The organism is Paenibacillus sp. fava2 (genome assembly GCF_058313675.1).
In genome coordinates this window covers 7188649-7246319 of the sequence record NZ_CM177755.1, presented here as the reverse complement: position 1 = coordinate 7246319, position 57671 = coordinate 7188649, and the positions used below count along the sequence as shown (strand labels likewise).

Annotated in this window: 52 protein-coding genes and 2 pseudogenes (2 of these 54 only partly in view); 34 read left to right on the top strand and 20 right to left on the bottom strand. The window is 50.5% G+C overall.

What is annotated here, in order from left to right:
• The 9 genes from dnaB to AC4G46_RS31870 form a co-directional block, all read left to right on the top strand.
• Positions 1-493, top strand: the final stretch of a protein-coding gene (gene dnaB / locus AC4G46_RS31910; RefSeq protein ID WP_491126159.1) for a replicative DNA helicase. The gene continues 869 nt to the left of window position 1, outside the view; the window shows 493 of its 1362 coding nt (coding positions 870-1362); its start codon lies beyond the left edge, outside the window; its stop codon occupies positions 491-493.
• A gap of 214 nt (positions 494-707) precedes the next feature.
• Entirely contained in the window at positions 708-1994 is a 1287-nt protein-coding gene (locus AC4G46_RS31905) for an adenylosuccinate synthase (RefSeq protein WP_491129025.1), read from the top strand.
• 193 nt (positions 1995-2187) lie between these two features.
• Entirely contained in the window at positions 2188-2811 is a 624-nt protein-coding gene (locus AC4G46_RS31900; protein WP_491126158.1) for a hypothetical protein, read from the top strand.
• A 340-nt stretch (positions 2812-3151) separates the two neighbouring features.
• Complete coding sequence (locus tag AC4G46_RS31895) at positions 3152-4699, top strand: peptidoglycan DD-metalloendopeptidase family protein (RefSeq protein WP_491126157.1); 1548 nt, start codon at positions 3152-3154, stop codon at positions 4697-4699.
• Between the two features lie 137 nt (positions 4700-4836).
• Entirely contained in the window at positions 4837-5568 is a 732-nt protein-coding gene (gene yycF / locus AC4G46_RS31890; RefSeq protein ID WP_491126156.1) for a response regulator YycF, read from the top strand.
• Complete coding sequence (gene walK / locus AC4G46_RS31885; protein WP_221795897.1) at positions 5568-7406, top strand: cell wall metabolism sensor histidine kinase WalK; 1839 nt, start codon at positions 5568-5570, stop codon at positions 7404-7406. Before yycF ends, walK begins: the two co-directional genes overlap by 1 nt.
• Positions 7403-8680: a YycH family regulatory protein gene (locus AC4G46_RS31880; RefSeq protein WP_491126155.1), complete on the top strand. Its 1278-nt coding sequence runs from the start codon at positions 7403-7405 to the stop codon at positions 8678-8680. Before walK ends, AC4G46_RS31880 begins: the two co-directional genes overlap by 4 nt.
• A gap of 48 nt (positions 8681-8728) precedes the next feature.
• Complete coding sequence (gene yycI, locus AC4G46_RS31875) at positions 8729-9481, top strand: two-component system regulatory protein YycI (RefSeq protein ID WP_491126154.1); 753 nt, start codon at positions 8729-8731, stop codon at positions 9479-9481.
• Between the two features lie 14 nt (positions 9482-9495).
• Positions 9496-10302, top strand: coding sequence for an MBL fold metallo-hydrolase (locus tag AC4G46_RS31870; protein ID WP_491126153.1), 807 nt, complete (start codon positions 9496-9498; stop codon positions 10300-10302).
• Here the strand turns inward: AC4G46_RS31870 and AC4G46_RS31865 are convergent.
• Positions 10271-10477, bottom strand: coding sequence for a hypothetical protein (locus AC4G46_RS31865; protein ID WP_068729603.1), 207 nt, complete (start codon positions 10475-10477; stop codon positions 10271-10273). The two genes, AC4G46_RS31870 and AC4G46_RS31865, sit on opposite strands and share 32 nt — an antisense overlap.
• 380 nt (positions 10478-10857) lie before the next feature.
• Between AC4G46_RS31865 and AC4G46_RS31860 the strand changes: the two genes are divergently transcribed.
• The 7 genes from AC4G46_RS31860 (at position 10858) to cydC (ending at position 19341) form a co-directional block, all read left to right on the top strand.
• Entirely contained in the window at positions 10858-12108 is a 1251-nt protein-coding gene (locus tag AC4G46_RS31860) for a S1C family serine protease (RefSeq protein ID WP_491126152.1), read from the top strand.
• A gap of 398 nt (positions 12109-12506) precedes the next feature.
• Entirely contained in the window at positions 12507-12707 is a 201-nt protein-coding gene (locus AC4G46_RS31855; protein ID WP_039878010.1) for a cold-shock protein, read from the top strand.
• A gap of 225 nt (positions 12708-12932) precedes the next feature.
• A complete protein-coding gene (locus tag AC4G46_RS31850; RefSeq protein ID WP_277467859.1) occupies positions 12933-13163 on the top strand; it encodes a cold-shock protein in 231 nt (76 codons plus the stop codon).
• Positions 13164-13387: 224 nt separating this feature from the next.
• Entirely contained in the window at positions 13388-14794 is a 1407-nt protein-coding gene (locus AC4G46_RS31845) for a cytochrome ubiquinol oxidase subunit I (protein ID WP_491126151.1), read from the top strand.
• Positions 14781-15797 carry a cytochrome d ubiquinol oxidase subunit II gene (gene cydB, locus AC4G46_RS31840; protein WP_491126150.1) on the top strand — a complete coding sequence of 339 codons (1017 nt, stop codon included), beginning with the start codon at positions 14781-14783 and terminating at the stop codon, positions 15795-15797. The genes AC4G46_RS31845 and cydB overlap by 14 nt, the downstream gene beginning before the upstream one ends.
• Positions 15797-17554, top strand: coding sequence for a thiol reductant ABC exporter subunit CydD (gene cydD, locus AC4G46_RS31835; protein ID WP_491126149.1), 1758 nt, complete (start codon positions 15797-15799; stop codon positions 17552-17554). The genes cydB and cydD overlap by 1 nt, the downstream gene beginning before the upstream one ends.
• Positions 17551-19341: a thiol reductant ABC exporter subunit CydC gene (gene cydC, locus AC4G46_RS31830; RefSeq protein WP_491126148.1), complete on the top strand. Its 1791-nt coding sequence runs from the start codon at positions 17551-17553 to the stop codon at positions 19339-19341. Before cydD ends, cydC begins: the two co-directional genes overlap by 4 nt.
• Positions 19342-19407: 66 nt before the next feature.
• On the opposite strand, the gene AC4G46_RS31825 is transcribed toward cydC, so the two are convergent.
• The gene (locus AC4G46_RS31825) at positions 19408-20745 is read right to left on the bottom strand and encodes a DUF2252 domain-containing protein (protein ID WP_491126147.1); all 1338 of its coding nucleotides are present in this window, start codon (positions 20743-20745) and stop codon (positions 19408-19410) included.
• A 169-nt stretch (positions 20746-20914) separates the two neighbouring features.
• Between AC4G46_RS31825 and AC4G46_RS31820 the strand changes: the two genes are divergently transcribed.
• Both AC4G46_RS31820 and AC4G46_RS31815 read left to right on the top strand, forming a co-directional pair.
• On the top strand, positions 20915-22693 hold the full coding sequence (locus AC4G46_RS31820; protein WP_491126146.1) for a M3 family oligoendopeptidase: 1779 nt from the start codon (positions 20915-20917) through the stop codon (positions 22691-22693).
• Between the two features lie 103 nt (positions 22694-22796).
• Positions 22797-22964 carry a CxxH/CxxC protein gene (locus AC4G46_RS31815; RefSeq protein WP_066377900.1) on the top strand — a complete coding sequence of 56 codons (168 nt, stop codon included), beginning with the start codon at positions 22797-22799 and terminating at the stop codon, positions 22962-22964.
• A 119-nt stretch (positions 22965-23083) separates the two neighbouring features.
• Here AC4G46_RS31815 and AC4G46_RS31810 read toward each other — a convergent pair whose 3' ends face one another.
• Complete coding sequence (locus AC4G46_RS31810; protein WP_491126145.1) at positions 23084-24535, bottom strand: MFS transporter; 1452 nt, start codon at positions 24533-24535, stop codon at positions 23084-23086.
• 227 nt (positions 24536-24762) lie between these two features.
• Between AC4G46_RS31810 and AC4G46_RS31805 the strand changes: the two genes are divergently transcribed.
• The 3 genes from AC4G46_RS31805 to rlmH all read left to right on the top strand — a co-directional run bounded on the left by AC4G46_RS31805 (position 24763) and on the right by rlmH (position 26483).
• On the top strand, positions 24763-25107 hold the full coding sequence (locus AC4G46_RS31805) for an ArsR/SmtB family transcription factor (protein WP_491126144.1): 345 nt from the start codon (positions 24763-24765) through the stop codon (positions 25105-25107).
• A 627-nt stretch (positions 25108-25734) separates the two neighbouring features.
• A complete protein-coding gene (locus tag AC4G46_RS31800) occupies positions 25735-25914 on the top strand; it encodes a hypothetical protein (protein WP_491126143.1) in 180 nt (59 codons plus the stop codon).
• 89 nt (positions 25915-26003) lie between these two features.
• The gene (gene rlmH / locus AC4G46_RS31795) at positions 26004-26483 is read left to right on the top strand and encodes a 23S rRNA (pseudouridine(1915)-N(3))-methyltransferase RlmH (protein ID WP_090716175.1); all 480 of its coding nucleotides are present in this window, start codon (positions 26004-26006) and stop codon (positions 26481-26483) included.
• 27 nt (positions 26484-26510) lie between these two features.
• On the opposite strand, the pseudogene AC4G46_RS31790 reads toward rlmH, so the two are convergent.
• The 3 genes and pseudogenes from AC4G46_RS31790 to AC4G46_RS31780 all read right to left on the bottom strand — a co-directional run.
• Positions 26511-26609: pseudogene (locus AC4G46_RS31790) on the bottom strand (MGMT family protein); the annotation flags it as partial.
• Positions 26610-26835: 226 nt separating this feature from the next.
• Complete coding sequence (locus tag AC4G46_RS31785; RefSeq protein ID WP_491129024.1) at positions 26836-28029, bottom strand: S-layer homology domain-containing protein; 1194 nt, start codon at positions 28027-28029, stop codon at positions 26836-26838.
• Between the two features lie 18 nt (positions 28030-28047).
• Positions 28048-28254, bottom strand: a pseudogene (locus AC4G46_RS31780) (S-layer homology domain-containing protein); the annotation flags it as partial.
• A gap of 533 nt (positions 28255-28787) precedes the next feature.
• Here AC4G46_RS31780 and AC4G46_RS31775 point away from each other — a divergent pair.
• A complete protein-coding gene (locus AC4G46_RS31775) occupies positions 28788-30566 on the top strand; it encodes an aminopeptidase P family protein (RefSeq protein WP_491126142.1) in 1779 nt (592 codons plus the stop codon).
• Between the two features lie 199 nt (positions 30567-30765).
• On the opposite strand, the gene AC4G46_RS31770 is transcribed toward AC4G46_RS31775, so the two are convergent.
• From AC4G46_RS31770 to AC4G46_RS31745, 6 genes are all read right to left on the bottom strand, one after another.
• Positions 30766-33087, bottom strand: coding sequence for a hypothetical protein (locus AC4G46_RS31770; RefSeq protein ID WP_491126141.1), 2322 nt, complete (start codon positions 33085-33087; stop codon positions 30766-30768).
• Positions 33056-33742 carry an ABC transporter ATP-binding protein gene (locus AC4G46_RS31765; protein WP_491126140.1) on the bottom strand — a complete coding sequence of 229 codons (687 nt, stop codon included), beginning with the start codon at positions 33740-33742 and terminating at the stop codon, positions 33056-33058. The genes AC4G46_RS31770 and AC4G46_RS31765 overlap by 32 nt, the downstream gene beginning before the upstream one ends.
• Positions 33717-34895: a zinc metalloprotease gene (locus AC4G46_RS31760; RefSeq protein WP_491126139.1), complete on the bottom strand. Its 1179-nt coding sequence runs from the start codon at positions 34893-34895 to the stop codon at positions 33717-33719. The genes AC4G46_RS31765 and AC4G46_RS31760 overlap by 26 nt, the downstream gene beginning before the upstream one ends.
• Positions 34896-34981: 86 nt before the next feature.
• Complete coding sequence (locus AC4G46_RS31755; RefSeq protein ID WP_491126138.1) at positions 34982-36379, bottom strand: radical SAM protein; 1398 nt, start codon at positions 36377-36379, stop codon at positions 34982-34984.
• A 197-nt stretch (positions 36380-36576) separates the two neighbouring features.
• Entirely contained in the window at positions 36577-36723 is a 147-nt protein-coding gene (locus AC4G46_RS31750; protein ID WP_491126137.1) for a hypothetical protein, read from the bottom strand.
• A 71-nt stretch (positions 36724-36794) separates the two neighbouring features.
• On the bottom strand, positions 36795-36938 hold the full coding sequence (locus AC4G46_RS31745; protein WP_156417414.1) for a hypothetical protein: 144 nt from the start codon (positions 36936-36938) through the stop codon (positions 36795-36797).
• 648 nt (positions 36939-37586) lie between these two features.
• Between AC4G46_RS31745 and AC4G46_RS31740 the strand changes: the two genes are divergently transcribed.
• Genes AC4G46_RS31740 through AC4G46_RS31730 form a run of 3 tightly spaced genes read left to right on the top strand, consistent with a single transcriptional unit; the run spans position 37587 to position 39822 of the window.
• Positions 37587-38120 carry a P-loop nucleotide/nucleoside kinase family protein gene (locus AC4G46_RS31740; RefSeq protein WP_491126136.1) on the top strand — a complete coding sequence of 178 codons (534 nt, stop codon included), beginning with the start codon at positions 37587-37589 and terminating at the stop codon, positions 38118-38120.
• 38 nt (positions 38121-38158) lie between these two features.
• Positions 38159-38434: a copper amine oxidase N-terminal domain-containing protein gene (locus AC4G46_RS31735; RefSeq protein ID WP_491126135.1), complete on the top strand. Its 276-nt coding sequence runs from the start codon at positions 38159-38161 to the stop codon at positions 38432-38434.
• A 23-nt stretch (positions 38435-38457) separates the two neighbouring features.
• Positions 38458-39822 (top strand): stalk domain-containing protein, encoded by a 1365-nt coding sequence (locus tag AC4G46_RS31730; RefSeq protein ID WP_491126134.1) that lies wholly within the window; start codon positions 38458-38460, stop codon positions 39820-39822.
• 101 nt (positions 39823-39923) lie between these two features.
• Here AC4G46_RS31730 and AC4G46_RS31725 read toward each other — a convergent pair whose 3' ends face one another.
• A complete protein-coding gene (locus AC4G46_RS31725; RefSeq protein WP_491126133.1) occupies positions 39924-42557 on the bottom strand; it encodes a family 16 glycosylhydrolase in 2634 nt (877 codons plus the stop codon).
• 252 nt (positions 42558-42809) lie between these two features.
• On the opposite strand from AC4G46_RS31725, the gene AC4G46_RS31720 reads away from it, so the two are divergent.
• From AC4G46_RS31720 to AC4G46_RS31705, 4 genes are all read left to right on the top strand, one after another.
• Positions 42810-43979 carry a cobalamin-independent methionine synthase II family protein gene (locus tag AC4G46_RS31720; RefSeq protein WP_491126132.1) on the top strand — a complete coding sequence of 390 codons (1170 nt, stop codon included), beginning with the start codon at positions 42810-42812 and terminating at the stop codon, positions 43977-43979.
• Between the two features lie 152 nt (positions 43980-44131).
• Positions 44132-44353 carry a helix-turn-helix transcriptional regulator gene (locus AC4G46_RS31715; RefSeq protein WP_491126131.1) on the top strand — a complete coding sequence of 74 codons (222 nt, stop codon included), beginning with the start codon at positions 44132-44134 and terminating at the stop codon, positions 44351-44353.
• Positions 44337-44645: a hypothetical protein gene (locus AC4G46_RS31710; protein ID WP_491126130.1), complete on the top strand. Its 309-nt coding sequence runs from the start codon at positions 44337-44339 to the stop codon at positions 44643-44645. The genes AC4G46_RS31715 and AC4G46_RS31710 overlap by 17 nt, the downstream gene beginning before the upstream one ends.
• Before the next feature lie 47 nt (positions 44646-44692).
• The gene (locus AC4G46_RS31705; protein ID WP_491126129.1) at positions 44693-44887 is read left to right on the top strand and encodes a DUF4177 domain-containing protein; all 195 of its coding nucleotides are present in this window, start codon (positions 44693-44695) and stop codon (positions 44885-44887) included.
• A gap of 146 nt (positions 44888-45033) precedes the next feature.
• Here the strand turns inward: AC4G46_RS31705 and AC4G46_RS31700 are convergent, their stop codons facing one another.
• The 5 genes from AC4G46_RS31700 to AC4G46_RS31680 all read right to left on the bottom strand — a co-directional run bounded on the left by AC4G46_RS31700 (position 45034) and on the right by AC4G46_RS31680 (position 52045).
• A complete protein-coding gene (locus tag AC4G46_RS31700) occupies positions 45034-46572 on the bottom strand; it encodes a response regulator (RefSeq protein WP_491129023.1) in 1539 nt (512 codons plus the stop codon).
• Positions 46573-46578: 6 nt separating this feature from the next.
• The gene (locus AC4G46_RS31695; RefSeq protein WP_491126128.1) at positions 46579-48417 is read right to left on the bottom strand and encodes a sensor histidine kinase; all 1839 of its coding nucleotides are present in this window, start codon (positions 48415-48417) and stop codon (positions 46579-46581) included.
• Positions 48418-48553: 136 nt separating this feature from the next.
• The gene (locus tag AC4G46_RS31690; RefSeq protein ID WP_491126127.1) at positions 48554-50224 is read right to left on the bottom strand and encodes an extracellular solute-binding protein; all 1671 of its coding nucleotides are present in this window, start codon (positions 50222-50224) and stop codon (positions 48554-48556) included.
• A 24-nt stretch (positions 50225-50248) separates the two neighbouring features.
• On the bottom strand, positions 50249-51133 hold the full coding sequence (locus AC4G46_RS31685; RefSeq protein WP_068729482.1) for a carbohydrate ABC transporter permease: 885 nt from the start codon (positions 51131-51133) through the stop codon (positions 50249-50251).
• A gap of 15 nt (positions 51134-51148) precedes the next feature.
• Positions 51149-52045, bottom strand: a complete 897-nt coding sequence (locus AC4G46_RS31680; protein WP_231576380.1) for an ABC transporter permease — start codon at positions 52043-52045, stop codon at positions 51149-51151.
• A 175-nt stretch (positions 52046-52220) separates the two neighbouring features.
• Here AC4G46_RS31680 and AC4G46_RS31675 point away from each other — a divergent pair, with 175 nt between their 5' ends.
• Together AC4G46_RS31675 and AC4G46_RS31670 are read left to right on the top strand one after the other, a co-directional pair.
• Entirely contained in the window at positions 52221-52964 is a 744-nt protein-coding gene (locus AC4G46_RS31675) for a glycoside hydrolase family 16 protein (protein WP_491126126.1), read from the top strand.
• Positions 52965-53020: 56 nt separating this feature from the next.
• Positions 53021-53173 carry a hypothetical protein gene (locus AC4G46_RS31670; protein WP_491126125.1) on the top strand — a complete coding sequence of 51 codons (153 nt, stop codon included), beginning with the start codon at positions 53021-53023 and terminating at the stop codon, positions 53171-53173.
• Between the two features lie 39 nt (positions 53174-53212).
• Here the strand turns inward: AC4G46_RS31670 and AC4G46_RS31665 are convergent, their stop codons facing one another.
• Complete coding sequence (locus AC4G46_RS31665; RefSeq protein WP_491126124.1) at positions 53213-53368, bottom strand: hypothetical protein; 156 nt, start codon at positions 53366-53368, stop codon at positions 53213-53215.
• 68 nt (positions 53369-53436) lie between these two features.
• Between AC4G46_RS31665 and AC4G46_RS31660 the strand changes: the two genes are divergently transcribed.
• On the top strand, positions 53437-53931 hold the full coding sequence (locus AC4G46_RS31660) for a hypothetical protein (RefSeq protein WP_491126123.1): 495 nt from the start codon (positions 53437-53439) through the stop codon (positions 53929-53931).
• A 126-nt stretch (positions 53932-54057) separates the two neighbouring features.
• Here AC4G46_RS31660 and AC4G46_RS31655 read toward each other — a convergent pair whose 3' ends face one another.
• The gene (locus AC4G46_RS31655) at positions 54058-55143 is read right to left on the bottom strand and encodes a GntR family transcriptional regulator (protein WP_491126122.1); all 1086 of its coding nucleotides are present in this window, start codon (positions 55141-55143) and stop codon (positions 54058-54060) included.
• Positions 55144-55402: 259 nt separating this feature from the next.
• Here AC4G46_RS31655 and AC4G46_RS31650 point away from each other — a divergent pair, with 259 nt between their 5' ends.
• Together AC4G46_RS31650 and AC4G46_RS31645 are read left to right on the top strand one after the other, a co-directional pair.
• On the top strand, positions 55403-57016 hold the full coding sequence (locus tag AC4G46_RS31650; RefSeq protein ID WP_491126121.1) for a xylulokinase: 1614 nt from the start codon (positions 55403-55405) through the stop codon (positions 57014-57016).
• A 1-nt stretch (position 57017) separates the two neighbouring features.
• Positions 57018-57671, top strand: the 5' portion of a protein-coding gene (locus tag AC4G46_RS31645) for an L-ribulose-5-phosphate 4-epimerase (RefSeq protein WP_068729466.1). 42 nt of this gene lie beyond the right edge of the window; only the first 654 of its 696 coding nucleotides appear in the window; its start codon is at positions 57018-57020; its stop codon lies off the right edge, out of view.

Below are 57671 nucleotides of genomic sequence, written 5' to 3'. Positions count from 1 at the left end.
CTACATTGATGATACTCCGGGGATTACAGTTACCGATATCCGCGCCAAATGCCGCAGGCTGAAGAAGGAAAAAGGCCTTGGCATGATCGTCATCGACTACCTGCAGCTGATTCAGGGCCGCGGCAAGCCCGGCGAGAACCGTCAGCAGGAGGTCTCCGAGATTTCCCGTACGCTGAAGCAGATTGCCCGTGAGCTGGACGTTCCGGTCATTGCCCTGTCCCAGCTCAGCCGCGGTGTAGAGCAGCGTCAGGACAAGCGCCCGATGATGAGTGACCTCCGTGAATCCGGTTCAATCGAGCAGGATGCCGATATCGTAGCGTTCCTGTACCGTGACGATTACTATAACCAGGATACGGAGAAAAAGAATATTATCGAAATCATTATTGCCAAGCAGCGTAACGGTCCTGTAGGTACCGTGGAGCTTGTATTTCTGAAGAACTTTAACAAGTTCGTCAACTACGAGCGCGCACACTCCGAACCGTTTGCAGGTTAGGTAATTTATGCACAATATCCGAACGATCATACATTTACCTGTGTGATCGTTCGTTTTTATTTGACTTTAAAAAGTACCGCTGTTACACTGGTTATTGTGCTTTAGCGGGTTAAACCCGCATAGCGTCCGGAGGGCTGCGTACATAAGAACGTTGTACAGGGCCCATATTATTATAAATAATGGTGCTAAAGCTGGCGCCAACGGAGGAATGAATATGTCAACGGTAGTCGTCGTGGGAACACAATGGGGAGACGAAGGCAAAGGGAAGATCACTGACTTTCTGGCAGAGAGCGCAGATGTGGTCGCCCGGTATCAGGGGGGCAACAATGCCGGTCACACGATTCTGATTGACGGGAAGAAGTTCAAGCTGAGCCTGATTCCATCTGGTGTATTTTATAAAGAGAAAACTTGTGTAATCGGTAACGGAATGGTTATCAATCCTGAAGCCCTGATCCAAGAAATTAATTATATTCATGAAAATGGCTTTGATACGAAGAACCTGGTCATCAGCGACCGTGCCCATGTCATCATGCCATACCACATGCTGCTGGATGCGCTGGAGGAAGACCGCAAGGGCCCGAACAAGATCGGAACCACCCGCAAAGGGATCGGCCCTGCTTATATGGACAAAGCTGCCCGCAACGGCATCCGGATCGCCGATCTCATGGACGCCGAGGAATTCGAGCTGAGACTGCGTCATCTGGTAACAGAGAAAAATCAGGTTATTACACAGGTTTATGGTGCAGAACCGCTGGATGTAGAAGAGATTCTGGCGAAATACCTGGAATATGCAGAAGTGCTCCGCGGTTATGTAACGGACACCTCTGTTATTCTGAACGATGCCATTGATGCGGATTCCAAGGTCCTGTTCGAAGGTGCTCAAGGCGTTATGCTGGATATCGACCAGGGAACGTATCCGTTCGTAACCTCCTCGAATCCGTCCGCCGGCGGTGTGTGCATCGGCTCCGGCGTAGGCCCGTCGAAGATCAAACAGGTTATCGGTGTTGCCAAAGCCTACACTACACGTGTTGGGGACGGCCCGTTCCCGACAGAGCTCGGTGATGCAACCGGTGACTACATCCGTGAAACCGGCCATGAATATGGTACGGTAACCGGACGTCCGCGCCGTGTGGGCTGGTTCGACAGCGTAGTGGTGCGTCATGCCCGCCGCGTAAGCGGAATTACCGGCTTGTCGCTTAACTCACTGGATGTGCTCAGCGGGCTGGAAACCGTTAAGATCTGCACCGGCTACAAATACCGCGGAGAAATCATCACCCACTATCCGGCAAGCCTCAAAATGCTGGCTGAATGTGAAGCGGTGTATGAAGAGCTTCCAGGCTGGAGCGAGGATATCACTGCGGCTAAGACTCTGGACGATCTGCCGGCCAATACCCGCCGCTACGTGGAGCGTGTATCTGAACTGACGGGTATTCCGATTGCCATCTTCTCGGTTGGACGTAACCGGGAACAGACCAATCAAGTGTTGCCAATCTACGTATAATAAACGGTTTATGACTGAAGGACCCCTGCAAGGGGTCCTTTTTTTACATGTCCATTTTCCACTTGCGCCTGGCTCTGTTCACCGGGTATACGTTTCCCGCCGCATAATATGGTCAATACTGGAATTTAGGAGCGGTAAAGGATTCATTATTCGGAGATGGAGTATGACAGAGAGCAAGGGAGAAGTGATCATAATGAAGATGGTAAAAAATGCAGTTGGCATATGCCTGATTGTTGTACTGGCCAGTGCGCTGTCAGTGCTGACAACGGCCTATGTGGTTAATACCTACATTCAGTCTGTGCTGGCAAGCTTTGATATTAAGCTGGACAGCCCGGCGCCGGGAATCGGCGGCTTTGTGAAGAGTCTGACGGGAATGGGCAGTAAGACTGAATCAGACGGGATCACCGGCCAGAAGGTTGAGGAGAATTCAGGGGACAATCCTGCCAAGGACGCCGGCGATAAGGCGGTAGAGGAGAAAGTGCCGGAGGATGCTGTGGCCGCTATGGGCCAGCCGGCCGATGAGGATACGGCGGAAGCTCCGGATGCGGAGAGCCAGGATCAACAGCTGGTTATGACCCCTGACGCGATGAGTGAGATGAAGGATAATATACCGGAAGAGGATAAAGTAGGCATCTTTAATATTTTGATGACAAAGCTTCCGCAGGATGAGATGCAGGCGATCTCTACAGCAATGGAGGATGGGTTAACAGAAGCTGAAGTTAAGGAAATACAGGAGGTTATTGCCAAATACGTAAATCAGGATGAATATGAGCTGCTGATGAAAATGCTTACACCGGAGTCTTCCGTAAATCCATAAATTACAAAAGAGTCAATTTTTAGACACAGGAATGGTGTTTTAACTGCAAATTGTTGATAAAAACCTGCGATTAACGCGGGTTTTGCCATGTTTAGAAAGTTGAAATTATTCTTCGGGCTATGGTACAGTAAAAAAGGACTAGAAGGGGTTAATTTTTTGTAACCTTTTTAGTGCTGAAAGACACTGGTCACACCGTGAAAATTTATAACATACAACACGAACTATTCACACTAATGTAAAAAGAAAAATAAGACACAGCAGAATATATAAAAGGGGTCGCAAAACAAGCTTGGCCGCTCTCTGGAGCGGGCTGAACGGGCAGATTGAAAGGGAGAGTTTCATGAAGGGATTTAAGTTCATGCGCCGGATGGGGAAGCTGCGGAGCAGCGAAGGAACATCCGCAGGATCCGGCGCAGAGAGTCAACAGGGCACACAGGCCTCCGGCGACGCTATTGTCTTTCATCAGGAACCCAAACCGCGGAGACTGCGGCGTTCCTGGGTTGCGGCATCAGCCGGGCTGGTGCTTTTGTCTGCCTTCCTGGTCGGGGCAGAGAAGAAGTATGTGGCTGCCAATACAGTCACCTATTACAAGGTGCTGGTGAAGGGCGAGGAAATCGGCAATATCAGCCAGCAGTCTGAGCTGGACCAGCTGTTTGAACAGAAACGCAAGGAATACCAGACCAAGTATCCCGACTCTGTTATGGTATTACAGACAACCGGGATTACTACCGAGGAAGAAGCAGCGTATAAGCCGGTGGTTGATACGGCAGCTACACTGGACAAGCTGGATGGCATGCTCAAGGCGTATGCAGTTGGTGTACAGCTGACTGTAGACGGTAAATCCATCGGTATCGTTAAGGACCAGGAAACGGCAAATGCTGTACTGCAGGGCGTGAAGGAGCATTACCTGCCGGCGGCAGCGGAAACAGCAGGTGCACAGCTGAAGAAGATGGCAGCCACCAGCCGGGCGGCGTTTTCCGCAAATACGGGGCAGGTGGATTCGGCTTCCATCGAGGAAGAGGTGACCATTGTTCCGGTCAAGGCTGACCCTAACAAGGTGCTGACGCTGGAGGAAGCGGTCAAGACACTGACTGAAGGCAAGGAAGAGCCGCTGGTCTATACCGTGCAGGAAGGTGACACGGTTTCCGGAATTGCCACGCGGTTCAGCATCACTCAGGCTGATATATTCCGCAACAACCCAACCGTCAAGGAGCTAACCCTGCAGATTGGGGATGAGCTGCAGCTGACGGTGCCGCAGCCTGAGCTTACCGTTACGACGGTTGAGCAGGTAACAGAGCAGGTGGTTACAGAGCCTGAGGTTATTGTCCGTACAAGCGATCAGCTGGCTGCCGGCAAGAGCAAGGTTGTTCGTCCCGGCCAGACTGGCCTGAAAGAAATGCAGTACCGGTTAACGAAGGAGAACGGTTTGGTCGTCAAGGAGGAGTGGCTGGGACAGACGGTGCTCAAGGAATCGCTGCCTGAAGTCGTCTACCGCGGGACAAAGGTTGTCGGTGAAGGAACCGGTATGTTCGCCTGGCCGGTCAGCGGCGCAACCTTATCCAGCAGCTTCGGCGAACGCTGGGGACGCGCTCATAAGGGTGTAGACCTCGTGTCGGGCAACCGTACGATTAAGGCAGCCGATGCAGGAACCGTTACTTTTGCCGGCGTACAGAGCGGTTACGGCAATGTGGTTATTGTCGATCACAGGAACGGTTACGTGACCTATTACGGTCATTTGCGCAGTATTTCCGTATCAGTCGGACAACGTCTTGAGCAGGGAGGCAAAATCGGGATTATGGGCAACACGGGCCGCTCGACGGGAACCCACCTGCATTTTGAAATCCGCAAGAACGGTACAGCGGTCAATCCGCTGAAATATTTGAAATAATTCATTCTTTATACCCAGCCGCCCGAAACCGTTTCGGGCGGCTTTATATTTACCGGGAGTAGGATGTGACGTCAGGACAGGTATGTTAAAATAAGAGAATCAATGACAAGTATGGCGAGAAAGGTGAAGCTGAGCATATGCAGATGGGGACGATTCTGGTAGTTGACGATGAACAGCCTATTGCGGATATTTTGAAATTCAATTTAGAAAAAGAAGGCTATGAGGTAATCTGCGCGTTTGACGGCAACAGCGCGGTGGAGCTGGCACTATCCAAACGGCCTGATCTGATGCTGCTCGATCTCATGCTTCCAGGCAAGGACGGAATGGATGTGTGCCGCGAGGTGCGTCTGGCGCATCTGGATATTCCGATTATCATGCTGACCGCCAAGGACGGGGAAATCGATAAGGTGCTGGGCCTTGAGCTGGGCGCTGATGATTATGTAACCAAGCCCTTCAGCACACGCGAGCTGCTGGCCAGAGTCAAAGCGCAGATGCGGCGCCAGCATAAACCGGTGTCCGCCGGATCGCTGAATGAGGCGGCGGAGAGCAAGCAGGGTATCCAGCATTTCGGGCTGTTCGTGGATACCGACATGTACATGGTCTATAAGGACGGAGAACCGCTGGATCTGACCCACCGCGAATATGAGCTGCTCTATTATATGATCCGCCATGCCGGCAAAGTAATGACACGGGAGCATCTGCTGCAGGCAGTATGGGGATTCGAATATTTCGGGGACGTCCGGACTGTCGATGTCACGATCCGGCGCCTGAGAGAGAAAATTGAGGAGAATCCCAGCAAGCCGGAATATATCTTTACCCGGCGGGGACTGGGCTATCTGATGCATAGCCCCAAAAGCGGGGGCCTGTGATGAAGAAAGGGCTGTCCTTTTTCCGGACAATTCAGGCCAGGCTGACCATTATTTATGTTTTGCTGATCCTGGTGGCGATGCAGCTGATCGGGGTTTATTTTGTCAGCTCGATGAAGAATTCCCTGACGGAGAATTTCACCAAGGATCTGAAGGCAAGGGCGGAGATGCTGTCCATACTGACTGCGGATAAGCTTGGCAGTGAAACCGGGACAACGGATGAAGAGACCGCAGTGGAGAGCCTGCGCGGCATGGTCAATAACCTGTACATCAACGGTGCGGAAATTCAGGTGCTTGATGCGAGCGGCAAAATTATCACGACTTCCGTTCCGTCACAGAATGACTATGTGGGGCAGCGGAATACCCAGACTGTAGTCAGCCGGGCGCTGCAGGGCATCAGCGATAATGAGGAATATATCATCGCCGATGATAATGTGCGCAAGAAAGTAGTTGCCAAGCCCGTGCTTGCCGGTGACAAGGTCGTTGGAGCAATTTATATTGCCGCCGATATGAAGGACCTTTATGCAACGATGAGCCGGATCAACAGCGTGTTCCTCTCCGGGCTGCTGCTGGCACTGGCGCTGACGGCTGTGTTATGTGTCATTCTGGCTCATACGATTACCCATCCGATTAAAGAAATGACCCGTCATGCCACTGCCCTTGCCGAAGGCAAGTTCAACCGCAGGATGCCGGAGTTTGGCAATGACGAAATCGGTCAGCTGAGCCAGGCATTTAACTATATGACCGGCCGGCTGCGCGAGGCGCTGTCGCAGAATGAGGAGGAGAAGGAGAAGCTGGCTTCCATCCTGACAAACATGAGCGACGGCGTGGTCGCTACCGATGAGAGCGGCAGAGTCATTCTGATGAATACCCGCGCTGCGGATATGCTGGGCTCTGAGGGTCCGCTGCCCGAAGGGGCGCCGCTTGATGAGCTGCTCGGCCTGGACCATGAGCAGACAGGCTCGCTTGCCGAGGGCAATGCCCAGTCGGCGCTGATTCACCTGTCGCCGATGGGCGGGGGAGACCCGAATATCGTGCGAGTGACATTCACTCCGATCCACCGGCGCGAGGGCGGGGGAATCGCCGGGACGATTGCCGTGCTGCAGGATGTCACGGAGCAGGAGAATCTGGAGGAGTCACGGCGAGAATTCGTGGCCAACGTCTCCCATGAGCTGCGGACCCCGCTGACGACGATCAAGAGCTACGTGGAAGCGCTGGATGACGGGGCGCTGGATGACCAGCAGCTGGCCGTACGTTTCGTCGGCGTTATCCGTAACGAAACGGAGCGGATGATCCGGCTTGTCACCGACCTGCTGCACCTGTCGCGGCTGGATTCCAAGGAATCCAGCCTGCGTATCCAGCAGACCGATATCTCCGAGATGCTGGAGGATGTGGCCGACCGCTTCTCGTTCCAGATCCGCCAGAAGCGGATTCACATCAGCACGATCGTGCACAAGGATGTCGCCATGGCCTGGCTGGACCGGGACCAGATTGACCAGGTGCTTGGCAATCTGGTGTCCAATGCACTGAAATATACGCCCGAGGGCGGCACGATCAGCCTGCAGGCGGTAAAAAGCGAGGACGGGATGCTGGCCATATCGGTACGTGATTCCGGGATCGGAATTCCCAAGAAGGATATTGAGCGTATCTTTGAACGTTTTTACCGGGTGGACAAGGCCCGGTCACGGAATATGGGCGGTACGGGTCTCGGGCTTTCCATTGCCCGGGAAATTGTCAAAGCGCACGGCGGTTCCATTTCCCTGCAGTCGGAGCTTAACGAAGGCTCATTAGTCACATTTACGCTGCCTCTGCTGAACCAGCAAAGGGGGAGTGAAGGATGAGAGAGAAACTGAAAACCTGGATTCTTGCTATCCTGGTCCTCGGCAGTCTGGTAGAAAGCTACTATCTGATCTACCGGCTTCCAGGCAGTGATTCAGCGGTCATGTCTGAGAATCTATATGTCAAAACGGATAATATGGGCCCTGAGGAAAAGGTGGAGAACCTGCTCTATCCTGACCGGATGATCATTCATTTGGGCGGAGGGAAGCATACGCTGTTCTACCCCGACTCCACCTTTTATGATCTGATCTTTAACCGGCTCAAGGGGCGGAGCTTTGAAAGCTTCCAGCGGCGCTCGGTAGAAGACTTTGACTGGGACAAAATCCGCAGCGAGAATGCCGGGATTGAGCTGAGCTTCGGCGCCGGAATCCCCGTTACGCTGCTGCAGCGGGTAATGCAGTTGTCGCCTGATTCGCTGTTTGAGGGAGAAAGCATTGACCGGATCTGGATTTACAATGTCAAAAATGATTCGAAGGCGCATGCTGTGTTTTTCAGTACCAGGGGCGACATTGTGTATGAAGCAGCCAAAGCCGATCTTACCGTGCAGGACGTGCAGCAGCATGTCGACTTCGGCATCAACTGGACTCCCTATACAGTGGTGAACGGGGATTATTATGTGCCCGAGGAGAAGCTGGATCTGGTCGAGGCCGAGATGCCGTCGGGCATGTATACAATTGAACAGATGCAGAGCAATCTTTTCTTTGATGCGGGAAGCACCAGGTATATTCCGGAAAAAGACGGCTCCAAGATCTATACCGACAGCAAGCGCAGCCTTCAGGTTGATCAGGAGCTGAACTGGATGAGCTACAGCGATCCTGCGGCGCTCCCGGCCGGCGAGAGCACGCCTGCCAAGGATGCGCTGGAGGCTGTTGATTTCGTCAATCAGCATGGCGGATGGAACGGGACCTACCGTCTGGCTTCGACAGAAGAGGAAAAGCAGGAACGCAAGGTGTCGTTTCAGCAGTATTACGGCTCTTACCCGATTATAAGCCGGCCGCAGCTGCAGTACGGGGTTATCATCCTGGAGCTGCAGCAGGGTACCGTCTCTTCCTATGAACGGTCGCTGATGTACACTGAGGAAGAACAGGCGGTGAAGCGGATTGTAGAGCTTCCGGGCGGTGACGAGCTTAAGGCCAAGCTGGCCCAGATCAGCTCCGGCTCTGCTGTGAAGGATCTGATTCCGGCCTATATTCCTGTACTGCAGCGGGACACCCTGCGCCTCACGCCGGTATGGCGGGTTACCCTAAATGATGGCAGTGTGCTTACAATCAGCTAGGCGGTATAATGAATAATTGCGGAGTTACAAACATAGAGGAGGGAAAGTATGGACTGGGGCAGAGCAAAGAGTGTGCTGATTTACGCTTTTCTGGTGCTGAATCTGCTGCTGTGCTATCAGCTGTGGATGGATTTGCGCGATCAGGCCACTGCCAACCTGGATTTTACTTCCCTCTCGGCAGAAACGCAGGCAGTCATGGAGCAGAAAGGGATTCGGGTACTCTGTCCGATCCCGGCGGCTACGCCGCAGCTGCCTGATATCACCTACATTTACTCCGGTGAGGAGCAGAACGCTCCTCCTGTCCTGCTGAAAGAGCCTATAGATAGCGGGCTCATGTATTCTTCATTCCCGGAGCTCAGCGAGGCCCTGCAGGGGGAGATCCCGGATATTGCGGGTTACCGTTTCGATTCCCAGGAGAGTGAGGTCGGCAAGTTCGTGCTTCACCCGCTGGTGGACCAGAAATACTCCCTATTCCGGGTAAAGCTGGAGCTCATCAACAGCAACCAGAAAATTGTTGCCTACCGTTCGCCGAAGATTGAAATTGTAGCAGCCGGCAGCGACAACGAAAATGCGGATGTGCAGAAGGTGCTTCCGGCCTCCCAGGCGCTCAGCAGCCTGATTGAAAAATATTTTCCGGCGGACGCGGTAGTGAAGGAAATTGAACTGGGCTATTACGGGGAGCTGTTTAATTCTGAGAGCCAGGTGGCTTCACCGATGTGGAGATTCTGGCTGGAGGACGGCAGCGCCTATTATGTAGATGCGATCAGTGCGGACATTATCAGTCCCAAGACAACAGAGTAGAAGGAGCAGGAGAGATGGGAATTTCATTTACAGTGCTGTCCAGCGGTTCTACCGGTAATGTGACAGTAGTACGCAACGGGGAAACAACACTGATGATCGACGCGGGGCTCAGCGCCAAGCGGATTGATGAGCTGCTGGGGATGCGCGAGCTGACGGGGAAAGATATAGACGGAATACTGGTGACCCATGAGCATTCCGATCACATTAAAGGACTCGGGGCTGTTGCACGTAAATACGACCTGCCGATCTACGCCAACAGCAAGACGTGGGGAGCAATCGAAAAAGGCATAGGCAATATTGCCGAGCATAACCGGATTATTCTGGAGACCGGCACGCACCGTGATTTTGGCAGCATGCGGGTGGAGTCCTTTGCGATCTCCCATGATGCTGCTGAACCGGTAGGCTATAACTTTTATGACGGCAAAGAGAAGCTGTGCGTCGCAACAGACCTCGGGTATGTCAGCGATAAGGTCAGAATGGCACTCGAAGGATCGGACGTGCTGGTGCTGGAAGCGAATCATGATATCGAGATGCTGCGGATGGGCCGTTATCCGTGGAATACCAAGCGGCGGATTCTTGGCGATATGGGCCATCTCTCCAATGAGGCGGCCGGGGCGGCATTAAGCGAGATTCTGACCGGGCGTACCAAGCGGACCTATCTGGCGCATCTAAGCCTCGATCATAACATGATTGATTTGGCCAGAATGTCGGTGAGAGGAGCCATGGAGGACCGGGGTTGCTTCTACAAGGACAGCGAATTTAAATTATGCGATACCTATTATGACCGGCCTACGCCATGGGATAAGGTGAGCCAGCCATAAGCCGGTCGAGCTCTGCCATTTTACGGTCAAGTTCCTGGCGGGAGAAGACTCCTTTATCAATCATGAGCTCGATCAGTGCACTCTGCACCAGCAGCAAATGATAGTGTTCATCCTTGAGGTCACCAAGCTTACCGATAAATTGCACAAGATCCATGCTGGTTGAAAAAGATTCCATGACACCTGCTCCTTTCCGGCTGGAGATAATACGGAAACTGTAAACAATTTCATGCGTTTTTGCTTCAAGAAAAAGGTGGGCGGTATGCCCGCTTGTGATACAATTATAAGGAACTGACAGATATAAGCATCAGACGTACATTACTTCTATTATTGTAGTCTTTTAAGCTGCAAAATATTCCTGAGACTCACGGTGTTTATCATGGCAAGTTGCAAGAATCAGAGACCCTTGGCGCTTATAAACCGCAGATTTGGCGGTATATATTAATAAGTGAAACCTTTTAGTGCTCTGCGCAGTCTAAGAGAGAGCGAGAAGTTCGGGGGCAGTTGCTTGGCGTTCAGTCGTGAATGCAGTAGCAATAGAGGGGAGAGGATGTACCCGTGGGATTGTTCGATGATGATTTCTATTCAACCAAAGTACCGCGCCGCAAAAGAAAAGAGCTGGAGAAAAGCAAAGTGCTTACCAGCCGGAAATGGACCGTACACAGATCACGGCGAACGATGGCGACATGGCAGGTGTCTGTAATCAGCTCAGCAGTCAGTGCAGTAGTTGCCGTGCTGTTGTTCAGTCTTGTTACAGGACAATTTGCAACCGAGAGGGAAGCCTATGTACCGGAAGTAGGGCAGAAGGTAACGGCGAGCAGCGGGGATCCGTATGACCGGATTATTCAGGCTGCCGCACTGGTGCGTCCTGCGGTCGTGAGTATTATTAATCATAAAGAAGATAATGAGGAACTTAATATTCTCGATGAATCGGCACTCGGATCGGGAGTTATCTATAAGAAGGATGATAATAAGGCCTTTATTATTACGAATAATCATGTCATTGAAGGCTCAGGCAAGCTTGAAGTGGTAACGGTAGACGGTGTGACACATAAGGCAATTCTGGTAGGGGCAGACAAGGTTACGGATATTGCCGTACTATCCATGGATGCCAAGGATATCACAACAGTTGCCCAGATCGGTGATTCCTCCAAGCTGCGGCTGGGCGAGACGGTGATTGCCATCGGCAATCCGCTTGGTCTCGGCGATACCCTGACCTCCGGAATTGTAAGCTATACGGAGCGGACCATCCCTGTATCGCTGAATCAGGACGGAGTCTATGACTGGGAGCAGGAGGTTATCCAGACGGATGCCGCCATTAACGAAGGCAACAGCGGAGGGGCGCTTGTCGATCTGGACGGTAAAGTTATTGGAATCAACACGATGAAAATTTCTGACACCGGCGTAGAAGGACTCGGATTCGCTATCCCCGCCAACCATGTGGTGAAGACGGCGGATGAGCTGGCTGCCAAGGGCAAAATATCACGTTCCTACCTGGGCGTGTATTCGGTAGATCTGAACAATCCTTATGTTCCGCTGGCTGAGGATCAGGTGAAGGAGCTTAATCTCCCTGCTTCAGTCAAAGAAGGTGTCGTTGTGCTTGATGCGGTAGGACCGGCAGAGGAGGCAGGCCTTCAGTTCAACGATGTCATTACCAAGTTTGATGACCAGCCGATTACCTCAACGCTGTCGCTGCGCAAGTATTTATATGAGCAGACAAAGATTGGCGATGAACTGAAGATTACCTATTACCGGAACGGCGAAGTAAAACAGGCAACTGTGAAACTTCTTGAAAAGCCGCAGGAATAAATGCTGCACGGGCTGTATATAATAAAGAGGCAGTCATGAGAAAGTGAAGCGGCACGGCCGCCCTGAACAGTAATTTTTTTGGGGCGGCACCGTTTCTTTCGTTTCAAAGAAGAATAAGCAGGGTAATAAGAAGTGTTGTTCAAGTACTAGTTGCAGATGGAGTGATAGCCCTTACATTGGAAAGTAAACCTTTTAAGGGAAAAAACGGAGAATATCGGATAAGCCAGCTTGCCTTTGTTCCCCGGGTGTGGTAACATGAGAATAATCATACATTTGATACCTAATTCTCGTATTGAAAAGGGCTGTCAATTGGAATACAACCCTTTTCAATGTGTGAATTTTTTCTTTGTTTGAAGATAAAAAGAACATATTAATTTAAATTTGTGGAGGTAACACACATGCAAACAGGTACAGTTAAATGGTTCAACGCAGAAAAAGGATTCGGATTCATCGAAGTTGAAGGCGGAAGCGACGTATTCGTACACTTCTCCGCTATCACTGGCGAAGGATTCAAAACTTTGGACGAAGGCCAACGCGTTGAATTCAACGTTGTTCAAGGCAACCGTGGACCACAAGCCGAAAACGTTGTAAAACTGTAATAATAGAAGCGCCGTCCCTGCTTACACGTAAGTCGGGACGGTCTTTTTTTATAAAGATCAGAAGTCTACTCACCCTTGTCATCACACAGCCTGATCTAAGCAGAATAACGCTGGGCACACGTTCTGTAACAAAGGATTTGTCAGTCAGCAACTTGTAAGGGCATCGTCAGATGCTTTTTTACTTGTTGTCCAGGCATGTGACATATAAGGAAGGGAGGAACGGCAATGAACTACCGGAAGAAGCCTGTCGAGGAAGTGCCGGAAGAGAATACCGCTATTTGGGCCTGTACCAATGATGACTGCAATGGATGGATGAGGGACAATTTCGCATTTGAACATGCGCCTTCTTGCCCCCTCTGTCATGCTCCAATGGCCCGTAGTATGAAGATGCTGCCGCAGCTGGTGAATTCCAACGGCGATCTCAAATCACTCAAAAAGGGTATTTCCATTACCTGACCATCACCTATTATAAGTCAACCTTACAATATATTGATGAACAAATCCAAGACGGGTAAACCGTCTTATTTTTTTTGCTTTCTAAGCAGAATATTGTGATATTTGTCACAAATTTATTGAAATTATGCATAAAACGAGGCGTATAATGTGATTATTGTCACACTTTAATCCTTAAATTTTTGACAGAATAGACGTATTGAATGGGGAGAAGGAAGGGGAGAAATATGGATACAGTAATGCTGTCGCGTATACAATTTGCGTCGACGACAATCTTTCATTATTTCTTTGTACCGGTATCGATTGGCCTGGCTCTGATGATCGCGATCATGGAGACGATGTATGTCAGAAAGGGCAACGAAGAGTACAAAAGAATGGCACAGTTTTGGGGGAAGCTTTTCCTGATTAACTTTGCTGTCGGTGTAGTAACAGGAATTTTACAGGAGTTTCAGTTCGGAATGAACTGGTCTGATTACTCCCGCTTTGTCGGTGACGTGTTCGGGGCTCCGCTTGCTATTGAAGCGCTATTGGCCTTCTTCCTGGAATCCACCTTTATCGGAATCTGGATCTTCGGCTGGGACAAGGTTTCTAAGAAGATTCATCTGCTGTCCATCTGGATGGTTGCACTGGGAACAACGCTGTCAGCGTTCTGGATTCTCACAGCCAACTCCTTTATGCAGCATCCTGTCGGGTTCGAAATCAATAACGGCCGGGCTGAAATGAATGATTTCCTGGCTCTCATTACTAACGGTCAGCTGCTTGTTGAACTGCCGCATACGCTGCTGGCTGCTTATGCTACAGGCGCCTTCCTGGTAACGGGGATCAGTGCTTATAAAATGCTGAAGAAGCAGGATGTGCCGTTCTTTAGAAAATCTTTTGAAATTGCAGCCATCGTCGGGATTGTATCCTCTGTAGGTGTGGCAGTTGCCGGTCATGCCCAGGCCCAATACCTGGTAGAGACACAGCCGATGAAGATGGCAGCTTCCGAAGGACTATGGGAGGACAGCGGTGATCCTGCTGCCTGGACGGTTTCCGCTTTTATCGACCCTGTAAATAAGGTGAACTCCGGTGAAATCAAGATTCCATACCTGCTCAGCTTCCTGTCCTACAGTAAATTCTCCGGTGAGGTCAAAGGGATGAATACGCTGCAGGCAGAATATGAACAGGCCTATGGCCCGGGTAATTATATTCCGCCAGTGCGGACTACGTTCTGGAGCTTCCGGATCATGGTTGCCGCTGGCTCGCTTATGGTAGTGTTTGGGCTGTATGCCATGTACCTGATGTGGCGTAAAAAGATGGAGCGTCCGAATACCTGGTTCCTGCGCTTTATGTTCTGGGGACTTCTGCTGCCGCCGATTGCGAATACCGCCGGCTGGATTATGACGGAGATCGGACGTCAGCCGTGGACCGTGTTTGGCCTGATGACGACGGAGGATAGTGTATCGCCTAACGTATCTGCAGGCTCCGTCCTGTTCTCGGTTATTACTTTCAACGCTATCTATGCCATTCTGGGAGTTGTACTGGTTGGATTGTTCATTAAAGTAATTAAAAAGGGCCCTTATCACATGGATCACGATCATGGGGATGCCCATGACCCGTATAGCAAGGAGGGTGCTACACATGCTTTCTCTTAATGAATTGTGGTTTGTGCTGATTGCGGTTCTCTTTATCGGTTTCTTTTTCCTTGAGGGCTTTGACTTTGGGGTAGGCATGGAAACGCAGATTCTGGCCAAAAATGATACAGAACGCCGTCTGCTGATTAACTCGATCGGGCCGTTCTGGGATGCGAATGAAGTATGGCTGCTTACAGGTGCCGGAGCGATGTTCGCCGCTTTTCCGAACTGGTATGCTACGCTCTTCAGCGGATTCTACATTCCGTTTGTATTCGCACTGCTGGCGCTGATTGCCCGCGGGGTTGCCTTTGAATTCAGAGGCAAGCGCGACTCGCTAGGCTGGAAAAAAACCTGGGATGTCTGCATTTTCTTCGGCAGCTTCCTGCCGCCGTTCCTGCTTGCCGTTGTCTTCGCCAGCTTCATTAAGGGGCTTCCGATTGACGGCGACATGCAGATGTATGCCGGATTCTTCGATATCGTTAATCCTTATACGGTAGTAGCGGGTATTACTGTCGTGATGCTCTGTCTGGTGCATGGACTGATGTTTACTACCCTGCGTACGGTTGGCGATCTGCAGGTTCGGGCCCGCAAGCTCGGCCAGCTGCTGCTGATTCCGCTGGCAGTGCTGCTGGTGGCTTTCGTTATTATGACTTATTTCATGACAGATATCTTTGAACAGCGCGGAACGGTGCTGATGATTCTTGTCATTCTGGGAATTGCCGCTTACGTATTGTCCGGCTATTTCATGAGCAAGAAGAAAGACGGCTGGGCATTCGGAATGACCGGAGCCGTAATGGCGCTGTCTGTTCTGTCCGTCTTCGTGGGCTTGTTCCCGCGGGTTATGATCAGCTCGATTGATTCGGCATTCAGCCTGACCATCACCAATGCTGCATCTGGACATTACTCACTGAAGGTAATGACCATTGTAGCGCTGACGCTGCTGCCGTTCGTGCTCGGCTATCAGATCTGGAGTTATTTTATCTTCCACAAACGGGTTCACGAGAAGGAGCATCTTGAATACTAATGGATAAAAATTTGCTTGGGTATAAAGGAGTTAAGCCGGTCTTTCTGATCGTTGGCTTCCTTACCCTGGTGCAAAGCCTGTCCATTCTTCTGCTGGCGAAATCGCTGGCAGAAGCTGTCTCGGCGCTATTTGCGGGAGAACCGCTGAAGGAACAAGGGGCAAGAATGCTCTTGTTCCTTCTTGCGTTTCTTGTGCGTCATGCCTGTGCCATGCTGATGAGCCGTGTCTCCTACCGCTTCGCGGAGGCTACGGGCAGCAGTATGCGGAGACAAATGATGGATAAGCTGTTCCAGCTGGGACCAAGGCTGGCTGGCGACCGGGGAACGGGAACACTGGTTACAATTGTGCTTGAAGGAGTGACCAAGTTCCGTACGTATCTGGAGCTGATTATTCCGCGGATGGTTGGAATGGGGATTACACCATGGCTGCTGCTGGCCTATATCTACTGGCTCGATACATCAAGCGGGGTCATCCTGACCCTGACGATGCCGATTATTATTATCTTTATGATTCTGATCGGGATGACCGCACGCAAGCAGATGGACAAGCAGCTGAAGTCCTACCGGACCCTGTCCAATCATTTCGTCGATTCCCTGCGCGGACTGGAGACACTGAAATTCCTCGGGCGCAGCCGCAGCCACAGCGAGAGTATTGCCGCTGTCAGCGACAGGTACCGCTCGGCAACGATGAAGACCCTTCGTGTGGCGTTCCTGTCATCGTTTGCACTTGATTTCTTCACCATGTTATCTGTTGCATCAGTCGCCGTAAGCCTTGGGCTGCGGCTGATCAATGAAGAGATGACCCTGGTTACGGGTCTGACGATTCTGATTCTCGCACCGGAATACTTCCTGCCGGTCCGGCTGGTCGGTGCTGACTTCCATGCTACGCTGGACGGCAAGGAAGCCGGAGAAGCGATGAAGGATATCATCGACCGCGAAACGGTGAAGGCAGAGCCGATTTCCGCTGACGGACAGACCGCTGCGAGGCCGCTGCAAGCAGGGGCATTCAGCTGGACGCCGGATAGTACTCTTACGCTTGAAGGAATCGGCGTTCAATATGAAGCAGACGGACTCTCGTCGTTGGCAGAGGTGAACCTTGCATTTAACGGCGCCGCCAAGATCGGCATTATCGGGGAGAGCGGGGCCGGCAAATCAACGCTGGTCGATATTCTGGGCGGATTCCTGCACCCAACCTCAGGGAGTCTGGTCATTAACGGAAACCGTGTCAGTGCGCTGACTGATGAGGCATGGCGCAGACAGACTGCCTATATCCCGCAGCGTCCTTATATCTTCAGCGGAACGCTGGCCGATAATGTGCGTTTCTATTACCCGGACGCAACGCTTGAAGATGTAGCTGCAGCAGTGAAGGCTGCAGGGCTATCGCAGCTTGCCGCTTCATTTCCCGAAGGGTTAAATGAAATGATCGGCGGCGGGGGACGGTCGGTCAGCGGCGGGCAAGAGCAGCGCGTTGCACTGGCCCGTGCACTGCTCAGCAGCCGTCCAATCATGCTGCTCGATGAGCCTACAGCTCATCTTGATATTGAGACGGAGTATGAGCTTAAGGAGACGATGCTTCCGCTGTTTGAGGGGAAGCTGGTGTTTCTGGCAACCCACCGGCTGCATTGGATGATGGATATGGATCTGATCATCGTCATGCAGCAGGGCCGGGTGGCGGAGGTTGGTACACACCTTGAGCTGATCCGGCGCCGGGGTGTTTATTACGGGCTTATTCAAAGCCAACTGGAGGGAATCCATTGAAACGTGAAGGATGGTTTGCTCCTTATGCCTCCAGCTATTTCTGGCGGTTTGTACTGATTATAGTCCTGGGTGCGCTGACGATCTTCTCGGCCTCGTCCCTGATGTACACCTCGGGCTTCCTGATTTCGAAGTCCTCCATTCCGCCCGAAAATATTCTGATGGTCTATGTGCCGATTGTCGGTGTACGTACCTTCGGTACAAGCCGGGCAGTCATCCACTATGTGGAGCGGCTGGTCGGACATGATACGATTCTGCGCATCCTGTCCAAAATGCGCACACGTCTCTACAACATTCTGGAGCCGCAGGCTTTGTTCCTGTCCTCCCGCTTCCGTACCGGTGATATTCTCGGTATGCTTGCCGATGATATTGAGTATTTGCAGAACGTGTATCTGCGCACGGTGTTCCCGAGTATTATTGCGCTGCTGATCTACGCCGCAGCTATTATCTCGCTCGGCACCTTTGATCTTGCATTTGCCCTATTGATGGGGCTGTATATGCTGGTGCTGGTGGTTGTGCTGCCGCTGATCTCGCTGCTGTTCACGCAAAGACGCCAGCGCCAGGTCAAGCAGGAGCGCAACCGGCTCTACCAGAAGCTGACCGATGCTGTACTCGGCATGGGCGACTGGATGATCAGCGGAAGGCAGGCACAGTTCGTAGCAACCTATGAAGCAGATGAACGGGAGGTTGCCCGTACAGACGGGGCGCTGCGCAGCTGGGCGCGTCTGCGGATGTTCATCGGACAGGTAATAGTCGGACTGGCCGTGCTGTCGATGCTGTACTGGTCCGCTGGAGAATTCGCTGACGGTACTATAGCCGGTACGCTAATAGCCGCGTTCGTACTGGTGGTTTTCCCGGTAGCGGATGCCTTTCTGCCGGTATCGGAGGCCGTCGAGAAAATTCCGCAGTACCGGAATTCGCTGGAGCGGCTGGACGGTGTAGATAAGGCCAAGGGGACTATGCTGCAGGCGCCGGCGGCTGTTAATGAAGAAGCCGCTGCAGCAATCAGGAGCATTCAAGCTTCAGGGCAGGCCCATATCATACTGAAGTCGGCAGGCTACCGCTATTCGGCAGAGGATGCCTGGTCGGTTCAAAACTTAAGCCTCGACCTTCCGCAGGGCCGGAAGATTGCCGTGATCGGGCGCAGCGGAGCAGGCAAATCGACGCTGCTCAAGATGGTGCAGGGTGTCATTACTCCGGTTGCCGGCTCCGCAACGATTAACGGGGTCGCGGCTTCTGCCTTTGGCGAGCAGATTCCGCAGGTCATTGCCGTGCTGAACCAGAGTCCGCATCTGTTCGATACTACGGTGGCGAACAACATCCGTCTGGGCAATCCCGGGGCTTCGGAGGAAGACATCCGCCGGGCGGCAGGCTTGGCCAAGCTGGATACGCTGATCTCTTCGCTGCCGGAGGGGTATAACACACCGGTGCGCGAAGCCGGGCAGCGCTTCTCCGGCGGTGAACGCCAGCGGATGGCATTGGCCCGCATTCTGCTGCAGAATACGCCGGTGGTTGTGCTCGATGAGCCAACGGTGGGTCTTGATCCGCGGACAGAACGCGAGCTGCTGGCGACCATGTTCGAGGCGATGGCCGGCAAGACGCTGCTCTGGGTGACCCATCATCTGGTCGGTGCGGAGCAAATGGATGAAGTAATATTCATGGAGAACGGGCAGGTAGAGATGCGCGGTACCCATGCTGAATTGATGGAGCGCGAGCCGCGCTACCGCAAGCTGTATGAGCTGGACCGGCCGGTTCAGTTCATGGATGCGGACGCCCCGGAACAGATATAGCATTATAGAAAAAGAAGCTCTTCCTGCCCGGTTTGGGGCGGTGAGAGCTTCTTTTTTTGTACAAAACTATAGGCCGAATTCTGCGGTTACCCAATCCTTGAACATGGCGTAATCCTTCTCCACCTGATTGGCGTAGCCGAAGGCCCACTCGGCAATATAACGGGCAAAAGCGTCCGAATCCGAGCCAATGGCTCTGGAAATTTCCTGCTCGCTATGGTAATCGAGAATTCCCCGGTCCACATCCGCATCGGCACGGGCGTGCATTTTGGCGGTCAGGCTGCCCATCAGCTCCAGTACTTTGGTCAGTTCGCCGGCATCTGTGATATCCTCCAGCTTCAGTCTTTTTTTGTAAGGAGAACGCTCCCGTACGTAAAATTCCCGGCCGTCCATCGTCAGGAACCCGAGATAAGGGTCAGCCTTGTGATGCATCGCCTGCTGGGTAGCGGTTACCCGTTTGCCCTGATGGGCAAAGGCCTGCCAGAAGGATTCCGAATACGGCATGAAATAGGCCGGGACGGGAGCGCGGACCTCTTTTACCTCAAGTACAGGATCATCTGCGCCCTCCAGCTCCATACCGCCCTCAATCAGAATATAATAGCGGTCGAGTCCGATGGAAGCCGTTCCTGATCCTCGTTTGACGGCAATATCTTTAATCTGAAAATGCTCATCCTGCAGCCTGCGCGCCACCAGTGTCTGCTTGTAAAAGCTCCACGCTTGCTCCAGCTGGGCCTGTTCGTCCGCACCAGGAATCAGCAGCTCGGCATTCTCCAGGAACACCCTGCTGCTCTGCATATGGGCCGTAACCTTCTCCAGAAAATGGCTCTGACGGCGTTTCTCCAGCTTGCGCAGCAGCTTTTTGACCGGGCCCTTGGCGTTATCCTCATCCACCACATAATCAGCGGGATCATCTTTACCCTGGCAGAAGCGGCGGATTTGCCGCGCATAGGCTTTTGCATAATCCGAAATGAAGCTCTGCTGCTCCTTCCCGCCATAGCCAAGCTGCCTGCCGACAAGGGCAATACTGACCGCCATGCGCAGCAGATCGTAGAGATAAGAGCCGACATAGCCCTCGTCAAAATCATTCACATCATAGACGATCGCCCCGTCCTCACTGCGGAAAGCGCCGAAATTCTCAAAATGGAGATCCCCCTGTATCCAGGTCGGGCGTTCGGGTGCGCTGTGGTACGGAAAGTACTGTCTGGTCGTATCAAAATAAAACAGATAGGCGCTGCCCCGGTAGAAGGAAAAAGCGCTCTGCGCCATTTTGCCGTATTTCTCCGCACGGTTGACATGGCTCAAAGCCATAATACTGCCGTCGAATTCATCCAGAATGGAAATCAGCAGGTCCCTGCGCAGCTTCGAGCGTGTGCGGATAACCCCTTCGGTAATCGTCTGGTTAACCATAGGTGATGCTCCTTTCGGGCTAATATAGCTAAATCTATTATTTCCATAGACTAGCAATTTGGCAAGCGTGATATACTTGAAGCAACTTAAGCGGTGAAAATATGATGTAATGAGGTGTAAGCATGTGAGGAATGGCGGTAACTGCAGCTAATATAAGGAGAGGTAAAAAATGCAGTTAACTTGGGATTTGAGCAGCATCTACCCCGGATTTCAGTCGGATTCTTTCCGGAGGGACCGCAGGCTTGTGGAGACATTGGCCGGGGAGCTTGCAGCATGGGCGGCCTCACAGCTAGAGAATGTACAGGATGCTTCCGGAGTAATGGAGCAGTTCCTTAAACAATATAACGCTTATAAAAGCATTTACCTTCGCTTATTGAGCTATGCGGAGCTAATCTTCAGCGCAGACAGCAGTAACACAGAAGCCGTCGATCTGCTGGATGAGCTGGAGGAGGCCAGCAGGGGGGCGGAGGAAGCAAGGGTAAGCTTCAGCAAGTGGCTTGTCCGGGTTAGTGCAGAGGAGTTGGAGGCCAGTCTGGGAGCTAATGCTTATCTTGCGGAGCATAGTTTTTATCTGCGTGAGCTGCAAGCCAAGTCACGGCATCTGCTGGGCGAAGAGGGAGAAGCGGTCATCGCCCGGATGCAGGCCAACGGCTCGAAGGCTTGGGAGCGGCTGTATATGCGGACGCTGTCTACATTGCGGGTAGATATGCAGATTGGTGGCAAGGTGCGGAGTGTGTCACTGGCTGATCTGCGGAATCTTGCATATGATTCGGATGCAGCCGTACGAAAAGCAGCGGCAGTGGCGGAGGGTGAAGCCTGCCGGAGTGTAGCAGAGCAGAGTGCTGCCTGCATTAATGCCGTGACCGGTGAAGCGGCGGCAGTCTATGAGCTGCGGGGATATGCATCGCCGCTGCATAAGGTGCTGGAAGCTTCGCGGATGGATGAAGCCACGCTTGAAGTGATGCTGCAGGCGATCCGGGAGAGTCTGCCGGTGTTTCACCGCTACTATACGAAGAAAGCAGAGCTGCTGGGGCATAACGGTGCGCTGCCGTTCTATGATGTATTCGCACCTATTGGCAGGGAATCATCGGCTGAAATTTCTTATACAGAAGCGCAGGCGATGATTGTGTCCGGCTTCAGCAGGTTTAGTGCGGAGCTGGGCGCTTTTGCACAAAAGGTGTTCGATCAGCGCTGGATCGACGCCGAGCCGCGTACCGGTAAAGGAAGCTTCGGGATGTGCGTTGATATCTTCCCGATCGGGGAGAGCCGGATGATTACCAGCTTCCACGGCAATTATATAGATGTGAGCGTGCTGGCACATGAGATCGGGCATGCTTACCACAGCAGCCGCCTTGCCGGTCAGAGTATGGTCAATACGGATTATCCGGTGCCGGTTGCCGAGACGGCGTCGATCTTTTGCGAGAGTCTGATCAGCGGTGAGCTGCTGCAGAGCGCCCCTGCCGGTGAAGCAGAAGCCATTCTGGAGCGGAGCCTGGCGGATGCCGGGTATTATATTGTTGATTTCTATGCACGGTACTGCTTTGAGAGCAAAATGTATGAGCGCAGAAAATCCGGCAATCTGTCCGTGGATGAGTTAAATGCATTGATGCTGGAGTCAATGACTGCCGCTTACGGCGAAAGTGTGCTGCCGGATTCAATTCATCCCTATCAATGGATCAGTAAGGCCGGATATTATATGGCAGGCAATGAGTTTCTCAACTTCCCGTATTCATTCGGGCTGCTGTTCTCCAAAGGGCTGTATGCACAATATAAAAAGCAGGGGCAGGCGTTCGTCAGCCGGTATGAGCAGTTCCTCTCAGCCTCCAGTACACGGAATATTGCCGATGCCGCCAGGCTGATGGATATTGATGTACATTCTTTGGCTTTTTGGCGGGATGCGCTCCAGCTGATTGCCGGAGATGCCATGAAATTTGCGGGAGCGGAGTAAGCGAGGATTTTTGCGCAGAGGAAGGTTCCTTTTTACGGGGAAGTGTGGTAGAACAATAGTAGAAGTATACGCCGCAGCGGCACAGAAAGGGATGCTTGATTGAATGTATGTAGTGTGTAAAGAACACGTTGAGCTGGCCATCGACAGATTTGTGGACGAGTACGAGGATGCACCGGATGTTGTGGATCTGAAGGAGACCGAATTCTCGGACTGGGACCCGCCGGCGAAATGTGCGGAATGTGAGAAGAATGCGGAATATCTGGTGGTCTGAGGACTGCTGTCAATTATTCAAAAGAACACCCTGCAGCCGCGGAAGCGGATCTGGAGGGTGTTTTGGTGTGTGTGGAGTTAGCGTCGAAATCGGCAGATCAGCAGCATAATAGTGAGGAATTAGGCATCCGCTGCATCTGCCATCGGAGTAAGCCGGCCGCCCCGGCTGCTGCGGTGGTAGACAAACGCTGAGACGATTGCGATGATTGCGGCAACGGACAGCCCCCAGTAAATGTTGGAGTAGGCTGAAGAGAGCGGCAGCCCCTTTTGCCATTCCAGAGCGCTGGCGGCCATCGCTACGCTGAATGCTCCGCTGAAGAACTGCAGCAGCTGGAACAGTCCCATTCCTGAGCCGATCTGCGAGGATGGCAGGATGCGCGAGATTTCATTGGATACGCTGCTCGACAGTACGGTAAAGGACAAGCTCATAATCATGTAGACGAGCATGACGGCGACCCAAGATTGGCCGGCCAGGAAGGCGAACAGCACAGTGGCCAGCAGCACCAGCAGTGGTGCGTAGCGCAGGATTCCGGCATTGCCGTAACGGTCAATGACCCGCCCGACAGCACGGGAGACGAAGATCGCCAGCAGGGAGCCCGGGAAAATCACCAGCCCGGCATGGCTGGCACTGAACCCGAAGCGGTGGGTCAGAATCTGCGGCAGCAGGAACAGGGTGGCGAAGCTGCACAGGTAAGAGGCGATTCCGACCAGTGCAAGCACAAGATAGGACCGGTTGGCGAACAGCGCCGGCATTACGAACGGATCAGGGGTGCTGCGGATGCGTCCAACGAACAGGGCGATCGCAACAATTCCGGTAATCAGGGCCACCCACAGTCCGCTGGTCAGGAACAGCAGCAGGCCGGTGGTGCCGATCCCCAGAAACACTCCGCCCAGGATGTCGAACGAGCCGCGTGCAGGTACTTCCTTAGGAAGCAGTACCATAAACAGCGGCACCAGCAGCAGAATCGCGGCCGTAACGGCGAACAGCCAATGCCAGCCCAGATACTCGACGATGGAGCCGCCTGCTACCGGACCAAGTCCCAGCCCGAGTGAAACGGCGGACATAATGGTTGCCATTGCCTTACCACGGCGGGCCTGCGGAACATAGCGGGTGAACAGGACGAGCGACAGCGACATGACGGCTCCCGCACCGGATGCCTGCAGGATCCGCACGATCAGCAGGAAGATGAAGTTCGTGCTGAAGAAGCCGGCCACAGCGGACAACCCCAGCGTCAGCAGGCCGATGATCAGCAGCCGGCGGATCGGCAGGAAATCGGACAGCCGGCTGTACGTGATGGAGGCAATCGAGAACATAATGGAATAACCGGTCACAATCCAGGATGCCGATGCTGCCGTAATGCCGAACGCCTCGGTTACATCCGGCAGCGCCAGATTGAACATCGCCGTGTTCATGATGACGAGCACGACGGCGACGCTGAACAGGAGGGTCAACAGGCCCTCCCGTGGGAGGGAGGGTTCTGAGGCGGCAGGGTTGGAGCCAGTGTTAGGGCCAGGATTAAAGGTACTGCTGCCTTTGTCTGCAGTACCTTTAGATGTATGTAATGAGTTCAAGGGGGTGTCACTCCTTAGCTTCTATTGTTTAATAGTTCGATTACTTACGAACAATTGAAATATAGCATGCGAAGTTGTAAAATGCAATTAGGAAGATGAGAATTGGCATGGCGTTGAAGGATATGAGTATGAGAAACTGAAAGATAAAAGTACTGACAATTGAAGTGATACGTTGAGAAGTTGAAGAGATAAGATGCATTTTAAGTAATCATAAAGGGGTCTTATATATGAAGCTGCTCCATCATCCGGACTGTAAAGACATACAGCTTGCTTCTGTTTTGTATGCGCTTAGCGATCCGATCCGTCTATATGTTGTGTCGGAAATCCGCAAGCACGGCGAGCAGGCCTGCAACAGCTTTAAGGTACCGATCGCCAAGTCCACGTTGTCTCACCATGCCCGCACATTGCGCGAATCAGGTGTTGTGCACACACGGGCACAGGGCACCCAGCGCATTTTGTCGCTGCGGGAAGAGGATTTGAATGAGCGGTTTCCGGGTGTGCTGGATTCGATATTGGAGGCTTATGAGTCTGCCGGCGGGGCGGTGGATTTTGGAGAGCGGATGGAAGAGTGAAGGGAAGAGTATAGAGTAAAAGCGTGGTAATGATGGTTGCTCTAGGATGCAAGGATAGTTTGTTGTAGAGTGTGACGCCGAATGCCGGGCTTTGTGTCTGGAGTAATATAGATTTGGGGGACTCTGCGGGGGCAGGGTCTTTTTTGCGTGGTTGTATGTTTGCCGGTATAAATTGCACAAAGTAATCGGCAAAGGATATGGGGCTTTTGGGCAGAAAGGCAGCTGGGAGTATACAGTTATGGTGAGTATCTGGTTAACGAATGAATGAAAGTTACCTTACAGGCTACCCAGAGCTAATCTAAGTGGAAAAAGGTAACCTATTTACTAGTCTGACTGTCGCTGAGAGGATATTAGTTGGATAAACGACACTTAATTTCTCGTTTTTTGCTCCATTAAGGGGTTTTCGCCCAAACTAAGTGTTGATTTTCCACCTATTGATTGCAAATTGTTTAAAAAGGCAGAAATAAATGCCGGAATTCCACTTAATTTTGACAGACTATTGCTCAAGCAGAAGTTCTACCAATCATCCTGAGTTATTTAACAATTACTTCAGACAAAATGTACAAGCCAATAAACAGCAGGTGCGGGATATGGTAAGCTATGGTCATAGAGAGGAGCTGGTGTGGAGTGTTTATGAAGCCTGGCAACTTGAATGGTTCCGAGGAAGATGCAGCAAAGCGGAGAGCGGAGGAACTGGCAAAAGAATCGGCAGACGGCTCGTTTATGACCGGCATGATTACTTTTGTAGTTTTGGCCTTAGTGGTTGTGGCTGTGTTTTATGGAATTGCTTATTTTCGGACAAATTAAGGCGGAGCAGGCAGTTACAAGCTGCCTTCTTATTATACATTCACATTAACGAGCAACAGCCGGCTTCCGGCCGGCATATGGAGGATATTATGTTCATTCAAATTATTGGCGTAGGCAAATTGAAGGAAAAATATTTGGTCAGCGGCATTGCAGAATATGCCAAGCGGCTGACGCCATACCTCAAATTTCAGGTCATTGAGGTGGCGGATGAAAAAGCACCGGACAATCTCAGCGATGCTGAGGTTGTCCAGGTCAAAGCGCGCGAGGGCGAACGGATCCTCGCGCACATCAAGAGCGACGCGCATGTCATTGCGCTCGCGATCGACGGCAAGCTCTGGAGCTCCGAGGAGCTTGCCGCGGAAATCGACCGGCTCGGCACCTACGGGACGAGCCATGTCGTGTTCGTCATCGGAGGCAGTCATGGCCTCTCCGATGACGTGATGCGCCGCGCCCAGCAGCGCATGAGCTTCGGCCGCATGACGCTGCCTCATCAGCTCATGCGGCTGGTGCTGGTGGAGCAGATTTATCGCGCGGTGAAGATCAATCGGGGGGAACCGTATCATAAATAACAGCAAATTTTTTGCGGTTGCCAGTGCGATATCGGCGTAAGAACGGGTTTTGCCTGAAGGAATCTTCTTTAGCTGTTCCCACACGCTCTTCTGAAATGGGATCCCATTAGATGAAGTGAATATCATGCAGACCATAGGAGCGTGAGCAGTATCAGAGATTTGGTCAAGGAGATCATCGCTCCATCAATGCACCCTCGCTTGGGGTGAGACCGCCATTAAAACAAAAAATAACGGTGAAGGGATAGCCTCCCTTACACCGTTATTTGTCTAGTTGAAATGGTTTTCTCGCTTAAGAGCTGCCCTCAACTCAAGAATAAGCAACCCCTCTGCGGTGTTACGATTATAACTTTCCTTAATCCGTATAGTAGCTTAAGACAAGGTCAACAACGTCCTGGATATCTTGTTTAGTAGACATAGGCGTTCCAAAAGGATTGTTTTTGGCCTCCTGATAGGCCAATTGAAGGGCAGATAAGACCTCACTTAAGTTCGAAGCTGTCACTCCAGTTATACCAGCCAGAGCGAACACTTCTTCATTAGGGGCAGAGCCTTCACCAAAAGGATTCAAATAATCATAGATTGCAGCTAACACAATTGCCTGATTAGTCTCGTCTACAATCGCTTGGATTTGAGACAATGTTCTTGGAAGTGGTGTTAATCCGGTTTCCAATGCGTATTCGTAGGAGAACAGGTCCTCTAATGTGACGCCCGTAATACCTGCATTGACAAACGTCGTCACATCAACATTCGTCCATAAACCGGAAGCCGATGCAGTATTGATCAAATCCAGTGCCGCTTGCTGCGTACTACCGTCAATAACCGAATCTACGATCGATTGAATTTCTGAAACCGTCCATGGAGCTGTCCCGTCCGCATCCAATGCGTCTTCGACCTCTGCTAGGTTCGACGGTGTGACACCCGTAATACCTGCTTCAGCAAAAGTCGTCTCATCAACATTGATCCATGCCCCAACAGAAGCATTAATCATATCTAGTGCGAGATTGGATGGCGTCGGCGTTGGTGTCGGCGTCGGCGTCGGCGTTGGCGTTGGCGTCGGTGTCGGCGTTGGTGTCGGCGTCGGTGTAGGTGTCGGTGTAGGCGTTGGTGTCGGCGTCGGCGTCGGTGTCGGCGTCGGCGTCGGCGTTGGTGTCGGCGTCGGCGTCGGTGTCGGCGTCGGCGTCGGTGTAGGCGTTGGTGTCGGTGTCGGCGTCGGTGTCGGCGCTGGTGTCGGCGCTGATGTCGGCATTGGTGTTGGCGCTGGTGTCGGCGCTGATGTCGGCATCGGTGTCGGTGTAGGTGTAGGTGTCGGTGTCGGCGTTGGCGTCGGTGTCGGTGTCGGCGCTATATATTGTTGTTTTGCTTCGTATGCACCGGTAAGCAGCAAATCACGGGTAGCATTCGCTTTGCCGCCAAACGTACCATCAGCGCCATTGGATAACAATTTAAGCTCCAAAGCCTCGGACACATAACCCTGCGCCCATTTGGATACGGTTGTATCGGTACCAGTCTTCACTTTTGCTTCCTCGTCTTTGCCTAGTACTCGAACCAAGAACGTAGCCAACTGCTCTTTAGTCACTTTGCCAGCCGGATTGTATGTACCTTCGCCATAGCCGTCCGTTATTCCGGAAGTTTTAAGTGCTTCAATATAGGGCAGCGCATAACCATTGGCGGCATCATCCGCCTTGACGTCACTGAAACTGGATGTCTTCAGATCTTTATTGACTTCAATACCCGTAATCAATGCCGCAACCTTTGCAAACTGGGCACGGTTCATCTCCTCTTTGAGCCCAAACGTCGTATCACTGACGCCATCGAAAATTCCAGCGCTAATCATTGCATCAAACTTTGCCTTCGTGGCCGCATCCAAATCCTTTAGATCAGTGAAGTCTGTCGAAGTCTTCGCCTCTGCATAAGCCGCACTGCCAGACGCGCACATTAATAAAACCAAAAATGAAACAAGCCACTTTTTTCTCATAAATCCTTCGCCTCCTTAGACTCTACCGTCTGGGTTAATCGTAAATGCCCCTTCAGACCCATACTTTTTTTGTAATACGATAATTATCGGCAGAATTTCCCCTTATTTTTATATAAAATTTGTTGAGAATTCCGGGTGCATGCTCCTTATATCCGCTTGTTCACCACACTGCATCTCTTCCCCGGCAAAGAGCAAAATTCCCCCAATTGTTTAGGATGAGGAGGCAACAATATTTGTTTTGCCATTATTTTAGGAGTAGGATTATTAAGAGTTGTTATTTTATATAATAGTTTCTAATGCATTTGGTCTTAATAAAAATGGAGGTATTGGAAATGAATATCAGGGATAGGGTCGAAGAGTTAAGACAGCTAATGAGAACAAATCAAATGGATGCTTATATCGTTCCCAGCTTTGATGCACATCAGAGCGAATATGTAGCAGAACATTGGAAAGGAAGAGAATGGATATCAGGATTTACAGGGTCTGCAGGTACAGTAGTGATTACCTTAGAGGATGCCGGGTTATGGACAGATGGCAGATACTATATTCAGGCAGTCAAGCAGCTTGAGGGCTCAGGAATCAGATTATTTCGAATGGCGGATCCAGGGGTACCCTTTTATTCGGAATGGTTAGCAGATGTTCTTCATGAAGGAAGCGTTGTGGGCTTTGATGGCAATGTTTTTTCAATTCATATGGTTAGACGGATGGAGAAAGATCTAAAAGCAAAAAAAATCGGATTAAAAATGAATCAAGATTTCATTGGTGATCTGTGGGAAGATCGGCCGGAGATTCCTAAGGGGTCAATGTTTACGCATGACGTCAAATATGCAGGCAAATCGCGGGTAGATAAATTAAATGAAGTAAGAAAAGAAATGAAAACTATAGGGGCCAATTACTATATTTTGACCTCCTTAGATGACATTGCATGGCTATTGAATATAAGAGGGGCCGATGTGCCTAACAATCCGGTTGTAATCAGTAATGTAATCGTAGCAGAAGAAAACTGTTATTTATTTATTGATTCTTGCAAGGTTCCTCCTGTGGTTAAATTAGAGCTGGAGGCTGAAGGAATCGAGTTAAAAGCGTATGATGACATACATATGTTCTTGGGAAATCTTTCGGGCGGAGATTCCATTATTTTAGATGCGAATAAAACAAATAGTAACTTATATAACGCCATCAACACTGATACCAAAAAAATTGAAAGTCCTGACATTACAACGAATCTAAAAGCGATTAAAAATGAAATTGAGATTAACAATGTGAGATGGTGTGAAATAAAAGATGGTGTAGCCATGGTGAAATTTATCAAATGGTTAAAATCCGTTGTACCTAAGGAAGAAATTACAGAGATTGCCGCAGAAGAAAAATTAGAAGATTTCAGAAGAGCGCAGGAAGGATTTGTTGGGCCTAGCTTTGATACGATAGCTGGTTATGGAGAACATGCTGCGTTGATGCATTATAAAGCCACTAAAGAAACGCAATTTACACTTCAGAATGAAGGTTTTTTACTAGTTGATTCCGGCGGACAGTATTATGATGGAACAACAGATATTACACGGACGATTGTTTTAGGAAAGCTTACCGGTGAGCAGAAAAGAGATTTTACTTTGGTGTTAAAAGGATTTATTGCATTAAGCTCAGTCAAATATTTATATGGGGCTACAGGCTCTAACCTAGATGTGCTAGCAAGACAACCAATATGGCAATATGGTATCGACTATAAGTGCGGGACAGGCCACGGGGTAGGCTTTTTCTTGAATGTACACGAGGGACCACAGGGTATAAGAAATGGTACTAGTACTGTTGTATTAGAAAAAGGCATGATCATTACGAATGAACCGGGAATCTACCTTGAAGGTAAATATGGAATTAGAACTGAAAATATGATGCTGGTAGTTGAAGACGAGAAAACAGAGTTTGGTCAATTTATGAAGTTCGAAGCCATTACGTATTGTCCAATTGATCTGGCCGGTATTCATACAGATATGCTGACAGAGAGTGAAAAAGAGTGGTTAAACCATTATCATCAAGAGGTATATACGAAGCTGGCGCCTTATTTAAATGATGAAGAGAGCGCATGGCTGAGGGAAGAAACCAGGGAAATATAAATGTCCTGCTTTGTTTTTGAGTATCACGGATTACGATAGTTGCGAGATTAGAGAAAGGGCCATCCCGTAAAAAGGATGGCCCTTAAACTTGCCGCTTTGGACAGCGCGGGGAGCCGTATCATAAGTAGGGCGAAATCTAATTAGCCGTTACTAAATTCTACTTTTGTACTAGCATAACTTTTCAGATTTAGTCACGCGTTTAAACCTGCTCCCGCAGCTCTTCAAAACCCTTGGACCGCTGGAGCAGCCGGAATGGAATGAAGAAGATAATGAATACAATTCCCAGAGCACATGATACTGGGATTACTACCGTTTCTGCTGCTATATTGACACTTACTTTGAATATGGCTTCCAATGCCAAACTCAGAACAGCCATATATAAGCCGAGGGACATCAGCAGGCTCAGCAGCATAGCATAAACCGATTTTAACCCAAGATGTTTATACAAGAATCCTTTTCCAATACCAAGCGCCCGTATGATTACAGATTCCTTATACTCGTTCAAGTAATTCATATAAATGAGATTGAGGTTGAAAAGCACGGATGAGAAAATACATATCCAGCATAGCCATTTAAAAATGCTCAGGAAATCAGCCATGCGTTTCATAATTGCCATGCCCATTATGCTGATATGCATAAAGGAAACGCCGCTTACATTTTCTTTAAACGAGCTGGAATCGGCTTTTACAAGAAACAGCAGACTCCCTTGCGTTTCGTTGACGGCAGGCTTCAGTATAAATGCCGGATTGACCTGTCCGGCTTCGTAGATCCCTTTGACCCTGTAATCTTTTGCGGCTCCGGCCAGCTCCAGCTTGAGCGTACCGCCTACCTTTACCTCAATTTGTTCACTGAAAGCAGAAGAAATCAGCACATCGTCAGCAGAACCCTGGAATACATCCTCACCCTCCAGAATGTTATATTTGATCTGATAATCTTCTTCATTGATGCTGCAGATTTGGGCTGATTTTGATGAGCCCTGAGCGGTTAGCAGAGTTCCTGATTGCCGGTACAGCTTGGTATATCCGTCTACCTCAGCCGCCTCCGTTAAGGCTTCTTCGAGCTTGGCCGGGTCATCACTGACGGCCAGATAATTATAATTCACCTTATGCTCTACACCGGCGGTATAGCTGTCCCGGACCGTCTTCTCCAGTGTATAACCGACCAGCAGAAATAGGCTGGTTAAAGTCAGGCTTAATACAGTAATGACAAAGGCATAACGATTCGCCTTAATATTTTTGGCTGTGTAATGAACGACCTTGTTTTTTAAAGGGAGGGAGGATAAGAGCTTAATACACCATAGAGTAATTACAAAGAAGAGGCCGATACATATCACAATAACTATACTGCTAAGCAGCGCAGCCCCCCTGCCCAGGTAGACCGAATAGACTACCAGAGTCAATAAGGCAAATAAAACAGACAACCAGGTTACTTTACGCTTGGAGGTTTTCCAGGAGATACTGTCGCCTCGTATGACAAATAATGGACGAATAGCTTCCAGGGCCTTTGTAGCGATATTGATAAAGATAAAATAGATCAGCAGAAACAGCAAAAATCCGGCAAGCACCCTGCCGATTAGAGATGAGTCATACTCAGTATTATGAATACCGCTTCTAGCAAGCAGTTGCCGGGCCAGAGGGATGCTGGCAATACTGCCAAGGAAAACCGGAATGATAAACACCAGGTATAGTTCTATACGCAGTGCCTTTTTGATGGATTTCATCCGGATGGACAATAATCTCATTATGGCGATATCCTGCTGGCGTTGAACGATAATCATAAAGATCCCGCTCAGCACGGATAAGATAGTCATAATATAACTCATCGTATTCAGTATGTTCAGCGTGGTCGCATTGGTATCGAGCTCGGATTGGATCTCCTGCTTTTTGTCTTCAATAGTAGAATAGGCATAGCCCGGCTCGATGGTCTTTAGTTCGGATTTCACTTCGTCGATCCGGTCGCCATTAATCAAGGTTATGAAGGTATTCGGCATTTCATTGGTAAGAGGGTAAGAGGATACTTTTCCATATCCAATCATCTCAGACTGTCCATCGACGGCTCTTGCAGCATCCTCGATATCCTTGACCGTGTAAGTCTGGTTACCTATGCTTACCTGATCAGCCTGTTTAAGGTTTAGTTCATTAGCCAATGGCGCATACAGAATGATCTCATCTTTCTGTATGTCAAAATCACCAATGATCAGACTGCCGAGGATTTCATTTTCATCATGCTTGAACGTAGTAGAAAATGCACTTTGTTTGCTGATCTCAAGTCCATTTGTTTTTAGCTCATCGAGTTTCCGGTCATAGGCACTTGAGGCGTAGGTAGCCTCAATTTTTAAATCTGCACCATTCAATTCTTCCACTTGACCTGTCAGATAACGCTCTGTCTCCGAAATAATCTGGGGGATAGCAAGCGAGATGCTTACAGCTATTACAACAGACAGCATAATAAACAGGTAAAGCAAAAGGTTTCTTTTTTGCCTGCGTGTATTATACAGCTTGAATACCGTTCTCCACTCCAAGGATTTCACCTCCGTGTAAAACGATTTTACGTTCTCCCATTTCACCAATCTCCTTATCATGGGTCACAATAACCAGTGCACAGCCGGTACGGCGGCGGGTTTCAAGTAAAAGCTCCATGACCATACCGCTATTATCCGCATCGAGTGCACCGGTAGGCTCATCACATAACAGCACCTGGGGGTTATTTACCAGTGCTCGTACAATAGCTACTCTTTGCGCTTCCCCGCCGGACAGGGATTTGACATTATTTTTCGCTTTATTACGGATACCGACCAGATCCAGCAGTTCAAGGGCTGTGTTTTTTTTCACTTTGTAGCTTAACTTTGAACTCATTGGAAGAATGATATTATCAAGTACGTTCATGCACTGGATCAGATTGGCGTTTTGAAAAATAAGGCCAATCTTTTCCCGCCGCAGCTGCTCCAGATTTTTTTCCTTCTTGAAATTCACCAGCTTATCATCAAAATAGACGCTTCCGGTAGTCGGCTCTGTCAATAAAGCCGCAATATTTAGCAGAGTAGACTTTCCGCAGCCGGAGGGCCCCATAATAGTGATGAATTCATGACCGTTGATTGTAAGATCGATGCCCTGAAGAATTTTGTTCTCTCCCTCGCCATCGACGAAGGTCTTATGTATATCCTTTAGCCTGATCATGACGTTGCTCCCCGCTTATTAGTTTTTTTACGATGTTTATCAGGATACGGATAATCGTAAAGCACAAAAAGAATAACGGCAGTATGAAGATAAAGGTCTTATTGACCATAGCCAGTGCAGAGCTCCAGTCGCTGGCTTGAATATCATTAAATATAGTGATGGAATTACTTCTGATGGTATCCAGGTTTCCTATGACCTTAATCGTCAGAATGACACCGAGAACCCCCATTACTGTGGTGGAAAAAGTGTAAACCAGCGCAAACACGGTATAAATCTTTTGCTCTTTTCGGCTGTTGACCTGTACTAACGGTGTCTCCTCACGCTTCCCGAACGCCCCCTTTACCACTTTCATAGCTATGCCGAAAGCATTGGTGGATATGTTATCTAATTTTAAATAATCACAGAGTATCCAATATCCGTCAAGTTTTATAAATGGAATTAAATTCATCGTGGTCATTCCAATAATGGCAATTGATACAATATAGAAAAAGCTGTTATGTGATACAAAGGCGATTACGGTGAGCGGAACAATGGTAATGAGCTGAAAATAAATGCCGCCGATGTCGACGAGCACTCTTTTTTTATGATCCAGTCTCCAGGCATTGGTCATATCAACATACATAACCGGATAAAAAAGATATAATCCAATGCCGATGGCTCCAACTCTGATCTGCTGTTTATAAGCTGCAGCTACGTGTCCGAATTCGTGAATAATCAACGAAAGATAGCCCAGCAATATAAAACCCAGTGAATTCACCTGAGTAAGACTGACTCCGCTGGTCATTACCTGGTAGGCCGAAAATCCGCCGCTGAACAAAATGAGGAGCAGCATTACAATAGAGACCCATTTCACATAAAACACCTTCAGGATCCCGAATAGCCATGCGAGCCTGTTGGAATTAATGAGGGGGAGGTGCCACCACATGTAGCTGCTCCCTTTTCCCTTTGTATCATATTTCATTCCTTCTAATATGGAATTTCCGACTATGAAATCATCAACAAATTTATTCAGCTCATCAGAGCTTAAAGAAATATTCATTTCCATCAGCTCTGATTGAACCTGCAGGATCGTTTTTGTCCCGTCAAAACAGTCCATTATTTTTTTGGCAGTAACGGATACCTTGATATGCTGTCTTTCGTTAAAGGAGAGCATATATTTATCCGGGACGCCCTCGCCGGTCTCTACTCTCCAGTCATACTCCTTAAGTTTAAGAAAATCATAATTCACGTTTCTCTCCCCTATTGATTTAATATGGTACGTTTAATGTGAAATACATATTTCTCAATAGTGCTTGCAATATCACTGCAGACTACATCATCCATATCGTGGTTGCTTTCTATGGCTGCAACTGCACATCCACCGCCGCACAGAAAGGCGTACTTGCAGTCCTGACATTTTTCGAGGCGGAAGACACTCCGGTCAAACCATTTTGCAGCATCTTCTTCATTTATCCGGACTCCATGTTCATCAAAGGTTCCGATGGTGTGCTTTCCTTTACCGGCATAAGTAAGGCAGGTTGTTATATTTCCATCAGGAGAAAACCCAAAGTTACTGCCGGAGGTTGCCTCACAATAATCCAACTTCCACGGCTTCATCTGGTTTTTTGAATCAAAGAAGAAACTAAGAAAACCAATGGAAGGCGATACAATTCCTTTAATAAAGCCATCTTCACTTCCGTATAAACGCTCCGAAAGCAAGGTGTCCAGAAGTTCATGTTCAGTCAGGATATCCTCGCCCACTCCGCAAAAATCAAGTACAGGGGAGGCGTATGGGAAAAACAAAGGGTTTTGATCCCATTGATTTGACTTTATTACAGCTTCAAGCTCTCTCAGGGTTTTTATGTTCGCTTTATCCACATTAATGCGCAGTGCAATCTTGATTCCCAGGTCGAGCACTCTGTTAATATTACGGCAGATTTGATCGAAGCTTCCCGAACCATTTGCACGGATTCTTCTGACATCGTGAATTTCTTTGTTACCATCTACAGTTATCTGCAAATGCAGCAGCTTAACATATCGCTCAAAAAGACCGAGATAGGGTTGTATCGTAGTTCCATTAGTGATGATCTTGACGAGTATTCCGTTAGCTTCGGCAAATTCAAGAATTCTGCTGATTACAGGATAGTTGGTCTTCAGCAGCGGTTCTCCTCCAAAAACATTTATAGTTGCAGGCGTATCGCCTTTTAGTCTGATCCGTTCCTCTTTACTATTTTCCAGCGTTTCGGAAATGTATTTAAATATGGTATCCAGCTGTGCATCTGTCATCAGATTGTAGTTGATATGCTGATCATCGGATTCGAAACAATAGGTGCATCTCAGATTGCAGCCCATAGTTGGGCAAATGGTAAAGTTAGTGATGATCTTCCGTTTTGCTAATTCCTGATGAACCAGCTTATAACGGCTAATAGTATCCTTTTCCATCTGCGCATTTTCAAAAAGATAGCCCCGGCTCATCAATTGCCGATAAAGCTCCTCATCTTCATTGCTTTCAATATTCTTTATTCCGCTTTGCATATCCTCAATTTTAGATCTTGTTTCCTGGTCGATAATATCCATGGCACTGGTCAGCGAATTGATCGCCAGACTGTGTTCTTCATCCAGAGGATACATTAATATGTATTTAGTCAGTACGGCCATTTGTCATTCTCCTTAAAAAGAAATAATAAATGCTTCCCTGCTCCGGGAATATCATTTTACAGATATAAAGGAACCCGGAACACGGAAGCAGTTGTTGGTTTATAGAGTACTTCTACTCATAATATGTAGTGACCAGAGCGTTAGCCGAATAAAAAGATGAAGTCCAATTGCATTACACCAGAGGGATTAGAACCCTTTTAGAAAATGCATGAAAAGCTTAAACAGGAGATGTCAATCTTCACACAGAAGCAATCGAAGCACCAGGCATATTCATCACGGATCTCCATTGCTTCAACCGTTACATCAGACCACAGCGTAGCTTGCGCGTTTAATGATTTCATCATTATATCCTCCTCTAAATGTATAATTTTAGCGACAATGATAGGAATTTGAGGAAAGCCATCATGCCGTTAAATTAAAAAATACAACCAAAGCTCACACAGGAAATGTCAATTTTCAGGCAGAAGCAATCAAAGCACCAGGCGTATTCATCACGGATCTCCATTGCTTCTACTGTTACATCGGACCACAGAGTAGCTTGCTCGTTTAATGATTTCATAGTTTCACCTCCTTATATTAGTCTAATATCCATAGCTATTAACTAAATGAGGAAAACCGTATCACCACCATTAAGGTTTAGAAAATGCAGGAAAATGAAAGGCAACTGAAGCATGTAATAATGGGCTGGGGAGCAAAATCAAGGCAACTAAAGCACCAGGCATATTCATCACGGGTCTCCATTGCCTCAACCTTTACCTCGGACCACAATACAGCTTGTTCATTTAATGATTTCATAGTTTCACCTCCTTACTAAAGATTCAGGTAAAAGCTATCAATATCATTATGTAAAAGCCATAGAGGTAAGATACTTTTTATGTATTAAATGTATTTATTTATGTCTGTTTTTGAAGACATTTGTATTATATACCATAATATTCCTTATTGAGTGTGGAAAATTAGTGAATAAAATGGTATTTAGTGTAAGAATAAAGGGAAAATATAGAAATATTTATCGTTGCAATTTAGCAATATTTGTGAACAAATTCACTAAACTGGAAAAGCTGGTGGTTCTTAATAACCACCAGTCTGTGCGGATAAATGTGTGTTCGGATTTGGATTTTTTTGCTATTGTGGAAGCAGGACAGAAGGACAGGTATATGGAACGTCTGAATTGGCTGGGGGAAGTATTAAATAGGAGGGACATACAATGTTACAAAAAGCAGACCTGGAGCAGCTGCTAGGCCCAGACCATGATTCGGATAAGCCTTTGGTTGTGCTGATGTGCGGGATAGCGGGCTCGGGCAAGACCACCTTTTCGCAAAAAATAGAACCGTACGGCTTCACGCGTCTGTCTATTGACGAAGAGGTGTGGGCGGTTCACGGGCGTTACGGGATCGACTATCCGGCCGAGAAGTACCGGGAGTATCTGAATGAGGCGCATCTCAGTCTGCACAACCAGATTGTACAGTGTATTAAAGAGAATAAACCGGCTGTAGTAGACTCCAGCTTCTGGAACAAGGCGGAAAGGGACAAGTACAAGCGGCTGATCGAGGAGGCGGGAGGCCGGTGGAAGCTGATCTACCTGAAGGTACACCCGGATGAGCTGCGGAGGCGGCTGAAGGTACGGAGTGAGCGTTTTGATGCGAATGCTGCTTTTACGATTACTGAGGAGCTGCTAAATACCTTTCTTAGCGGCTTCGAGGAGCCAAAGGGCGAAGGAGAATGGGTTATCGAGAATTGAATAAATAGGTTCAACTTACATAATGGAGGCAGAAAGAAATGAAGAAGTGTCTGGCGTTATTGTTAGGATTATTGTTGTGTTTGCCGGCGATAAGTACAACCACATATGCGAAAAGCAATAATATAAGAGTCAACGTTGAAGGGGAATCAGTCCAATTTGATCAGCCCCCCGTTATTTTTGATGGCCGGACGCTGGTTCCCATTCGTGCGGTTTGTGAGAAGATTGGGGCAACCATTAAATGGGATGTTAGTACCCGGACTACGACTGTAAGTAAAGGTAATAAAACACTGAGTCTGCAAATCGATGCCAGCTAATGCAAGTCAGCGGAGGCTCTCCGGTGCAATTGGATGTTCCGCCGCAAATTTATAATGGACGCACCTTATTGCCCATTCGTGCAGTCGTTGAGAATCTTGGTTATGAAGTGACATGGGACGCAGCAAAACAGATTCTTTCCATTGAACAGGAAGGGGCCATTATCGTTGACGGGCTGGAGAATACACAAGCGTATGGAGTAGATAATTGGGCACAAATTTCCTCAGTCCATCAATTTCCCTATAAAGGGGAGGGTCTCGCTTACGCCTATGCCGATAATAATCAGCTTAAAATAACAACTCCCGGCAAAACGATAAGCTTAGAAGTGAAGTATCCTATTCTTGGGGATGTCATTTCAGATGCCGACGGTAATTTTTATGTCGTTTGGGGAAAAGAAAATGATACACAAAATGCTGCAATTGAAACCGTCTTTATTACAAAATACTCACCAGAAGGACAAGAGCTGAAAACAACCGGGTTTGTAGGAAAATCTACGCCTTGGCGTGATGCTGATTCAGCAAAAACCAAGGTGCCCTTTGCTCACGGCAACTCCGTTTCTGTTATAGCTGATGGTATATTGGTCAATTATCATTCCAAAAGAAGATACGATGGCCATCAGAGTGATAATGTCATTGCTGTAAAAATATCCGATATGTCGCCTTATTCATTGCCTAATGATACTTATAGCGGACATTCTTTCAACCAAAGCCTGATTTACAGCAAGAAATCATCGGGTTTCCTCTTTGCCAGTCATGGTGATGCGTACGCCCGCGGATTCAGAGTTAATAATAGCTCCGGAAAATATGGCGATGACTCAGAAATACTGTTCCATTTCTATCTTGAAGCAAATGCAAACTATGATATGTATATAGTAAATACAACTTTTGCACAGCTTGGGGGACTTGCAGAGACAAGTAAAGGTGTCGCTTTGGTAGGTGCATCTGCCAAATCAATAAGTGAGCAGGCAAAGAGTGAGAAACAGAATTTATTTGTACAAATCTTTGACCCGCAAGCAGGACAGGTTTCCGAATCTATGTTTACAGGTGGAGAAGTTCGTAGCGGTACTCTATCAACAGATATCAATGACAGGGATAATTCACCGCTCGAAAAGGTGACGGACTACGGTGTACACTGGCTTACTAATTCTAACGATACAGATGTTATTGCTCCGCAAGTGGTGTCGGCTGATGACCGCATTGTCATACTATGGTCTACAGATGCGGATACCTTCTATATGGTGTTATCTGAAGATGGAACAGTTATCACCCCTGCAACCTCACTGGGCGGACTACCGTTAAACTCATTTGAGCGCCCGGTATATTATGATGGGGCTGTTTATTGGGTTTCAGTCAAAAATGGCCGATTAAAAACAATGAGCATCAGACCTTAATAATAACTATCAAAGTCGTGATCATTGAAAATGATAAAAGAGACCTCAACACGCTCTGCGGAGCGGGATTGAGGTCTCTTTTCATACCACGGCTGCCAATCTTACTGTGGCACCCCCTGCGTCACCCCATGCACATAAGTCTGCCAAGGCGTGTCGAGTGCTCCCTGGCCCGGGTTGTAGGTGAAGAAGTACTCTACAGTATCACCCTGCTTCAGGTTCAGCACCGGGTAGGTGAAGTTGCCGTTGCCGGTGGAGGTCATGGCTACATTGAGCTGGCCGCCGCCGTTGATTTTGTAGTGCAGGTCGGCGAAGGTCGCGCCGTTGACGTAGAATTGCAGGTTGTCGCCCGTCTTCTTCAGGCCGCGAACGCTGTCGCCGATGACGACGGTGACGGGCGGCGGGGTTACGACCGTAATGGTGCTGGAGGCGGTTTTGCCGCCGTCAGCGGTTGTCGCAGTTACTGTGACGGTACCCGCCGCGAGTCCGGTTACGCTGCCGCTGGCATTAACGGAAGCAATCGCCGGGTTGGAAACCGACCAGCTGACTGCCTTGTTGGTAGCATTTGCAGGTGCGACATTAGCGGTTAACTGAACGCTCTGACCGACTTCAATCTGCGGGGAGGCCGGTGTCACGGTGACTCCGCTGACCGCAACGTTGCCGGGGTTACCCGGATTGCCACCGGTGCCTTCCTTATACACGCGTACATAGTCCACTTGCATGGTAGCCGGAATGTCGGACGCTGCCGGTACCCGGCCGCCGTCAAAATGGCCGCCGACGGCCAGGTTCATGATCAGATAGAACGGCTGGTCGAACGGTGCGTTCGGATTGTTCGGTGCGGCTACCGAATACCACTGCTCGCGGGTTACTTTGAAGAAGAACTTGCCGTCGACATACCATTTCATGTTGTCCTCTTCCCATACCATCGTATAGACGTGGTAATCATTCGCGAATGTCTGCCCTTGCGGGAAATGATACTCTCCTGCAATGTAGCGGTTCACCGGCCACTGGCCGCCGAAGTGGATCGCGCCGCTGGTTGTGCCAGGGAGTCGTCCTTTGGCTTCCATAATGTCAATTTCACCGGATGCAGCCCAGGCGCCATAGGCGGCATCTTCAGGCAGCATCCAGAGCGCCGGCCAAATGCCGTCTCCGGTAGGCAGCTTGGCGCGGATATCTACCCGGCCGTACTGGAGGGACAGGTTATCTTTGGTGTTGATTTTGCCGGAGGAATATTCCGCGTACCGGTTAGGGTCCTGCGGGAACGAACGGTGGTCGTTCAGGGCGCGGATATTCAGCTGTCCATTGGACACGAACACGTTCTGCGTGCTGTTGGTATAATGCTGCAGCTCGGCGTTGCCCCAGCCCCAGCTGTTAACGTCGTCGCTAATGTAATAGCCAGTCTCATAATTCCATTTGCTTGTATCAAGCGTAGTGCCGCTAAACTCATCCTGCCAGATCAGGTTCATGTCGGCGATGGCCGGGTCGCTTGGTGTACCGATAGCGATGTCCTCCTGGTCAGATTCATCCGGGCGGGGAGCGTTAGGATTGCCGATAAAGCTGTAATACACATAGTTGGTGCCGACATTGCCGCCAGTCTGTCCGTTCAGCGGATAGCCGATACGGATTTCCATGTTCTCCTGGATGGGCTGGAACCACAGGCCGTAGATATAGTCAGCCCAGTATCCCCACTGGTTGGCGGCGGACATGTTATTGTACCCGTTGCCTGCGTAGACAAAGCCGCTTTGGGCGGAGCTGCTGAGATCGACCCATACGCCGGCTTTTTTGATCTGATAGACGAACTTACCCAGCTCACTGCCGATTGGCGCACCTCCGTCAATTTTCGGGAGCGGGAAGCCGATGGAGCCGTTATTGTCAGCTGTGTAAGTCGTATTGCTGTCGTAGGCGGACAGTACATACGAATTGCGGACCGGCTGATTGAAATTGATGGTGTAGACCAGGCTGGCCCCAGAGGTCTTGGATTCCAGCTTCACGTTAATGGATTCGGTTACTGTGAACCAGTAGCCGCCGCCCCCTTCGGTGAACTGGCCAAAGTTGCTGTCGTAGATCCAGCCGCTGGCCGCATTATTGTCGATGTTAACCCACTGGCTGCTGCTGACCGGCTTGACGGACAGCTTCAGATCCTGGGCTACAGCGGCGTAGATGAGATTCGGATCATTGTTGAACACCGGATACGTAAAGCCCGCACTGCCAGTAAAGCCTGCAGTAAGCACCGGCCCCTGTGTGGCAGCCATCGACGTAATAGTCGCCGTGTTAACGTTCTGGAATGCCAATGTATAATTCAGCGTAACGTTGCTGTTGGCTTTGGAGTAGAGCTGAATTTCAGTGGTGGCGCTGAGCGTGAACCAGTAGCCGTTCGCACCGCCGTCGCTCCAGTGCCCCCAGTTCTGGTTGTAGATGAAGCCGCCCGCGCTGTCGATGTCTACCCAGTTGCCATTGTTCTTCACTTTGACGCCAACATCGCCGGATACATCGTTCCAGGTTGCCGCGCCGCCGTTAAATACCGGCATAACGAATCCGTAGCTGGCTTGTCCCACACCCGATTTGGAGATGACCGGTCCGTCTGCCGCAGAGAAATAAGCCATGGACGTTACCGTAGTCGCTGCTGCCTGAACCTTAGAGGCCGGTAGCAACCCTATGCCCGATAACATTACGAGCGCGAGAAACAGACTCCATACCTTGCGCGAGTACCGGAGCTCAGCCTTATACAATCGTTTCATACTTGCCCTCCTTTAGAATAGTCTGGCATTATGGAAACCGCTTACAATATAGTACATCTTCATTCTAGCGAATGGGCTGGTCCGGTAAAAGGTACAGGATTTTATATACAGGCCCAATATTTTGGTTTTGGGGAGCTATAGCCCCTCCCTATAACCAGATATGACATTTAGGTGTTATCGGCCGCCCTCAGCCGCATGCTACAATCACAGCACGAAGAACTTGATGCGAGCATAACGGAGGAGGATTTTATCATGTGTAATAAATTTCAAATTGTAGGCAGCCTGTTACGGCCATCGGAACTGTTAAAATATAAAACGCAGATTGAGCACCGGGATGATATCAGCTATCCGTTTTATGAGGACTTTGCGGGCTATGAGAATTGCGAGGCTGCGGCGATTAAGGATGTAGTGAACAAGGAAATTGAGCACGGCCTGTCGGTAATTACGGACGGCGAGTATTCCAAATCGATGTGGCATCTGGATTTTATGTGGGGCTTTGAAGGTGTTGAGCGTTACATCGCGGATCATGGGTACTTTTTCCGGGATACAGACGGCACTTCGAAGTATGAGACGCGCAAGGATATCGGCCTGCGGATTACAGGTGAGCTGAGCGGGAAGAATCATCATTTTATCAAAATATTTAAAGAGTTCCAGGAGCATGCCGGTGATCGCGAAACGAAGCTGTGTGTCCCATCGCCGTCGCATATTTTTGGAGAACTGTCCTGGTCTGACAACATTGGCGGCAAGGATGCCGTTTACAAGAACAGACAAGAGCTGAAGGACGGCCTCGTTAAAGCGTATAAGGAATTTGTAGGCGAATTTGCGGCTACAGGCGGAAAAATCATTCAGTTCGACGACTGCCTGTGGGAGCTTTTTGCAGATGATAACCCGAACTCCCCGTATACCGGCGAAAATATCAATCAGGAGGAAGTACAGGCGCTGGCCACTGAATTCATTGATATTAACAACACCGTGATTGATTACGGTCATAGCCTGGGGCTGAAGGTATGGACGCACAACTGCCGCGGCAATTATGACTCCCGTAATATGGGCGGGGGCTCGTACGTTAAGATTGCCAACCTGTTCCTGAAGCAGCTGAAGTATGACCGCTTTTTCCTGGAGTGGGATGATGATCGTGCGGGTTCGCTTGAGGCGCTTGCTGTCTTCAAGGATCGCCCGGATACCGAGATTGTACTCGGTCTGCTGTCCTCCAAGACCAATACGCTTGATGATGAAGAGCGGGTAGTCAGACTGCTGAATGAAGCAGCGGCGATTATTGATAAAGACCGGCTGTACCTCTCCCATCAATGCGGATTTGCCTCCTGCGACGGCGGTAATGAGCTGACGGAAGACGAGCAGTGGGCGAAAATCAATCAAGGGCAGCGGATTGCCAAGCAATATTGGCAGACCCAGTCTGTATAGATAATGAAAGGGCCTATTCCATCCATAAGGAGGAATAGGCCTTTTTGATTATCGGAAAAAAGGTTATTTATAAAAAAAAGTAAAGGGAACTTTACATTTGAATAAAATGGAATTATGATATTAAAAAGAATAAATACTAAGGAATGGTAAATATGGGAGTTGATGATTTTCATCTAAAACATCATATTATTGAGTTGCGTAATGAGAGGAGCTGGACGCAGCAGCAATTGGCAGATGCTCTGAAGGTCAGCCGGCAGACGGTAATTTCTATTGAGAAAAACAAATATATGCCATCCCTAAAGCTGGCTTTCCGCATAGCTGAAGTTTTTCAGAAAAGCATCTATGATGTGTTTGATTATGAAGGGCGGGATTAAAATGAGCTCTCTTTCTCAGGTGAACTCTATCCTTGCAGGTTTAGGGTTTATAGCATTTATAGGAATTGTAATTTGTGTTGCAAAGGTTCGGGATGAGCGGGGAATCTACATTTTAAACAAATTTTTTAAAGTTATGTTTCTTGTCTTATGCAGCAGTTATTCACTAATCATATTTATTGGTTCTTGGGTAGACCTGAGTTATGAGTTGTATAGAAATATGGTCACAATGCTGTTTTCATTGTCCATCATAGCTGGTTTTTTTATCTGGATCGGTTTGTGGAAACAGAATTAACGATGGAATCAGCTAAGAAAAATGCCAAGACGGAGGAGGAATAAAGGATGTACAAGTACGAATATAATTATGTGTCAATTTCTGTAGGAATAATGAGCGGTAAAGTGAAGGAGGACTTTAGGGCAGTGATTGACCGCCATGCAGCGGATGGCTGGAAACTGCATAGTATTGTTCCTCTGCCTTTACTGGCTGGCGGGCAAGCATCTACGCTGGAGCTCATATTTGAACGGATAAAAGAATAGTCTGTTAATTGAGCCCTCAACTTGGTGTCAAGGCGGGGGGCTCTTTGATGCTTTCTGCTATTCCGGCCCCGTGAATAGAACGGCCTTAACCCAGCGTTTCGCTGGTGTAAGGCCGTCTTTTTGTATTGTCCGGGGAAAAGCGTCCGCTACCCCTGCTTGCGCCGCACCATCTGCCGGTACTCCGTGGGCTGCATGCCCATGACCTCGCGGAAGGCGCGGGTGAAGCTTTTGTAGCTTTCGTAGCCGACCAGCGGTGTGATCTCGACGATCTTGTACTCTGTTTCGGCCAGGAGACGGCGCGCCTTATCCAGCCTGACATCGCGCAGGTATTCAGCGAAGCCCTTGCCGACGTTTTTCTTGAACAGGTTGGAGAAATAAGCGTAGTTCAGCGACACATGGTTGGACACCATCGCAAGATCCAGCGGCTTGTGGTAATTCTCATGGATGAAGCGGATCGCCTCGTTCAGGTCCTGGGAGTTGCGGTAGCTGCACTTGAATTCGTGATAGAACTGGCTCAGCCGCAGCATCTGCTGCTGGAGCGCCTGAATATATTCGCGGATGCCCGGATGATCATAGAGGTTGCGCAGCGGATCGATATCCAGCGCATCCTCGCCCATGTAGGGGCGAATTACCCACTCGTACTCCTCCAGCATCTGCACCACCGCCCGGCACAGCCGTTCTGTATAGCCGATGTGATAGCGCTGCAGTACATTTTTATGAAAAAGCATAGAGATGCCTTCGGCGATCCGGCTGCCGCTATCCGCTCCGATGAACCGGAACAGGGCGTACAACTCCTCATGGGGGAGCTGCCACTGCTGCACCAGCCCGGCCGTTTTTTCCGGCAGAATGCAGCGCAGCTCAGGAAACAGATAGCTGTGCTTATGCAGCTCCTGCACTTCGGTGTAGGCAGCGGGCAGCGCCTTTAAGCCCTGCTGCGGCCCGGTTATGGCAGCTGTCGCCGCGATCTGCGCAGCCTTAAGCGCCTCAGGCAGCTTTCCCGTATCTGCGGCGGCATCTACCGCCAGAATCAGATGCGGGCGGCGCTGCAGGCAGATGCAGCCTCCGCTGCCGTACACGCTGTAGGCGAGCGACTCCATGCTGTGGGCGCTGCTCGCGCCCGGCTGGTTGATCCGCCGCTCCTCGCTGAGCAGGCATAGCCGGTAGCTGGCCCACAGCTCCGGATGATGCTGCTCCGTTCTATTAATCCACGCCTCGTCGTAGGCCGAGCCCTGCATGTACAGGCTCAGCTCCTTGCGGTCCGTCTCCCGGGCCATCCGGGAGAGCTGCTCCATATCGCGGGACAGCGCCTGCCGGGTCATGACCTCCTGCCATACATGCTCCACCGAGGCCTGCAGGTCCTCACGGTTTACGGGCTTGAGCAGATAACCCTTTGCTCCCAGTCCGATCGCCTTCTGGGCATAAGCGAAATCGCCGTAGCCGCTGATAATCAGGTAATCGACGGTCAGCTGCTCCTCCCGGGTCCTTGCCATCAGCTCAAGGCCGTCCATATCGGGCATGCGGATGTCAGTAATGACAAGCTGGATGCTGTGCCGGCGGAGCAGCTGCAGCGCCTCAATACCGTTAGCCGCGCTATAGATACTGTCCGGCTGCTGCGGGAACTGGCTCACCATCGCCTGCAGCCCGTCGCGGATATGCTTCTGGTCGTCCACAATCAGCAGGTTCATCAACTTCTACCATCCTCCCAGATTGACTTGCTCCCAAGGCAAACGTATGGTGACACTGGTGTGGGCACCCTGTACACTTTCAATCGAAAGCCCGCTGCCTTTGCCGTAATGCAGCTGCAGCCGTTTATGCACATTCGCCAGCCCCAGCCCGTTGCGGCTGGCGACAATCGGCCGGTCGGACTCATCGGCCATTTCCTCCTGCAGGCGGCTGAGCGTCTGCGGATCAATGCCGGTGCCGTTGTCACGGATTTCAATCAGCAGCATGAAGCTGTTCTCCACGCTTACGTTCATTTCGATGGCTACGCTCCCTCCCGGCGGCGCCGCATGATGCACGGCGTTCTCCACAATGGGCTGCATGCACATTTTGGGGATCGGGTAGCGCAGCACCTCTGGCAGAAGGTCGGCCCGCAGCTCAAAGCTTGTGTTCTCCATAAAGTTAATGAAGCGGATATAGCTGTGAATATTGGCCAGCTCATCCCTGAGGCTGACGGTGTCTCCACGCCACTGCATGCTGTAGCGCAGCAGTGAGCCAAGCGATACCAGCGCTCCGGCGATCGCCGGCTGCCGTTCCACCTCTGCCCGCATCCGGATCGATTCCAGCGCGTTATACAGGAAGTGGGAGTTGATCTGCGAGTGCAGCGAATGGAGCTGCGCATTCTTGGCGATCAGCTGCTTATCAACCACCTGGGTCATCAGCCGCTGGATTTCGTCCAGCATGCTGTTATAGCTGACGGCGACATAATCAATTTCGTCCCCGGGATCACTGTCGCTAAGACCGGTATGAATCTTGGCATCCAGCTGGCCCTGACGCACCTTGCGCATAGAGGCCAGCACCATTTCCAGCCGACGGAAGATCCGCCGGGTCATATAGGAGATCATCACCATCATCATCAGCAGGACGCACAAGGTGATAGCCACCACAAGAAAATACCAGTTCCGCGGCCCCTTCATCAGCTCCTGATGGGAGGTGATGTCGACGATATAGGCGTTCAGCGGTGCGATGTACCGGTACAATGCATAGTAGGTCTGATCGCCGGAAGTGATCTGAACGGGTTCATCGTGCTGCAGTACATCCAGCCGGCTGTGCACGCGGGTGAGAATATCGTCCAGCTGCCCGTCTGCTACGAGAGCTGAGGCATGTGCGGCATTATATACGCTGCGGGAAGGCTGGCTTCCGTCCATAACGACGGAGAAAAAGCTGCCGTCCCTCTCCTCCAGTAAATCGCTGAAAATGGCGCTGTGCCGGGCCCGGATCTCCATAATAGTCGGCCGTTCATTCTGCTTGCCCTGAAGCCGGACCAGTCTGTAGTAAGATAAAGTGTGTTCCCCCTCCTGCAGGGAAAATAAGCGGAATGCCGCCCCGTTCTCCTCGCGCAGCGTCATCCAGTAATCCTGCGGCCAGAACCGGTCATAACGGTAGATCTCCGGCCATATTTCATGCAGGCCGGGGTTATCGACATAGAAGCTGAGCTGGCTGACCAGATCATAGCTCTGAATAATATTGTGCATCTGCTCATACTGGTTCTGCCGGAACTTTACCAGCTGCAGACCGTCAGCCTGCATGTCAGAGTGAATGAAATCCACGAAGCCCTTCTGGGTCAGTGCGGTTGAGGAAGCGTTCTCAAGCATCGTCAGCCGGCTGCGCAGCTGCCCCTCCAGGCGGGACACATGACTGCTGCCCTCGGCCATGGCATCCTTATACAGCTGGGCTTCCTGCGTGCGGATGAACAGAAAGGATATAACAATGGCCGGGATCGCTATCATCAGGCTGAAGGCCAGAAACAGCTTCTGTGAGATCCGTGAATTGCGGTAAAGCTTCCTTATTGTTGTCTGTACGGCCTTCATTCCCATACCTCCCCATATTTGTAATATACCATGTATTACAAAAATACAGGCAGGTAATCAGCAAAATGCACCTGTTCGGGGCCTCTGCATAAGCAGGCAATACCGGCCGCCCCCGGGCAGCCGGCATCTCTATCAATTAATTCGCCATTTTGGTCTTCCGCGCATCCAGCTCAGCCTGGCGGAATTCCACCACCTGCTGGAAGCCATATTCGTCACGGCGCTCCAGGAAGCTTGCAAACACCTTGTCAAAAGCAGCCTCATCCTTGGCCGTAATCAGCTCCGGCAGCACTTCTTCCCAGTTCTGCGAAATCCGCGACCAGGCTACCGCAACTTCGGAATCGCCCAGCGGGTCAAGGCCCTTATAAATGCCGCTGTCGATATCCGCCTGGGCATTAGCAAAGTCCTCCATCTGCTTGATTACCGGAGCTTTTTCCGGTCTCCACTGGTTCACAATAACCGGGTTACGCATCATCCAGTACGTATCCAGCACACCATATTGCTTCTCCAGTGTTTCGATATCACTTGCAATCAGGTTCACCATATCTGCTTTCAGCTGAGGCTTGCCGTCCACGGTCTCCCACGTTTCGCCTTCCTTGCCGAGGAACAGATCCTGCTGCCCCTCTTCGCTGGCGAGATAGGTCAGGAAGCGGATCGCCCGTTCCGGATTTTTGGTCGATTTGCTGATCATTGTGACCATCCAGCCGTCCATGTTGCCGGGGAACAGCTTGGCGCTGTCGCCCTTGCTGTTCTGCGGGCCGTCTACAGCGATATAGTAGGAGTCCGGGTTGGCGCTTGCAGCCAGCAGCGGATTCACCGCCGTCATGCCGGTCCATTCACGGATCATCATGAAATAGCGGGCATTGTTCGTTTTCTCCTCCACCTGTGTATCGGAATCCACGAGGAAGTCGACATTGATCAGTCCGCGCTCGTAAGCGGTGCGGAAGGTTTTCAGCCAGGTGAGGTATTCGGGATCGGTTACGCGGTCATACACCTTGCCGTCTTTTTCATGCGGGACAGCGAGCAGATTCTGCAGATACTCAGTCATCCCGTAAGGCACATTCCCCTGGGCAAAAAACGGGCTCATCGGCTGCCCCTTATATTCAGGATACTTATCCTTCAGCAGCTGTAATGCGCCAAGGAAGCCTTCCGGTGTGCTCAGGTCCGGGCTGCCCATTTCCTCATACAGGTCCTTGCGCACCAGGAAGGTCTGATTGGCCGCCGTCATGCCGGTCTCATGCATCAGATTCGGGCTATAGGAATCATTCGGAACCCCGTAGGTGTTGCCGTTCTCCTGGCGGTACCATTTCAGCGTGCCGTCGCCGGCTACTTTGTAGAAATAAGGATCGTACTGGTCGGCCAGCTCATTCAGGGCGAAGACGTGATCGCCTTCCCAGAGCTTTTTGACAGCGGTTTCCCAGGAGCCCATGGAGATGAGGTCAGGCAGCTGGCCGGAGGTCATCATTAGGGTGATATGCTCATTTGCTTCGCCGGAAGGCACTTCAAGCTTAACATTGACGCCGGTTTTCTCCGTAACGTATTTCGAGGTTAGGCTCTCCCCCCAGGAATGGGCGTACCAGTTGGCCCCGACGAACCAGGTCAGGTCAATCGGGCTTGTGTCCAGCTTCCAGGCTGGCTCATCGGGATTCATTGTAGCTTCTTCCTGCGGTGCAGTAGTAGCGTCAGCCGGAGGTGCCGCCGTCGGTGCGCTTTCGTTATTGGCGGAATTGCCGCTGCAGGCGGCCAGGGACAGCGCGAGCATCGCCGTCAGCAGCAGGGTCAGACTTCTTTTAACGGATTTATGCTTCATTAGAAGATCATCCTTTCGGTTTGGTTATCCCTTGATTGCGCCGATCATAACCCCTTTGACCAGATAACGCTGAATGAAGGGGTAGAACAGCAGAATCGGCAGTGTAGCGACCATCATGGAGGCGAATTTGATCGAGTTGCCGGGCAGCCTTGCCCCGAACTGGGCCATCGCCTGCTGCTGCATGAACGACATGGAGTTTTCGGCGATGATTTTGTACAGAATCGTCTGCAGCGGCAAAATATCCTGCGAACGGATATAAATAACGCCCTGATAATAGTCATTCCAGTGATAGACGGCCGAGAACAGCGAGATGGTAGCGATTACAGCCATACTGTTGGGCAGTACAATCCGGAACAGCACACCATAGTCCGATGCCCCGTCCACCTTGGCCGACTCCTCCAGACTATCAGGAATGGTGCGGAAGAAGCTCATAAAGATCACCATATTGAAAAAGCTGTACATGCCGGGAATGACGAACACCCAGAAGTTATCATAAAGCCCCAGCTTCGTCATCAGAATAAACGTAGGAATGAGTCCGCCTGAGAAAAGCATGGTCACCAGGGCTACCTTCATGTACACCTTGCGTCCGATCAGCGTCGTCTTGCTCAGGCCATAGGCGATAATGGCGGTGAACAGCACATGTGCCGCCGAGCCGATTATGGTGCGCAGCGTGGTGATCAGGAAGCCGTTCATCATCGTCTTATCATTAAAAACAACACTGTAGCTGGCCAGCGACAGCTGCTCCGGGAACCAGTTGACGGTGCCCAGCAGCGCCTGCTCCGGCGCGTTAAGCGAGTTAATCAGTACGAACCACATCGGGTACAGCGTCAGAAAGCATACCCCCAGCATCAGCAGGGTGTTGCAGACTTCGAATACACCGATGCTCCTTAAGCCTGTGCGTCTTTTCACCGGTCTGCCCCCTTTCTAGAAGATACTGTCCCCGGTCAGTTTTTTGGATGTCTGATTCGCCATGAACAGCAGCCCCAGCGCCACGATGGAACGGGCAAACAGTACAGCTGTGGAGAAGGAATGCCGCCCTGACACAAGCCCCATGTTATAAATGTACAGGTCGAGGCTTTCCGCCATTTTCATGTTCATGTTGTTTTTCAGCATAAAAATCTGTTCAAAATTACTGCCCAGAATACCGCTCACCGCGAGAATGAACAGGATGGCAATTGTCGGACGAATACTTTGCACGGTAATATGCCACATCCGCTGCCAGCGTCCTGCACCATCAAGCTCAGCGGCTTCATATAAACCGGGATCAATGCCCGAGATAGCCGCAATGTAGATAATGGCACTCCAGCCTGTTTCCTTCAGCGTATCGGTAAAGAAAGTAATCCACCAGAAATATTTGGCATCACTGTTAAACAAAATTTCCCGGTCCTGCAGCCCGATGGCCATCATCAGCTGATTGATTACACCGCCTTCGCCCAGCCAGTTGAGCGCAATCCCGCCAAAGATCGTCCACGCGATAAAATGCGGCAGATACGATATGGTCTGCACCGTACGCTTGAAGCGCAGGCTGCGGATTTCATTAAGCAGCAGCGCGAACAGAATCGGAATCGGGAAGCCTAGGATCAGCTTGATGCTGCTCATCCCCAGCGTATTGCGGATCGAACGCCAGAACCGGTCATCGCTCACGAAGGCCTCGAAATGCTTCAGCCCGACAAACGGTGACTCAAGCATGGGCTTCGCGATACTGTAGTCCATAAAGGCGATAACGAGCCAGAACATCGGAAGATAACAAAAAATAACCATCCAGACAATGCCCGGAATAACCATACTTTGCAGCTGCCATTGCCTAAAAAACGCTTTCATTTGTTCCCCCCGGAATCGAAACATGTCTTTTGTCCCTCCCTTCCTTTTCATCGTAAGAAAAAAGACGCAGGAAAAAAAGGCCACCGTTTTTGCCGCCATCCCAATTTTTTGGATTCCGATATGCGTGTTCCGAAATGCAGTATGCTGTGTTTACATGAGAGGAGTGTGCCAAGCGATGAGCAAGCTGGTGTGGGAGCAGGATTTTGTAAAGAACGGGGGCGATCTCAGCCTCTGGAACATCCGGACGGGCAATGATCTGCTTGACCTGAATGATAAGCCCGTCTATCCGGGCTGGGGCAATAATGAGCAGCAGTTTTATACAGGCCGTGACGATAATCTCTACTTTGACGAGCAAGGGCTGAACCTTAGGGCATGCCGTGAAAAAATAGAGCAGGACGGGCGGAGCTTCAGCTACACCTCAGCCCGGCTTGATACAAGAAACCATTTCTCCTTCTGCTATGGAAAATTAGTTATCCGCGCCAGGCTGCCCGTCGGGCAGGGTCTATGGCCGGCCATCTGGTTGATGCCGCAGGATTATGCCTACGGCCCGTGGCCGGCGTCCGGCGAGTTGGACATGCTGGAGGCCAAGGGCCGCCTGCCCCGGCAGATTGCCGGTACGCTGCACTATGGCAAGGATCTCGACAGCAAGGTAGTCGAGGAATTTACCCACGAGCTTGCGGACGGCACGATCAGCCAGTTCCGTGATTACGGCCTGGAGTGGAGCGCCGATTCCATCCGCTGGCTGGTGGACGGCCACTGCTTCGCCGAGCGCCGGCTGGAGCCCGGCATGCCGTTCGACCAGCCGTTTTATCTAATCCTTAACCTGGCTTTGGGCGGCTGGTACGACAACAATGTGGCGGTGGATGAGGACAGCCTGCCGGGGGTGATGACGGTGGCTGGGATCTGGCTGTATGAGTGAGGCCGGTGGCCGAAAGGAAAGGCAAAAGTGCCTCTGATTTCGGCCCATACGGCCAAATGGCCGAAAGGAAAGGCAAAAGTGCCTCTGATTTCGGCCCGGAAGGCCAAATAGCCGAAATAAAGGGCAAAAGTGCCTCTGATTTCGGCCCATACGGCCAAATGGCCGAAAGGAAAGGCAAAAGTGCCTCTGATTTCGGCCCAGACGGCTAAATAGCCGAAAGGAAAGGCAAAAGTGCCTCTGATTCCGGCTCAGAAGGCCAAATAGCCGAAATGAAGGGCAAAAGTGCCTCTGATTCCGGCCTCGACGGCCAAATAGCCGAAATAAAGGGCAAAAGTGCCTCTGATTTCGGCCCATACGGCCAAATGGCCGAAAGGAAAGGCAAAAGTGCCCTTATTTCGGCCCATACGGCCAAATGGCCGAAAGGAAAGGCAAAAGTGCCTCTGATTTCGGCCCAGACGGCTAAATAGCCGAAATGAAAGGCAAAAGTGCCTCTGATTTCGGACCGGACGGCCAAATAGCCGAAAGGAAAGGCAAAAGTGCCTCTGATTTCGGCCTCGACGACCAAATGGCCGAAATAAAGGGCAAAAGTGCCTCTGATTTCGGCCTCGACGGCCAAATGGCCGAAATGAAGGGCAAAAGTGCCTCTGATTTCGGCTCAGACGGCCAACTAGCCGAAAGGAAGGGCAAAAGTGCCTCTGATTTCGGCTCAGAAGACCAAATAGCCGAAATGAAAGGAAAAAGTGCCTCTGATTCCGGCTCAGAAGGCCAAATAGCCGAAATGAAGGGCAAAAGTGCCTCTGATTTCGGCCCGGACGGCCAAATAGCCGAAATGAAGGGCAAAAGTGCCTCTGATTTCGGCCCAGACGGCCAAATGGCCGAAATAAAGGGCAAAAGTGCCTCTGATTCCGGCTCAGAAGACCAAATGGCCGAAATGAAGGGCAAAAGTGCCTCTGATTTCGGCTCATAGGGCCAAACAGCCGAAATGAAGGGCAAAAGTGCCTCTAATCTCGGCGCTACCATCCCCGGGCTTGCATGGCCCAACCAAAAAGGTACCCAACCGGGTACCTTTTACACTTCTCTGCATATCAAACCCTCACTCCAGCTCCCGCACCGTCTCCCCCTCCACCAGCACCGGCTGATAGTAGGTGCTGTTCCGCAGATCCTTTTTGCCCTGCAGCTTCTTGATCACCCATTCGGCGGCGTCGCGGCCCATCTGCTCCTGCGGGTGGGTCAGGGTAGTCAGCTTAATATTTGCATTCTTGGCAATGTAGGAATTGTCCTGGCCGATGATCGACAGGTCTTCCGGAACGGAGATGTCCAGCTGGCGGCACACATTGACGGCTTCCAGCCCGACCTCATCGTTGTAGCAGACGATGGCCGTCAGCATCTCTCTATTTTCGCTCAGGAATTTCTTGAGGCTATCGGACAGCTCCTGCTTCGTCTCGGTATCAAAGGACAGCACCTGCTCCGGGTGGAACCGTAGCTTCGCTTCGCCGAGCGCCTTAATGTAGCCCTTCATCCGGTACTTGCCCTGCAGGTCATCCATCTTGGCAATGATGCCGATCTGGGTATGGCCCTTGGAGATCAGCTCCTTGGTAGCCAGATAACTGGACTGCACATCATCGAGGCAAAAGAACGGCACCTCCAGCTCCTCATAATACGCATTGATCATGATGAACGGCACGTCCTGCTCTTTGAAGGAGAGGTAGTAGGCGATGTTAGGGTTGTACAGGTTACTCTTGGTCGGCTCAACAATCAGGCCATCTACACCAAAGGACAGCATCATCTCCAGCGCCTTCTTCTCCTGGGCAACATCATTATTAGTGCTGGCCAGCAGCAGCGAATAATTATCCTCATTCAGCCGGCCCTCAATCCCGCGAATAATAGAAGGAAAGATGTAATCGGAGATGTACGTGGTAATGACCCCGATCGTCCGTTTGCTGGAGCCGCCTGCCGCTTTGGAGCGGAACTGGCTGCTGACATAGGTGCCGGAACCCTTTTCGCTGCGCAAAAAACCTTCATTAGACAGCTCCAGAATTGCCTTGCGCACCGTCTGCCGGCTGACATTGTACGTCTCCTGCAGGGCCAGCTCGGTCGGAATCTGCTCCCCTACACTGTAGGCTCCGGAAAGAATATTGCTTTTTATATCATCAAAAATAATCTGGTATTTCGTCTTCATCGGACTCACTTCTTTCGAGGTAGTTCAGAACGGAATGTAAAGCTTATGTTAAAGTTGTACGTACATATTGTAACACAGATATTATCTTATTATAGTCTATGAGCGCATATGTATAAACACAAACTAAATTTGTATGTATATATTACAAGTTGTATTGACAAATGTACGAACAAAAAATATACTGGAGCTGTTAAAGGGAAGCGCCTTCTTTTTATTGTTAAAATTATAACAGGTTGGCTTAGGGAGGAGTAACGTGGGCATGGATCAGAACATCAGGCAAGCGATACTTGAGGGAGGAACCTCACTGGGTATCGAATTTGGGTCCACACGTATCAAGGCGGTACTGATTGACCAGAAGTTTGAGACAGTTGCCTCCGGCAGCTATGAGTGGGAGAACCAGCTGGTTGACGGATACTGGACGTATGATTTGAATGATATCATCAAGGGCCTGCAGACTGCCTACAGTGAATTGAAGCAGGAAGTACAGCAGAAATACGAAGTCACCCTGAGCAAGGTGGGGTCGATCGGATTCTCGGCCATGATGCACGGATATATGGCTTTTGACAGCAAGGGAGAGCTGCTGGTTCCGTTCCGGACCTGGCGTAATGCGACAACCGGGGCTGCGGCCAAGGAGCTGACTGAAGAGTTTCAGTTCAACATCCCTGAGCGGTGGAGCATTGCCCATCTGTATCAGGCAATTCTTAACAAGGAAGAGCATGTGCCGAACATTGATTTTATAACGACGCTGGCCGGGTATATTCACTGGCTGCTGACCGGCACGAAAGCGATCGGCATCGGCGATGCTTCGGGGATTTTCCCGATTGATGAGGCGGCGCAGGATTACAATCCGGCAATGGTGAAGCAGTTCGACGAGCTGACAGCAGCCAAGGGCTACTCTTTGAAGCTGGGTGAGCTGTTGCCAAAAGTGTATCATGCAGGCGAGCAGGCAGGCGTGTTAACTGAAGACGGGGCTAAGCTCCTGGACGTGTCCGGGGATCTGCAGGCGGGAATTCCGCTGTGCCCTCCTGAGGGTGATGCCGGAACAGGCATGGTCGCTACCAATAGTGTAAGAAAACGCACCGGTAACATCTCTGTAGGTACCTCCGTATTCGCGATGATCGTGCTCGAGAACGATCTGTCCGCGGTGTATCCGGAGATTGATATGGTTACCACGCCGGACGGAAGTCCGGTAGGGATGGTGCATGCGAATAACTGCTCCAGTGACATCAACGCATGGGTCGGCCTGTTCCGTGAGTTTGCGGAGGCTATGGGCATCGAGGCGGATTCCGGCAAGCTGTTCAGCGTGCTGTTTGGCAAAGCGCTTGAAGCGGATGCCGACGGCGGCGGTCTGCTGAGCTACGGATATTTTTCCGGGGAAAATATTACAGGTATCGAGAAGGGACGCCCGCTGTTCGTCCGCTCGCCTGAGAGCCGCTTCAATCTGGCTAACTTTATGCGTACGCATTTGTTTACCGCTTTTGCCGCGCTGAAGATCGGGATGGACATCCTCACCAAGAAAGAGAATGTCGCTATCGACAGCATTCTGGCGCATGGCGGCCTGTTCAAAACTCCGGTAGTCGGACAAAAGATCGTGGCTGCCTCGATGAACGTACCTGTCTCCGTAATGGCAACAGCCAGCGAGGGCGGGGCCTGGGGGATGGCGATTCTGGCCGCGTTCATGCAGAACAGGGAGCAGCAGGAGCGTCTGGACGATTTTCTCGATAACAAGGTATTTAAGGATACGGAAGGTCAGGTCATTCATCCGGATGCAGCTGACGTTAAGGGCTTTGAGCTCTTTATGGAGCGGTATGTGGAAGGACTGGCGATTGAGCAGGCTGCTGTAGATCATCTGGTAGAGAACGGGAGGGGTTAATGTGTTAGAGCAACTGAAGGAAGAGGTATTCCAGGCCAATCTGGACCTGCCTAAGCAAGGACTTATCAAGTACACCTGGGGCAATGTGAGCGCGGTTGACCGTGAGAAGGGCCTGTTCGTCATTAAACCAAGTGGAGTCAGCTATGAGAAAATGAAAGCCAGCGATATGGTCGTTGTCGATTTTGACGGTAACGTTGTAGAGGGTGATCTCAGACCTTCCTCGGATACACCGACCCATGCTGTGCTGTATAAGCATTACAAGGAAATCGGCGGCATTGTGCATACGCACTCCATGTGGGCGACCGTCTGGGCCCAGGCCGGGCTTGATGTTCCGGTTATGGGAACCACACATGCTGATACGTTCTATGGAGCGGTGCCTTGTACCCGGTTCCTCACTCAAGAGGAAATTGACCGCGGCTATGAAGCAGAAACAGGCCATGTGATCATCGAGACGTTTGAGCAGCGCGGCATTGATATTATGGCGGTTCCCGGCGTATTGCTGAAGGGCCATGGACCATTCACCTGGGGCAAGGATGCCCACTCCGCCGTTATGAACAGTGTGGTGCTGGAGGAAGTGGCCAAGATGAACCATTTCGCGCGTGAGCTGAACCATTTTGCCGAGGAGCTGCCGCAGCGGATTCTGGATAAGCACTAT

Bases quoted from the DNA above. Each gene is read 5' to 3' on its own strand.
- AC4G46_RS31905 (WP_491129025.1), top strand. From the start codon at position 708: ATGTCAACGGTAGTCGTCGTGGGAACACAATGGGGAGACGAAGGCAAA.
- AC4G46_RS31900 (WP_491126158.1), top strand. From the start codon at position 2,188: ATGAAGATGGTAAAAAATGCAGTTGGCATATGCCTGATTGTTGTACTG.
- AC4G46_RS31895 (WP_491126157.1), top strand. From the start codon at position 3,152: ATGAAGGGATTTAAGTTCATGCGCCGGATGGGGAAGCTGCGGAGCAGC.
- yycF (WP_491126156.1), top strand. From the start codon at position 4,837: ATGCAGATGGGGACGATTCTGGTAGTTGACGATGAACAGCCTATTGCG.
- walK (WP_221795897.1), top strand. From the start codon at position 5,568: ATGAAGAAAGGGCTGTCCTTTTTCCGGACAATTCAGGCCAGGCTGACC.
- AC4G46_RS31880 (WP_491126155.1), top strand. From the start codon at position 7,403: ATGAGAGAGAAACTGAAAACCTGGATTCTTGCTATCCTGGTCCTCGGC.
- yycI (WP_491126154.1), top strand. From the start codon at position 8,729: ATGGACTGGGGCAGAGCAAAGAGTGTGCTGATTTACGCTTTTCTGGTG.
- AC4G46_RS31870 (WP_491126153.1), top strand. From the start codon at position 9,496: ATGGGAATTTCATTTACAGTGCTGTCCAGCGGTTCTACCGGTAATGTG.
- AC4G46_RS31865 (WP_068729603.1), bottom strand. From the start codon at position 10,477: ATGGAATCTTTTTCAACCAGCATGGATCTTGTGCAATTTATCGGTAAG.
- AC4G46_RS31855 (WP_039878010.1), top strand. From the start codon at position 12,507: ATGCAAACAGGTACAGTTAAATGGTTCAACGCAGAAAAAGGATTCGGA.
- AC4G46_RS31850 (WP_277467859.1), top strand. From the start codon at position 12,933: ATGAACTACCGGAAGAAGCCTGTCGAGGAAGTGCCGGAAGAGAATACC.
- AC4G46_RS31845 (WP_491126151.1), top strand. From the start codon at position 13,388: ATGGATACAGTAATGCTGTCGCGTATACAATTTGCGTCGACGACAATC.
- cydB (WP_491126150.1), top strand. From the start codon at position 14,781: ATGCTTTCTCTTAATGAATTGTGGTTTGTGCTGATTGCGGTTCTCTTT.
- cydD (WP_491126149.1), top strand. From the start codon at position 15,797: ATGGATAAAAATTTGCTTGGGTATAAAGGAGTTAAGCCGGTCTTTCTG.
- AC4G46_RS31825 (WP_491126147.1), bottom strand. From the start codon at position 20,745: ATGGTTAACCAGACGATTACCGAAGGGGTTATCCGCACACGCTCGAAG.
- AC4G46_RS31820 (WP_491126146.1), top strand. From the start codon at position 20,915: ATGCAGTTAACTTGGGATTTGAGCAGCATCTACCCCGGATTTCAGTCG.
- AC4G46_RS31815 (WP_066377900.1), top strand. From the start codon at position 22,797: ATGTATGTAGTGTGTAAAGAACACGTTGAGCTGGCCATCGACAGATTT.
- AC4G46_RS31805 (WP_491126144.1), top strand. From the start codon at position 24,763: ATGAAGCTGCTCCATCATCCGGACTGTAAAGACATACAGCTTGCTTCT.
- rlmH (WP_090716175.1), top strand. From the start codon at position 26,004: ATGTTCATTCAAATTATTGGCGTAGGCAAATTGAAGGAAAAATATTTG.
- AC4G46_RS31775 (WP_491126142.1), top strand. From the start codon at position 28,788: ATGAATATCAGGGATAGGGTCGAAGAGTTAAGACAGCTAATGAGAACA.
- AC4G46_RS31765 (WP_491126140.1), bottom strand. From the start codon at position 33,742: ATGATCAGGCTAAAGGATATACATAAGACCTTCGTCGATGGCGAGGGA.
- AC4G46_RS31760 (WP_491126139.1), bottom strand. From the start codon at position 34,895: ATGCTCTCCTTTAACGAAAGACAGCATATCAAGGTATCCGTTACTGCC.
- AC4G46_RS31755 (WP_491126138.1), bottom strand. From the start codon at position 36,379: ATGGCCGTACTGACTAAATACATATTAATGTATCCTCTGGATGAAGAA.
- AC4G46_RS31750 (WP_491126137.1), bottom strand. From the start codon at position 36,723: ATGATGAAATCATTAAACGCGCAAGCTACGCTGTGGTCTGATGTAACG.
- AC4G46_RS31745 (WP_156417414.1), bottom strand. From the start codon at position 36,938: ATGAAATCATTAAACGAGCAAGCTACTCTGTGGTCCGATGTAACAGTA.
- AC4G46_RS31740 (WP_491126136.1), top strand. From the start codon at position 37,587: ATGTTACAAAAAGCAGACCTGGAGCAGCTGCTAGGCCCAGACCATGAT.
- AC4G46_RS31735 (WP_491126135.1), top strand. From the start codon at position 38,159: ATGAAGAAGTGTCTGGCGTTATTGTTAGGATTATTGTTGTGTTTGCCG.
- AC4G46_RS31725 (WP_491126133.1), bottom strand. From the start codon at position 42,557: ATGAAACGATTGTATAAGGCTGAGCTCCGGTACTCGCGCAAGGTATGG.
- AC4G46_RS31720 (WP_491126132.1), top strand. From the start codon at position 42,810: ATGTGTAATAAATTTCAAATTGTAGGCAGCCTGTTACGGCCATCGGAA.
- AC4G46_RS31715 (WP_491126131.1), top strand. From the start codon at position 44,132: ATGGGAGTTGATGATTTTCATCTAAAACATCATATTATTGAGTTGCGT.
- AC4G46_RS31710 (WP_491126130.1), top strand. From the start codon at position 44,337: ATGAAGGGCGGGATTAAAATGAGCTCTCTTTCTCAGGTGAACTCTATC.
- AC4G46_RS31705 (WP_491126129.1), top strand. From the start codon at position 44,693: ATGTACAAGTACGAATATAATTATGTGTCAATTTCTGTAGGAATAATG.
- AC4G46_RS31700 (WP_491129023.1), bottom strand. From the start codon at position 46,572: ATGAACCTGCTGATTGTGGACGACCAGAAGCATATCCGCGACGGGCTG.
- AC4G46_RS31695 (WP_491126128.1), bottom strand. From the start codon at position 48,417: ATGAAGGCCGTACAGACAACAATAAGGAAGCTTTACCGCAATTCACGG.
- AC4G46_RS31690 (WP_491126127.1), bottom strand. From the start codon at position 50,224: ATGAAGCATAAATCCGTTAAAAGAAGTCTGACCCTGCTGCTGACGGCG.
- AC4G46_RS31680 (WP_231576380.1), bottom strand. From the start codon at position 52,045: ATGAAAGCGTTTTTTAGGCAATGGCAGCTGCAAAGTATGGTTATTCCG.
- AC4G46_RS31675 (WP_491126126.1), top strand. From the start codon at position 52,221: ATGAGCAAGCTGGTGTGGGAGCAGGATTTTGTAAAGAACGGGGGCGAT.
- AC4G46_RS31670 (WP_491126125.1), top strand. From the start codon at position 53,021: ATGGCCGAAAGGAAAGGCAAAAGTGCCTCTGATTTCGGCCCGGAAGGC.
- AC4G46_RS31665 (WP_491126124.1), bottom strand. From the start codon at position 53,368: ATGGGCCGAAATAAGGGCACTTTTGCCTTTCCTTTCGGCCATTTGGCC.
- AC4G46_RS31660 (WP_491126123.1), top strand. From the start codon at position 53,437: ATGAAAGGCAAAAGTGCCTCTGATTTCGGACCGGACGGCCAAATAGCC.
- AC4G46_RS31655 (WP_491126122.1), bottom strand. From the start codon at position 55,143: ATGAAGACGAAATACCAGATTATTTTTGATGATATAAAAAGCAATATT.
- AC4G46_RS31650 (WP_491126121.1), top strand. From the start codon at position 55,403: ATGGATCAGAACATCAGGCAAGCGATACTTGAGGGAGGAACCTCACTG.